The following is a 54,454-nucleotide window of genomic DNA, read 5'->3' on the forward strand; positions in this document are numbered from 1 at the left end:
ATATCCGCAGTATTCCCACCCTGGCCCTGTTTATGCGCGGCGTGGAAGTGGCGCGCCAGCCCGGTGCCATCGATGCGAATGCCATCATCGCCTGGGCGCGGGAGAAATCCCGCCTTTGAGCCGGCAGGAAAACCATCGCAGGTTTTCGATTTGACATTTTATATGCCGCCATATTATATTGCGCCATATGATAAAACTCGAACAGAAATATACGGCCCTGCTGGGCGACGTGCAGCGCCGTGCCAGCGGTCTCGACATGACGCGCTCCATCGGTCAGTTGCGCCTGTGCTTTGAAGTGCTGGGCCTGGCATCCGCCATCGATGGCGATTGCGCCGCGCGCCTGGGCCGGCATGGTTTGTCGGAAGGCAAGTTTGTCTTGCTGGCCCTGCTGCGCGACGTGCCCGGCGGACTGTCGCCGCACGAACTGGCCGAGCGGGCCGGCGTGACGCGCGGCACCATCACGGGCTTGCTCGACGGCCTGGAACGCGATGGTTTCCTGGCGCGCCACGCGGACCAGGTCGACCGGCGCAAGCTGCTGGTGCGCCTGAGCGCCAAGGGAAAAATGGCCGCCGCCACCCTGGTCGATGAACACGCGCAATGGATCGCCAGCCTGTTTGCCGATTTCACGCCGGAAGAAATGCAGTTGTTGAGCGCGCTGCTGGAAAAAGCCTGGAGCAAGACGGACCGAGGTGCCGCATGAGTCGTAGCGTCGCCGACATCGCTCCCGCGCGCCTGGCGCTGCTGAACGGGGGAAGCGTGGCCAGCACCACCCTGACGGAAGGGCTGGCCATCGATTTCGCCCAGCTGCTGGCGGCGGCTGTGCCCGCTATCGGCGCGGCCCGGCTGGAGCAGATGCGCGCGCAGGCCGCAGCCGGCATCACCAAACGCATGGCGCTGGCGGCGCAATTGCTGCTCGACGCACAAGTTGACTTGGCGCCATTGCTAGCGCATGTTTCCGACACGGTACGAGGCTGGGTCTGCTTTGCCATTGCCGCCCAGGCTGGCTGGACCTTGCCGCAACGGCTGGCCGCCATGCGGCCGCTGGCCGACGATGGCCATTTCGGCGTGCGCGAATGGGCCTGGCTGGCCCTGCGGCCCCATCTGTCGGCGCATCTTGACGACGCCATTCGCTTGCTGGCGCCGTGGACGTCGGACCCGTCGGAAAGAGTCCGCCGTTTCGCCTGCGAAGCGCTGCGCCCGCGCGGCGTCTGGTGCGCGCATATCGCCCAGCTAAAAGAGCGGCCGCAGCTGGCCTTGCCCGTGCTGCACGCCTTGCGCGCCGACCCGGCCGTCTACGTGCAGGATTCCGTGGCCAATTGGCTCAACGATGCGGCCAAGAGCCGGCCCGACTGGGTACGCAGCCTGTGTGCGCAATGGCTGCTGGAAAGTGCCAATGCCGCCACGCAACGCATCTGCAAGCGCGCCCAGCGCTCGCTGGCCTGACGATGGATCACTGAAGGAGAAAACATGCATTACCTGTTAGAACTGTACAGTCCGAAACCGGCCTGGCTGGCCCTCGATGGCGCCGCGCGCCAGGCGTATTTCGATACGGTGGGCGGCGGCATGGCGGCCTTGTCCGGCACGGGCGCCGAAGCGCTGGCCATGGGCGCCATCGATGGCGGCAAGCTGCATGCGGCTGCCCAGCAATTCTATGCCGTCTGGCGCTTCCCGGACGAGGCGGCACTGAACGCCTTGCTGGCCGGCATCGCCGCTACGGGCTGGCATGATTATTTCGATACCATCAATGCGGCCGGCCCGGCCGTGGATTTTCCTGGCCACCTGGCGCAGCTGGCGGGCGTCTAAGCGTACGGCGTTTTCCTTGCCGCTGCGGTAAAGTTGGCATTTTCATCCGATCACCGACGTTGATGCCGACCAAACTGCTCCCCATCCTGATGCTTGCCCTGGCGCCCATGCTGGCGTCGGCCATCCCTGCCACCCCGCAAGCCCTCGTCGTCGCCGCCCGCAAGCAGGTGGGCGTGACCGTACAGTACGACCCGCGCTACGAACGGCTCGCCTATCCGGGCGGCGACGTGCCGATAGAGCGGGGCGTGTGCACGGACGTGGTCGTGCGCGCCTACCGCCAGCTGGGGCAGGATTTGCAGGTGCTGGTGCACGAAGACATGCGCAAGGCGTGGCAGGTGTACCAGCAGCAGGGACGCTGGCAAATGAAGGGGCCGGACCGCAATATCGACCACCGCCGCGTGCCGAATCTGGGCACGTACTTTGCCCGCCACGGCACCAGCCTGTCGCCAAGCAAGGAAGCGAACGCTTACCGCGCGGGCGACATCGTCACCTGGCGCCTGCCGCGCAACCTCACGCACATCGGCATCGTCAGCGACAAGCAGTCGTGGAGCGGCGTGCCGCTCATCATCCACAACATCGGCGAGGGTGCACGCGAGGAAAATATTCTATTCAGCTATCCCATCACGGGACATTATCGCTGGCAGCCCCGTTGACGGCCAGCGGTGCTATTTCCTGCAGGATCGCCAGCACCTTGGCCAGCGCCGTGTCGATGTCGAGCTTGTCGATGGCGCCATAGCCGAGGAACAGGCCTTCGTGACGCGCCACGCCATGGTAAAAGCCCGATAGCGCATACAGGCTGATGTCGGCTAGGCGCGCGCGGCGCAGCAATTCGGCGATGTCGAGCGGCGCCTGGGCCAGGGCCGCCACGTGGAAGCCGGCGCTGGCCGGCACCAGGCGAAACCACGGCGCCAACGGGCCGTTGAACCAGTGCTGCAGCCGCTCGCGGCGGCCCGCATAAATGTCGTGGCAGCGGCGTATGTGGCGCAGCAAATGGCCGTCGCCGATGAACTTGGCCAGCGCATGCTGGCCCAGGCTGGCCGTATGGCAATCGCTCAGGTATTTCACCGTTTCCACGGCGGCCACGATGGCTTGCGGCAGCACTGCATAGCCGAGCCGCAATTCCGGCAGCATGATCTTGGAAAAGCTGCCCACATGGGCCACGACGCCATAGCGGTCCATGCTTTGCAGGGAATCCTCGGGCCGGCCTTCGTAGCGGAAGGCGCTGTCGTAGTCGTCCTCGATGATGATGGCACCCAGTTGCTGAGCCCGCTCCAGCAAGGCATGGCGGCGCGCCATGCTCATCGGCATGCCCAGTGGAAATTGATGCGCGGGCGTGACATAGATCAAGCGCGTGCCGTCGGGAATCTGCCCGACGACGAGGCCATCCTCGTCCACTTCGATGCCCACCACGCGGGCGCCCTGGCTGGCGAACACGGCGCGCGCCACAGGGTAGCCGGGTTCTTCCACGGCAACCGTGTCACCGGGCTCCAGCAAGGTCAGCGCCAGCAGGTGCAAGGCTTGCTGCGCGCCGCTGGTGACGAGCACTTGTTCCTCGGTGCAATGGATACCGCGGCTGAAGGCGGCATGGCCGGCAATCGCCGCGCGCAAGGACGGCAAGCCGGCGACAGGCGCATAGCGGCCGCGCGCCTGTCCACCCTGGCGCAGCGCGTGCAGCATGCAGGCGCGCCATTCATCCTGCGGGAAGTGCGCGGGCGTGGCGCGGCCGCCGATGAAGGCGTAGCGCGCGGGCTCTTCCTGGCTGGCACGGCGCAAGGGCGTGGGTGTCGCTTCCCAGCGGGCGATGCGCTGCGCGCTGGCCAGCGGCGTGCTGGCGTGGCGGCGCTGCGGCGAGGCGTGCGGCGTCTGCACGAAGCTGCCCACGCCCACTTTGCCGACCAGCAGCTTTTCATAACCGAGCTTGTCATACACGTCGGAGACCGTCTTGCGCGACAGCCCCAGCTGGCTGGCCAGCAGGCGCGAGGGCGGCAATTGCTGGCCGTCCGTCAGCCGGCCCGAGCGGATAGCTTCGCTGAGCTGGCGGTACAGCTGGCCGCCCAGGTCGCGCGTGCCGTCGATCAGGATATGTAATTCCATGGTGTGTCTGCTGGTGGTCTGCCGTTTTTCGGGGGGATTGGCCTGCCGCGCGTACTGCTTGCGCTTCTACAATAGTGCATCTTTACTCTATCAAGGAATGCATCATGACACAGCAACGACTCGACTTCACACAAGCTTCGCCGGACGCCGTCAAGGCCATGTACGCACTGGAAGCGGCGATCGCCAAGCTGGGCGTGGAACACTCGCTGCTCGAGCTGATCCGCCTGCGCGCCTCGCAAATCAATGGCTGCGCTTTTTGCGTGGACATGCACACGAGCGACGCGCGCAAGGCCGGCGAAACGGAACGCCGCCTGTATGCCGTGTCCGTCTGGCGCGAAACGCCGTTCTTCACGCCGCGCGAGCGGGCCGTTCTGGCCTGGACGGAAGCGTTGACGCTGCTGCCGCAAAACCACGCCTCGGACGACGATTACGCGGCGCTGGCGGCCGAACTGACGCCGGCGGAAATGGTCAACGTGACCCTGGCCATCGGCTCCATCAACACATGGAACCGCCTGGCCGTGGGTTTCCGCAAGATGCCCGAATAAATCCTGTGTTCGTTCGCGAACAGACGCCTGGCTGGTCCCTGGGTAGGCTGGCAAAATAACTTGTCAGCGAGGGAACGGCCATGGAAGTCAATATTAGCGAAGCAATTGAAAAGACTCCGGAACAGCTGGAAGAGACGCGCCGCGAATTCGTCGCCGAACTGTGGCGGCGCTTTGAAGCCTTGCAGGAATGGGCCGTCAGCCATTGGCCTGACCAGCACAACCCCTTGAGTTCCGCCGACTTCGTCGAGGCGCGCAAGGAAATCTTGAGTCTGCGTTCGCCGGCCGGTTCCCTGAATCAGCCGGCGCAGCAAAATGAAGCGGAACCGGAGCAGGGCGGGGCGCAGTATGTGGACGTGACGCCCGCGCCCTGGCCTTGAGGAGCGCCTGAGAAAACGTCCATGACTGCGTTGCCGTGCCTTGCCGTACTAGCGTACTGCCTGCGGCACGGCGCCTTGTCCTGAACGTTTTTCAGGTGCTCCCGACCTGAAAAATCCGCTGTAAAAGCTACTGCTTGACCGCTTCCGTTTTCCCGCCCTGCGCAAACACCCAGCAAACCAAACTCACCAGCAATCCCGCCATCACGCCATACGCCAGATTCAAGGCGCTGTCGAACAGCAGCGGCGCCACCAGGCCCGAGACCAGCGCGAACAGCAGCATCTGGATGAACGATTGCATCGACGACGCCAGGCCGCTGTTGTTGGGGAAGTGGTTCAGGGCCATCAGGGTCATCGGCGGCATGGCGATCGACAGGGCGAACGAGTAGAAGAACAAAGGCAGCACGGCCCACGGCACTTCGGCGGCGAAGACATAGTTGTAGCCGATGTTGGCGGCAGCCGCCACCAGCATCAGGATAAAGCCGGTCCAGATCATCTGGCGCTGGCTGTAGCGGTGGGCGATCTTCGCCGACAGGGCCGAACCGAACACCATGCCGCTGATCAGGGGAATGAACAGCCAGGCAAACGCCGTTTCCGGCAGGTGCAGGATGTTGATGATGAAGTAGGCGGCCGAACCGATGTACAAGGCGAAGCCGCCAAAGGCGGCGCCGATGGCCGTCGACAGCAGCAGGAACTGGCGGTGGCACAGCACTTTCCAGTAATTGACGGCGATATCGCCCAGGTGGAAGGCGTGGCGCTGCTCCTTCGGCAAGCTTTCCGGCAGCGCGCGCCAGACGACGACGAACATCAGCACGCCAAACGCCGTCAGGAACCAGAAGATCCAGCGCCAGCCCAGGCCCACTTGCAGCCAGCCGCCCAGCACGGGGGCGATGGCCGGCGCCAGCGCGAACACCATCATGATGTGCGAGAGGATTTTTTGCGCGGCGGCGCCCGAATAGCGGTCTTGCACGATGGCGCGCCCGATCACGGAACCGGCGCCCGCCGAAAGTCCCTGCAGCACGCGCCAGGCCAGCAGCCAGCCCAGCGACGGCGCCAGCGCGGCGCCCACGGAGGCGATCACATACAGCACCAGCGAGACGAGAATCACGGGACGGCGGCCGAACGAGTCGGACAGGGTGCCGTAAAACAGCATCATGAAGGCGAACGTGAACAGGAAAAAGCTCAGGGTTTGCTGTACCAGCAGGGGGCTGGCATTGAAATCTTGCACGATGGCGGGGAACGACGGCAGATAGGTGTCAATTGCAAGCGGTCCGACCATCGCCAGGCCCGCCAAAATCCATGTTAATAATTTAGTCATGTTGAAGAGTGTTTTTGTTAGCCCGTCATTTTACGCTAGTGGACGCAATCGGGTTTGGCGCCGGCCTTGTTTGTCATTCATATGCGTTTTTCGCATATGGAATCTTGAAATTCTTCGTTTGCGTCGCTTGTCGCCACCGCTATGCTGGGGCGACCCGGCTTGTTTGCCATTTTCTGGAAGTGATACGCCATGCACAGTATTTATCCCGCGGCGCCCGCCGACGACACGGCCCAGTGGAACCTGGGGCCCGTGATCCAGGCCTTGCGCAGCTCGCGCGAAGACAAGCACAAGATCCGCCATAACGGCAGGGTGCGCGAACTGCCGTCGCGCGAAGCCCTCACCACCATCGTCAACGGCCTGTCGGCGGCCCTGTTCCCCACGCATTACGGGCGGCCCAACCTGACGGACGAAAGCATCGATTATTTTGTCGGCGACACCCTTAACACCACCCTGAACCGCCTCAGCGAACAGGTGCGGCGCGGCTTGCTGTTCTCAGTGCCGGCCGGCGATGAGGGGGATGCCGCCAGCGACGACGCGGCCCTGGCGCAGCAGGCGCGCGACATCACCCGCGCATTCGCCGCCAGCCTGCCCGATATCCGCGCCCTGCTGGTGTCGGACGTGCAGGCCGCGTATGCGGGCGACCCGGCCGCCACCTCGGTGGCCGAGATCATGCTGTGCTACCCGGGCACCATCGCCATCCTGTACCACCGCCTGGCGCACCGCCTGCATGCGCTGGGCGCGCCGTTCCTGGCGCGCCTGATCGCCGACATCGCGCACACCCTGACGGGCATCGACATCCACCCGGGCGCGCACATCGGCGCCTCCTTCTTCATCGACCACGGCACGGGCGTCGTGATCGGCGAGACGGCCATCATCGGCCAGCGCGTGCGCCTGTACCAGGCCGTCACCCTGGGCGCCAAGCGTTTTCCCGCGGATGCTTCCGGCGCGCTGATCAAGGGCACGCCGCGCCACCCCATCGTCGAGGACGACGTGGTGATATACGCGGGCGCGACCGTGCTGGGGCGCATCACCATCGGCGCGGGATCGACTATCGGGGGGAATGTGTGGCTGACGCAGAGCGTGCCGGCGAACAGTAATGTATCGCAGGCGCAGATGCGCAATGATTAGGTGCGGTGGAGGTGGAGCAAGCCCCAGACAGATGCCGGGGTCGTACCCTGAGGGTACGACCCCAGTCTTTGCCTTTGGGGGAAGGCAGCAGTTTTACTTCACCGTCAGCGCTTCATAGCGCGCCACGGGTACGCCATCCTTCAGCAACAGCAATTCCTGGTCGGCGTAGCGGTAGCCATTGACTTCGCCCAGGGTGGTCAGGAGCAGGCGTTCCAGGTCCATGTCCTGCGGCTGGCACATCATCATGGTGCCGGCCAACTGTCCAAAGTTCAGGGTGCTGACGCCATCGCTGGTGTAGCCGCCCATCATCTGGTTGCAGCCGCTGTTGCCGCTGGCGCGGCCTTCAGCCAGCAGCAGGGTCACTTCGCGCTGCTCGGGCGCCTTGCGGACCACTTGCTTGCCCTTCAATTCCTTCAGCTTCCACTGCGTGCCCGTCAGCTTCGGTGCCGGCTTGGCGGGCGAGGTGGCGCCTGGCGCAGCGGCGGCAGCGTCGCTGCGCACCGGCGTTTGCGCGCAGCCGGCAGTGATGGCGACGATGGCGGCGAAGGGAATCAGTCTGGCGAGTTTGAACATGGTATTTCCTGGTTAACGTAATAGGGGATAGCCGCCAGCGTAGCAGATCGGCGCCACGCCAGCGTGCACGGTTGACAAGCCTACCGTTCCTGCTCCAGGCGCGCATCGAGCACGGTGCGCGCCGCTGCCACGTAGGCGCGGCAAGCCTGCGGGTCGATGAACGCCTCGCTGCCGGCCGTGGCGCTCGCCTCCAGCCGTTCCCACAGCTGCGACGCCTCCGGGTGGGCGGAGATCAGTACGTCGCAAGGCAGTTTTTCCAGGGTCTCGAAGCTGCGGCGCAAGTCCGCCACCGGGTTCGGATATTCGCTGCTGGCGCTGAACTTGAAGCCGGGACGCGAGACGGCGTTGAGGCTGTCCGCGTAGACCATGTTCAGGCAGCGGGGACCGTCGCACGATTGCCACGTCCAGCTCAAGCCTCCGGGCGTGTGGCCCGGCGTGGCGTGCGCCGTCAGGTTGACGGGGCCGACATTGAACCGGCCGCCGTCGCGCGCCAGGCGCATGTCCTTGACGGGCGGGTACTTGGGCAGCGCGTGGTATTGCGGGTCGTCCGGTCCCACTTCGCCCGACGCCAGGTCCAGCGCGGCCGACGGGCTGGCGGCCACCAGCGCATTGCTGCGCCGCTGCAGTTCGGCCAGGCCGCCCGCATGGTCGATATGGCCGTGCGAATTGAGGATCAGCTTGACGTCCTCGATGCGAAAACCCAGCGTGCCGATATTGGCGATGATCTTGGGCGCCGATTCCGGCAAGCCGCCATCGATCAGCACGTGGCCCTGCGGCGACGTCACCAGCACGGAACTGAGGCCTTTGACGCCCACATAATAGGTATTGCCGAAGATGCGAAAGGGCGCCTGGTCCGCATTCCAGGTGGCGCAGACATCGCAGCCAGGCGTCGGCGGCGTGACTGGCGCCTGCGCCAATGCCAGGGAGCCATGGCCTGTCAGCAGCGCCAGTGCCAGCGCGCGCGTAAGAGTGGGGGGCATTGCGATCCTTATCCGTGGTGCCAGGGTGGCATATGCTGACATGGAACGGGGCTGGACGCAAACGCTAAGGGACGGCGGACGGCGCGCTGGCGGCATCCTGCTGGTAGACCAGTTCGATCAGGGTATCGTCCGCATAGCGGGTGTCGCCCAAGGGGGCCAGGAAGGACGTGCCGCCATTTTTCACCTGCAGCGCGACGCGGCGCCCGCCATCGAGCAGGGTGGCGCTGGCGATGGCCGGATCGCTGTACGTGCTCATCTTGAGTTCAATGGCGGAGCACCAGTCGGTGGCGCGCAGCTTGGTGGCGACCAGGGTGCGTAGCAAGAAGGGCATCTCTTTCTTGGCAATGGCGATGCCGACCTGGCACTGCAGGCGCAGGTCGCCCAGGCGGCGCATGCCGGGCGGTACGTCGTCGCTGCGTACGCTGGCCTGCCAGCGGAACCGGTCTTTTTTTTGGTTGGTGACCAGGTCCGCGTCGTCGCTGTCGGCTTGCGCGCTGCGGGGCAGCACAAAGCTGCCATCTGCAGACAGGGGCACGCTGATCGCCGTCTCGTTGCCGACGATGCGCAAGGTTGCGTCCCACAGGGCATCGGCCGCGACGCCGGGGCCGGGAATCAGCTGGAAGCGCACTTCGCGTGCCCTGGGCGCCAGTGCATGGTGATCGTCAAAGGCATCGAGGCCCGCGGCCATCACGCGGTAGGACTTGAGTTCCGGGTTGCGGATGCTGCTGACGTGGACGGACTGGCTGGTGTCGGCCGCTGCGTCGGCAGGTGTGTCAGCCTGCGTATCCGCGTGAGCTGCGATGTGGCTGAGGGCAAGGATGGCGAGAACGGGAAGGAAAGGAAGATGCACGTAGCCGCCTGTTTGTTTTCAAGATGGCAAACTAACATGAATGCCCAGGCTTGTCACTGGCGCCGCCGCGCCAGCGTCAGATCGCGTGCGCGGCGTGCAGTTCGCCGAGGATGGCCTCTTTTAATTGCGCCTGCGCCGCCGGCGTGCGCAGGCGGGGCCGGGGCGCGGCCACGTCGTACTGGGCGCGTGGCGGTCCGGCGCGCGTGTCGAGCATGACGATGCGGTCGCTCAGGTACAGCGCTTCATCGATATCGTGCGTCACCAGCAGGACGCTCAAGCCATGGCGCGCGGCGATGGCGGCCAGCAAGTCTTGCAGCTTCATGCGCGTAAACGCGTCGACGGCGGAAAACGGTTCGTCCAGCAGCAAGATGCGGGGCTGGCCAAACAGGCCGCGGGCAATCGCCGCGCGCTGCGCCTGGCCGCCCGACAACTGCTTGGGCAGGCTGTCCGCATGGCCCTGCAAGCCTACTTCCTCCAGCAATTGCGCGACCCTGGGATCGTCTTCGCCTTTGGGACCGAGGCCGAAGGCGATGTTTTGCGCCACTGTCAGCCAGGGAAACAGGCGCGGTTCCTGGAAGATCAGGCCAATGTCCGCATGCACTCCCGCCAGCAGCTTGCCGTCGAGGCGCACGGTGCCGCGAAAGTCCGTATCGAGACCTGCCACGATGGATAGCAGGCTGCTCTTGCCGCAGCCGCTGGCGCCGATCAGGCTGACGATCTCGCCCTGGCGCAGCTGCAATTGCAGGTTGTGCAGCACGCGCCGCGGGCCATAGGCTTTGTCATGGATGGCAATGTCGAGCAGGGCAGTCATGCGTGGGGGCTTTCGTCAGGCAGTGGCATAGCTGTCGCGCCAGGCGAGCAAGCGGGTTTCCAGGTGCTGCATCAGGCTGTCGCTGGCCTTGCCCAGCACGGCCAGCAGCACGATGGCCGCCAGCACGATGTCGGCGCGGCTCGTTTCGCGCCCGTCGCTGAGCAGGTAGCCGAGGCCTTGGCTGGCGGCGATCAGTTCGGCCGCCACCATGAACATCCAGGCCAGGCTCAAACCGTTGCGCAAACCCGTGAAGATGGCCGGCAGCGCGGCCGGCAGCAGTACGCGCCGCGCCAGCGCGGGGCGGCTCAAACGGTATAAACGGGCCGCGTCGATCAGCTTGCGGTCCACGTCGCGGATGCCCGACGCCACGCCCATGTAGACGGGGAAGAAGGCGCCGATACCGATCAGGACCAGCTTTGGCGCTTCATCGATGCCTAGCCACAGCAGCAGCAAGGGCACCCAGGCCAGTGAGGGAATGGCGCGCAGGGCCTGGAACGTGGGGTCGAGCAGCGCCTCTGCCGTGCGGTTCAAGCCCACCGCCGCACCGAGCACGATGGCCAGCAGCGCGCCGCCCGCGAAGCCGGTGGCCACGCGCGCCGTGCTGGCCAGCACATGGCCGGCCAGGCCCTGGTGTGCCAGCGCGGCGATGGTGGCGCCGATGTCGCTGGGCGCCGGCAGCAGGTTGGCGGGGATGGCGCCCGTGCGCACGCCCAGCTCCGCCGCCAGCAGCGCCAGGGCGGGCAGCAGCAGGCCTAGCACCGCGCGTGGCAAGGGCGGGCGAAAGAGTTTGTGCCGGACGCCCGTGTCGTGGGCCGGTGCCGGCGCGGCGAGCGTGTCTCTGGCCATGAGCGCCTACGCCTTGCTGATGAAGGGCGCGGCAAAGCGCGTGTCGACCAGGTCCGCGATGGCGCGGTTCAGGTCGGCGCCGGGTTTGACCAGCGCTTCCTCGGCGAGGATGGGCGCGGCCACCAGCAGTGCCTTCACATGTTCGCTCGACGGCTGTGGATTGCTGAAGTCACTGCGCAGTTTCACCTGCAGCAGCGCCACCGGCAGGCTGACCTTGGCTTCTTCCGACAGGATCTTCGCCGCCTCTGCCGGATTGGCGCGTATCCAGGCGCGCGCCCGCTCGTAGGCATGTATCACCTTGCCCACTTCGACGGGGCGGCTGGCGAGGAAGTCCTCGCGCACGTTCAGGAAGCCGTAGGTGTTGAAGGCCACGTTGCGGTAGATCAGGCGCGAACCGGCTTCCAGTTCGCTGGCGGCCATGTGCGGATCAAGTCCGGCCCAGGCATCGACCTTGCCCTGCTCCAGCGCCGCGCGGCCATCGGCATGCTGCAGGCTGACGTGTTCGATGTCGCCGCGTTTCAGGCCCGCTGTCTTCAATGAGCGCAGCAGGAACAGATATGGGTCGGTACCCTTGGTGGCGGCTACCTTCTTGCCCTTCAAGTCGGCCAGGCTGCGGATGGGACTATCCTTGCGCACCACCAGCGCCGTCCACTCGGGTCGCGAAAAAATATACGGCGCGCGGATAGGGTTGCCGTTGGCGCGCGCCAGCAGGGCGGCCAGGCCGGCGCTCGAACCGATGTCGATGCTGTTGGCGTTCAGGTATTCGAGCGCGCGGTTGCTGCCCGCGCTGAGCACCCACTTGATGCTGGTGCCGTCCGGCTTGAATGCTTCTTCCAGCCAGCCGAAGCGGCGCAGCACCAGGCTGGTGGGCGAATAATAGGCGTAGTCGAGGCGCAGCTCCTTCAGCGGCGCAGGCGTGGCGGCGCGTGTGAGGTCGGGCAAAGCGGCGAGGGTGGCGCCGCTGGCGGCCAGTTGCAAGATGGTTCTGCGTTTCATGGTGTCCTTGAATGGGGAATCTGATGCGTCAGGCTGCTGCCAGGGCGGCGTTGGCGGGAGCGATGCTGACCTGCCGGCCCGCGTGATCGGCGGGCAGGCGCGGGCCCAGGCCGAAGACCTTGTGGCGCAAGCTGCCTTCCTCGTATTGCGTGCGGTAGCGGCCGCGCCGCTGCAGTTCCGGCACGATGTGTTCCACTACGTCGGCCATGCTGTCGTGGGCCACGGCGAAGGCGAGGTTGAAGCCGTCGATGCCCGTCGCGTCGAGCCAGTTTTCCAGCTGGTCGGCCACCTGGCGCGCATCGCCCACCAGCACCGGGCCGCGCCCACCGAGGCCGATGTATTCGGCCGCCTCGCGCACCGTCCACGTGCGGTCCGGGTCGGCCTGGCTGAACGAGGCCAGTGCCGAGCGGCCGGCCGGGGAATCGATGTACTCGATGGTGGCGTCGAGCGGGTAGCGGCTGAAATCGACGCCCGTCCAGCCGGACAGCAGCACGAGGGCCGCCTCGATATTCACGTGGCGCAGGTAGTCGGCATGCTTGGCGCGCGCTTCTTCTTCTGTGGCGCCCGTGATGACCATCGCCTGCGCGTAGATCAGCAGCGCGTCGCCATCGCGTCCGGCCTGCCGCACGGCGGCGCGCAGGTCGTCGGCGTAGCGTTTCACCACCGTCTTGCTGGGCCCACTGACAAAGGTGGCTTCCGCATGGCGCGCCGCGAAGCGCGTGCCGCGCGGCGAGGTGCCCGCCTGGTACAGCAGGGGCGTGCGCTGCGGCGACGGCTCGCACAAATGGATGCCGGGCACCTGGTAGTGGCGCCCGGCATGGTTGATCGGATGGACTCTGGCCGGATCGGCATAGATGCCGCGTGCCTTGTCGTTGACGACGGCGTCGTCGTCCCAGCTTTTTTCCCACAGCTTGTAGACGACGTCGAGGTATTCGTCGGCCAGGTCGTAGCGTTCGTCGTGGCCCAGTTGCTGGTTCAGGCCCAGGTTGCGCGCCGCGCTATCTAGATAGCCGGTGACGATATTCCAGCCGATGCGCCCGCCAGTCAGGTGGTCGAGGGTGGACATGCGCCGAGCGAACGTGTACGGATGTTCATAGGTGAGGGCGCAGGTGACGCCGAAACCCAGGTGCGTGGTCGCCTGCGCCATGATGGGCACGAGGGCCAGCGGGTCGTTCAGCGGCACCTGCACGCCGTGTTCCAGGGCCGCATCGAGGCTGCCCCGGTACACGTCATACACGCCCAGCACGTCGGCCAGGAACACCGCGTCGAACAGGCCCGCTTCCAGCAGCCGCGCCAGTTCCGTCCAGTGTTCCGGGTTGGTATAGCGGTGGCTGCGGTCGCGCGCATGCGTCCACAGGCCCGGCGACTGGTGGCCGACGGTATTCATCTGGAAGGCGTTGAAGCGTATCGTCTTTGCCATGGCTTACTTGGCCGCCGTCTGCAAGGCTTGCTGGTAGTCGGGTTTCGAATAGCCGGCAAAGTGTTTATTCGTGATGTCGAGGAATTCGCGCGAGCGGTAGGCGGCCGCCAGGTCCTTCGCGAACTGCTTGTCCTTGTCCGCCGTGCGGATGGCCACCAGGTTGATGTAGTTGGGCGAGATTTTCTCGGCCACCAGCGCGTCCGTCAGTTTCAGCCCCGACGCCAGCGCGTAATTGCCGTTGATGAAGGAGTAGTCGGTGTCGCCCAGCGAGCGTGGCAGCTGCGCCGCTTCCAGCGGCAGCAGCTTGATTTTCCTGGTGTTGACGGCGATATCCTTTTCCGACGCGCGCACTGGGTCGAAGCTGGCGCGCAGCTTGATCCAGCCCAGCTGGTCGAGCAGCACCAGCGCGCGTGCCTGGTTGGTCGGATCGTTCGGCAAGCCCACCGTCGTGCCTTCCTTCACGTCGTCCAGGGTCTTGTGCTTCTTGCTGTAGATGGCGATCGGCGCCGTGGGGATCGTGATCAGGTCCGTCAGGGCCAGCTTGTGCTCCAGCGCGAATTTCTTCAGGTAGACGATGTGCTGGAAGACGTTGGCGTCCAGCGAACCCTCGGCCAGCGCGAAGTTCGGCTGGATGTAGTCGTTGAATTCCACCAGCTTGACCTTGTAGCCCTGCTTTTCCAGGATGGGCTTGATGCCCAGCTTGATCTGGTCCGCGTACGGCCCGGCGCTGGTGCCGATGGTGATGTCCTTCGGGTCCTTGGCGTGGGTGAAGGTGGCCGTCAAGGCCAGGGTCAGGGCGCTGAGGAGGATGCTGCGGCGGGCGATGGTCATGGTGGCTCCTTGGTGGGTGAATTATGAATACGCGGTTGGTTCGGGCACCGTGCCGGTCAAGGCAAAGCGTCCCAGGTCGCGCAGCTTGTAGTCGATGGGGTCGTGCAGGGTATGCACGCGCACGTTGCGCCAGAAACGGTCGTAGCCATACTGGGCCGAGGTGGAACGGGCACCCGTCAGTTCGAACATCTGGCTGCTGATCTCCAGTCCCGCCTTGTGCGCCAGGCACTTGGCTTCGGCCACGGCCACGGCCAGCAAGCCCCGTTCGCGCGCCGTCACCAGCGCGCCCTTGCGGAACACTTTTTCCAGTTCTTGCGCCGCCGCGTCGGCGAGCACTTGCGCGGGACGCAGCAAGAGCCACAGCTGGCCGTAGCGGTGCTGCACCAATGGGTCGTCCGTTGCCTTGGCCACGCCCGAGGCAAACCAGGCTTTCGCCTGCTCGTCCGTGTAGCGGCGCGCCGCCTCGAACGCGCCTTCGGCGATACCCAGATAGAGGTTGGCCATGATCAGTTGCGCGATCTGCGAGCGCACGGTGGCTTGCGGCGTGGCGGCCTGCGCGGGCGCCTGCAGCACCAGTTCGCGCGGCAGGGCGACGCCGTGGAAATGCACATTGCCGCTGTCCGTCTGGCGCTGGCCGAAGGCATCCCAGTCCGCCTGCACGGTGACGCCATCCTGGCGCGTGGGCAGGGCGGCGATCAGCGCCGTTTGCGTGGGCGCATGCCAGGCGGAGACGGTCAGCCAGTCCGATCCCACGGAACCGGAAGAAAAGCTCTTGATGCCGTCGAGGAGGTAGCCGTCGTCGCTGTCGCTGGCCGTGACCCGTTTGTCGAGGGGATTCAATGCATTGCCCCAGAACAGGCGCTCGTCGACGGTCAAGGCGAGCAGGCGGCGCTGCTGCTGCGCGCTGCCATACAGCTGCAGGCCGGCCAGCTGCAGATGGTGGAAGCCGAAGACATGCGCCAGTGCGCTGTCGGCCCGCGCCAGGATGCGGATCACCTGGTACACGAGGGGCCACGACGCGCCCTGGCCGCCGAATTCCACGGGGATCGACAAGGTGAGCAAACCCGACTCGCGCAGCCATTCGCGCTCCTGCGCAGCGTGCCCGCCGGCCTGGTCGCGGGCATTGGCCGTTTCAGCCAGGCGCGCGGCCAGCGACGTGGCGATGCTGATGGCGTCCTGCAGGGGTTCCGGCACAGGTGGCTGGGGACGGGCGGTATGGAGAAAAACGCTAGACATGGGTGACATTCCAGAAAGACGATGACGCCGATATTGCACCGCCAGGCACGCGCCGTACACGAAGAAAACCGCGCATGGATATGCGAAAAAAGCCGTGCAAGGAGCGGCGATTTCGCTTGCGGGGCGTCAGGCCCGGATAGTCAAAAAACGCATATCGAAGCGCGAAAGCATTCGTTTTACACGGCTGCTGATGGCGATAGGCTGCAAGCATCCGAGCAACTTCAATCCGACAACGTACAGGGACGGGCATCACATGAGCATCTTGTTATTGGGCGGTAGCCCGCAACTCCCATCGAGTTCCAGCCGTCTGCTGCTGCATATCGGCGAACAGCTGGCGCTGCAGGGCCACAGCTACGCCAAGCTGCATGTGCGCGACTTGCCGGCGCAAGCCTTGCTGCTGGCCGACTACGACGACGCGGCGATTGCCCGCGCCGTGCGCGCCGTGGCTGACGCGGACGCCATCGTGATCGCCACACCCATCTACAAGGCTTCGTATACCGGCTTGCTGAAAGCCTTCCTCGACCTGTTGCCGCAAGATGGCCTGGCCGGCAAGCTGGTGCTGCCGCTGGCCACGGGCGGCGGCCATGCCCACACCCTGGCGCTCGACTATGCGCTGCGTCCCGTGCTGCATGCGCTGGGCGCCAAGCAAGTCTTCACCAGCATCTACGCCAATGCGCAGCAGCTGGCGTGGCATGAAGAGCGGGGCCTGAGCCTGGATGCGCCGATTGCCGAACGCGTGCAGGCCGGCATCGAGGAACTCTCCACCGGTCTGTTCGTGCTGCAGGGGCAGCGTCCGCCCGCGCCGGCCGATATCCCGTTGCCTGTGCGTTCGCTGCAAGACCAGCCTTACGCGCCCCAGTATCAAGCCGCCTGATTATTCACCGACCAAGGAACTGCCATGACACACCGCCACGCACAACGACTCTCGCGCCGTACCACCCTGGGCCTGCTGTTTGCCGCCGCCGCGGGCGTGATGGCGGCCGGCATGCCGGCCGCGGCGCAGGCGCAGGCCAAGGGGGAGGTCCGCATCGGTTACCAGAAATACGGCACCCTGACCTTGTTGAAGGGCCGCGGCACGCTGGAAAAACGCCTGGCAGAGCAGGGCGTGGGCGTGAAATGGACGGAGTTCCCGGCCGGCCCCGTGCTGCTGGAGGGCCTCAACGTGGGCAGCATCGATTTCGGCACCGTGGGCGAGGCGCCGCCGATCTTTGCCCAGGCGGCCGGCGCGAACCTGGTGTATGTCGGCAATGAGCCGGCGTCGCCGGCCAGCGAAGCCATCGTCGTGCCCAAGGGTTCTGGCCTGCGCACCCTGGCCGACTTGAAGGGCAAGAAAATTGCCCTGAACAAGGGTTCGAACGTGCATTACCTGTTATTGAAGGCGCTGGAAAAGGCCGGTGTCGCGTACGCCGACATCCAGCCCGTGTTCCTGCCGCCGGCCGATGCGCGCGCCGCCTTCGAGCGGGGCAGCGTGGACGCGTGGGCCATCTGGGATCCGTTCCTGGCGGCCGCCGAAAAGCAGCTGGGCGCCCGCGTCCTGGCCGATGGCAAGGGCCTGGTGGCGAACTACCAGTTCTACCTGGCCTCGCGCACGTATGCGGAAAAAAATCCCGAGATCCTGCGCATCGTGCTCGATGAAGTGGCCAAGGTCGATGACTGGGGCCGCAACAATCCGGAAGAAGTGGCGACGATCCTCGCCGCGCAGACGGGCTTGAGCAAGGATGTCGTGGCGCTGGCCGCTTCGCGCTATGCGTATGGCGTCAAACCCGTGTCGGTCGATGTCATCGCTTCGCAGCAAAGGGTGGCGGACGCGTTTTCCAGCCTGAAGCTGATTCCGAAACCGATCGTCGTCAAGGACGCGCTGCTGCCGGCGCGCCAGCTGGCCACCAGCACAAAATAAACAAGCAAAGAAACAAGCAAAGGAAAGCACGCCATGTCATTGAATGTCTTCTGGTTCATCCCTACCCACGGCGACAGCCGCTACCTGGGCACGTCGCAGGGCGCGCGCCCCGTCGATGCCGATTATCTGCGCCAGGTGGCGGTGGCCGCCGACACGCTCGGCTACGACGGCGTGCTGCTGCCCACGGGCCGCTCCTGCGAGGACGCGTGGGTGGTGGCGTCGTCGCTGATCAGCGTGACGCAAAAGCTCAAATTCCTCGTGGCTATCCGCCCCGGCCTGTCCACACCCGGCCTGGCCGTGCGCATGGCGTCCACGTTTGACCGCCTGTCGAACGGGCGCCTCTTGATCAATGTCGTCACGGGCGGCGACCAGGGCGAGCTGGAAGCGGACGGCCTGTTTGCCGACCACGCCAAGCGCTATGAAATTTCCGATGAATTCATCAAGGTGTGGCGCGCCACTCTGGCGGGCGAGGGCGGCGCGGCCGGCTACGATTTTGAGGGCAAGCATATCCAGGTGAAGGGCGCGAAAACCCTGTATCCGCCCGTGCAGAAGCCATACCCGCCCCTGTATTTCGGCGGTTCGTCGGAACCGGCGCATGAACTGGCGGCCGAGCAGATGGACGTGTACCTGACGTGGGGCGAGCCGCCGGCCGCCGTGGCCGAGAAAATCGCCGACATCCGCGCGCGCGCCGCGAAAAAAGGCCGCACAGTCCGGTTTGGCATCCGATTGCACGTGATCGTGCGCGAAACCAACGAGGCGGCCTGGCGCGCGGCCGATGAACTGATCAGCCACCTGGACGATGACATCATCGCCAAGGCGCAGGCGGCCTTCGGCAAGATGGATTCCGTGGGCCAGCAGCGCATGGCGGCCTTGCATGGCGGGCGGCGCGACAAGCTCGAAGTGTCGCCGAATCTGTGGGCCGGCGTGGGCCTGGTGCGCGGCGGCGCGGGCACGGCCCTGGTCGGCGACGGCCCGACCGTGGTGGCACGCATGCAGGAATACGCGGACCTGGGCATCGATACCTTCATTTTCTCCGGCTACCCGCACCTGGAAGAATCGTACCGCTTCGCCGAACTGGTATTTCCGCTGCTGGGCAAGGGCAAGGCCGTGGGCGAGCAGTCACTGACGGGGCCCTTCGGCGAAGTCATGGCCAGCAATATCGTGCCGGCCGCGCCGCAGAAAAAGGCGGCCTGAGATGGCGGGCGGCTCCATACAACGGGCAGGCGCCGCGCCGTGGCGCAATGCCTTGGCGCCATGGGCCTTGCCAGTGGCGCTGCTGCTGGCCTGGCAACTGGCGGCGCAGTGGGGCTGGCTGTCGAGCCGCATCCTGCCCGAGCCGTGGGCCGTGGCGAAAGCCTTCTGGCACCTGGCCGTGTCGGGCGAACTGTGGCTGCACCTGAAAACGAGCTTGTGGCGCGCGACGGTCGGTTTCGCCGTCGGCGCGGGACTGGGCTTGCTGCTGGGGCTATTGACGGGCAGTTTCCGCCATGCGGAAACACTGCTCGACACGACCCTGCAAATGGTGCGCAACATCCCCGCGCTGGCCCTGATCCCGCTGGTGATCCTGTGGTTCGGCATCGACGAGACGGCCAAGCTGTTTCTGCTTGCCGTCGGCGTGTTCTTTCCCGTCTACCTGAATACCTTCCACGGCATCCGCTCGGCCGACCAGGGCTTGATCGAAATGGCGAAAAGCTATGGCTTGTCCGGCTGGCCCTTGTACCGCGACGTGATCCTGCCGGCCGCCATGCCTTCCATTCTGGTGGGCGTGCGCTTTTCGCTGGGCCTCGTGTGGGTGCTGCTGATCGTCGCCGAAACCATCTCGGCGCAGGCCGGCATCGGCTACATGACCATGAATGCGCGCGAATTTTTGCAAACGGACGTGGTGCTGGTGGGGATACTGCTGTATGCCTTGCTGGGCAAGCTGGCCGATTTGTTCTCGCGCCGGCTGGAGCGCCACTGCCTGCGCTGGAATCCCGCTTACCGCTAATGACGAAAGAAGACACCATGCTGCTTGCCCCCATCCAGATCGAAACGGATTTCCTGTCGCACTTCGTGCAGTACGACCCGGCCAGTGCGCCGCCGCAGGCGAAGATAGCCCCACAGGCTCCCTTGCAACGGCGCGGCGTACCCTTGGCGCTGACGAACCTGAGCAAATCCTACACCAGCCGCCCCGTGCTGAAAAACGTCGACCTGCAGCTGGAAGCGGGCGAATTTGTCGCCATCGTGGGGCGCAGCGGCTGCGGCAAGAGTACCTTGCTGCGCTCGATCGCGGGCCTGGAAAGCGTCGATGACGGCAGAATCGCCATCGGCAGCGGCATCGGCGCGCCCGACATCCGCATCATGTTTCAGGAATCGCGTTTGCTGCCGTGGAAGACAGTGCTCGACAACGTGGCCCTGGGCCTGCCCCGTTCCGTCGGTGCGGCGGCCGCTTCGCTGTGGACGGTGGGCCTGGCCGAGCGGGCGGACGACTGGCCGTCGGCCCTGTCGGGCGGGCAGAAGCAGCGGGTGGCGCTGGCCCGCGCCCTCGTGCACGAGCCGCAACTGCTGCTGCTCGACGAGCCCTTGGGCGCGCTCGACGCCCTGACGCGCATCGAGATGCAGCAGCTGATCGAGTCGCTGTGGCTGGCGCGCGGCTTCACGGCCGTGCTGGTGACGCATGACGTGGCCGAGGCCGTGGCCCTGGCCGACCGCGTGCTGCTGATCGAGGATGGGCAGATCACCATGGACGTGCAGGTGGATTTGCCGCGCCCGCGACAGCGCGGCCATGCGGCTTTCGCCGCGCTGGAGCAAGCTATCTTGTCTCGGGTGTTGCAGCCATCTCCGCCAGGACAATAAAGCCGTCACCATCGACGGTTGCCACGATGCGCTCGTAGCTGTCGATGGCCGGGTGGCGCGTGGCCAGCGGATGCGCATGCGTGGCAGTGACGACGATGACCTTCGCACCGGCCGCTTCGCCCGCCTCGATGCCGACGGAAGCATCCTCGAACACCAGGCAATCGGAGGGCGCCACGCCCAGTTTTTCCGCCGCCAGCAAATAGCAATCGGGCCGGGGTTTGCCCGCCTTGACGTCTTCCGCCGTCACCATGATGGCGGGTATCGGCATGCCGGCCGCCTTCAGGCGCGCCGTGGCCAGCGCCCTCGGCGCCGAGGTGACGATGGCCCATTGCGCGGGCGGCAGCGACTGCAAGAAGCGCAGCGCGCCCGCGATTTCAATAATTCCTTCCACATCGATGATTTCCGCATCCGTGATGCCCTGCGATTCGCGCTGCGCGTCGACGCCGGGCAAGCGCAGCTTGGCGATGGTGTCGACCGAGCGCGCGCCGTGGATGGTGGGCAGGAAGGCCGCCACGTCGAGACCCTGGCGCTGCGCCCACGTGCCCCAGATGCGTTCGGCGGCGGCGATGGAATTGATGACGGTGCCGTCCATATCAAAAAGAAAAGCCCGGTAGCGGCCGGCGGCCGATGGTGTCGGGGATGAAGACGGCGAGGGCAGTGCGGACATGGCTTCCTTCCGGATGATGGGCTGGAAGCCATTGTAACGGCAGTCGATTTTTATTTCACAGGTAGACCGATTCAAACCTGGCCACAGGCGCGCCATCCTTGAGCAGGATCAGGTACTCGCCTTCGAAGCGGTAGCCCGTCACGCTGTTCAAATTGGCCAATACCGCGCTTTCCAGCTGCATCAGGAGCGGCGGGCAGGCCATACGCGTGCCGGCCAGTTGGGTGAAGCGCAGGACGTTGCCGGTCAAGGTATAGCCGCCCATCATGCGGTTGCAGCCCGTGAAACCATGGACCTTGCCATCGTCGGTGAGGGTGATGCGCACTTCGCGCTCCTGCTCCGGCGCCATCGTCACGTCGGCGCCATCGAGCTGCGTCAGCTTCCAGTAGGTATTCGTCAGGCTGTACATCGGTGTCAGACCGGTGTCCGGCTTGGCGCTGTCGGGCGTGGTGGCGCAGCCGCCGGCCATGGCGATGGCGGCGGCAAGGGGCAGGTAGGTGAGACGATGCGTCAGGCGATGCAGCATGGGGCGCTCCTGTGAGGGGGAAATGCCTGCACACTAGCAGATTTTTCGCGCCGGCCGGCGTACGGCAGCGGCGAATGTTTCCATTTTGCCAGTACTGGCATTACACTCATGCTTTCTATTGTTTTAACCTTGATCGGGGAGCCGGGCCGATGCTGCAAGCGCAAGCGCTGGATAATCGACTGGTCGCCACCAGTGCCGACGATGTGCTGGTCGACCGCATCGTGCCCGGCGCGCCGCTGGTGATCGCCTTCGGTTTCGTGTCGTGGACGACGCGTCCCGCCTTCGATTTTTACGGGCGTCTGCGCAAGCTGGAGCAGGCTAGCGGCCAGCATCTGAACAAGATCCTCGTGCGCGATTCGGGCAATGCCTGGTACCACCGCCGCATCGCGGGCCTGGGCAGCCATGTGGATGAAACGGAGCAGGCCCTGCGCGAACTCGTGCGCCGCATCGCGCCCAGTCAAGTCACCACCGTCGGCCAATCCATGGGCGCGTACGCGGCCGTCATGTATGGCTTGCTGCTGGACGCGCAGCAGATCGTCGCCTTCGGGCCGCTGTCCTTCCTCGACGTGCAGCAGGCGCGCTTGTACCATGAGCTGCGCTGGCTGCCCGTGATGGAATCGCTGGCGCAAGATCCGCCGCCGTCTGGCTACTACGACCTGGCGGCCCTGTGCCGCGCCAGGGCGACGGACGATACGCAGCTGCACCTGGTGTTCGGCACGCGGCCCGACGCGGCACATGCCGGCGCCGGCGCCAGCGAATCGGTCAACCTCGACGCCATGCACGCGCAGCGCCTGGCTGCCTTCGGCCGCTGCACCCTGCACCCGTATCCTCAGTCGGGCCATGCGGTGGTGCAGCACCTGATCGACACGAAGCGCATCAACGGCTTGCTGGCCGCATGCATACTCGGTCTCACGCTGGAAGATGAACCGATGCCGGAGATCGGCGCCGCCTGGCAAGACTGGGTGGCGGAAAACCTGCGTTTGGGCTGCGCCGGCGAGCAGCTGGTGGCGGTGCTGCAGCAGCACGGTTTTTCCCTGGCCAGCAGCATGGCTGCCGTGGATGTGGCCCGCGCCAAGGCCATATGACGCCGCAGTTCGAACTCGACACCCTGAAAATCCGCATCGCCGCGCCCGAACTGGCGGCGCTCGACTTGCGCGTGCGGGTGCAGCGCGCGCTGCGCCAGCTGATACTCGATGGCGTGCTGGCGCCCGGCCTGCGCCTGCCGGCTACGCGCGCGCTGGCGCAATCGCTGGGCGTGTCGCGCGATACGGTGGAAATGGCGTATGCGCAGCTGCGTCTCGATGGCTATCTGCGGCGGCAGGCGGGATCGGGCAGTTTTGTCTCGCCGACGATAGGCGCGAGCTTGCTGGGCAAGCCTGCGATGACGCTGCCGCCCTTGTCCGCGCAGCCGGTGGCCCTCAGCGCGCGCGGTGCGCAGATTCTCGCCAGCGGCGGCGTGGCCGACCAGCAGAGCGTGAAGGCATTCGCCACGGGCTTGCCGGAAACGCGGGCCTTTCCGCTCGACGTGTGGGAGCGCTTGCGGCGCCAGGCGGCAGGCGAACACCAGGCCGGCATGCTGCTGCACGGCGACCCGCAAGGGGCAGAACCCCTGCGCCAGGCCATCGCCGACTATGTGAACCTGGAGCGGGGCGCGCGCGCCACGGCCAGCCAGGTGCTGGTGCTGAGCAGCACGCGCCAGGCCCTGTACCTGTGCGCGCAGGTGCTGGCCGACGCGCACGGTCCCATCCTGATGGAGGACCCCGGTTATTTCGGCGCGCGCAAGGCGTTCGAGATGGCGCAATTGCAGGTGATTCCAGTACCCGTCGATGCGCATGGCTTGTCCATCGACCACCTGCGCGCGGACCGCAGCGGCGCCAACACGACTTACGTCACGCCGTCGCATCAATACCCGACGGGCGCCACCCTGGCGCTCGAGCGCCGGCTGGCCCTGACTGCCTGGGCTGCGGAACGCCAGGGCTGGATCATCGAGGATGATTACGACAGCCAGTTTCACTACGCGGGCTTGCCGACGGCGTGCGTGCAGGGGCTGGACACGCAGCAGCGCACGATTTACCTGGGTACCTTCGCCAAGTCGCTGTATCCGGGCCTGCGCATCGGCTACATGGTGCTGCCGCCCGCGCTGGTCAAGCCGATGACCCATGCGCGCAGCATTCTCGATGGCCACACGCCGCAGCTGGACCAGCTGACACTGGCTCGTTTCATCGCCGATGGCCATTTCGCGGCCCATGTGCGCGCCATGCGCAAGGTCTACGCCGTGCGCCGCGATGCGATGGCGCAGGCCGTGCAGCGGCACTTGCCGCACGTGGTCACGGCGCAGCTGCCGCCGGGCGGTTTGCAGATGCCATGTCTGCTGCACGGGGGCAGGGACGAGCTGGAGACGATACGCCTGGCGGCGCAGGCGGGCATCGTGCTGCCGGGCCTGAGCCGGCTGTATGCAACGCCACCCGCGCGGGGCGGCTGGCTGCTGGGCTTTGCCGCGCTCACGCCGCACGAGATCGACAGCGGCATCGTCCGCCTGGCCCGCGCGCTGGGGTGAATGCTCAAGTGGTCTGTTATGCATGCGTAAAGTGGCCTGTCTGAGCAGTCCATACAAACGCTAAGATGCCCCTTTTGAACATCAGGCAAGGGCACACGCATGCACACAAGCTCCACATCATCGGCCGCAACCGGCAACAGGTGCCAGGCGCGCTGGCGCGACCTGGCGTCCCCCGCCATGGCCGCCTTCATCTCTGTCCTCGTCAACTATGGCGGCACCTTCGTGCTGGTGTTCCAGGCAGCCCAGCTGGCCCAGCTGAGCGCGGCGCAGACGGCATCCTGGGTCTGGTCGCTGAGCATCGGCGTGGGCGTGACGGGCATCTGGCTCAGCTACCGCTATCGCGCGCCCATCATCACGGCCTGGTCCACGCCCGGCGTGGCCTTCCTTGCCACCGTCATGCCGCACACGCCGTATGCCGAGGTGATCGGCGCCTACATGATCTCCGCCATCGCCTTCATTGTGCTGGGCATGTCCGGCGCCTTCGAGCGCCTGGTGCGCTTGATTCCTGGCGGCATCGCTGCCGGCTTGCTGGCCGGTATCCTGCTGCAGTTTGGCGTGAATGCGTTTGGCGGCGCTAGCGCCGACCCGCTGCTGGTGGTGGTATTGCTGCTGTCGTATGCCGTGCTGCGCCGTTTCACGGCACGCTTTGCCGTCGTCGGCATCATGCTGATCGGCCTGGTCCTGCTGCTGGCGCAGGGACGCATCGATGCGCAAGGCATAGCACTGGCCCTGGCCGCGCCCGTGTTCGAGATGCCGCGCTTTTCCGTGGCGTCCCTGCTGGGCGTGGCGCTTCCCCTGTTTCTGATCACCCTGACTGGGCAGTATATGCCTGGCATGCTGGTGCTGCGCAATGACGGCTACCAGGTCAGCGCCAATCCCATCCTGACGGCGACGGGCCTCGGTTCGCTGCTCATGGCGCCATTCGGCGCGCACGCCTTCAACGTGGCCGCCATCACGGCCGCCATCTGCACGGGCAAGGATGCGCATGCGGATCCGTCGAAGCGCTATGTCGCGGGGCTCGCTTGCGGCGTGCTGTACATTCTGGTGGGCATCTTCGGCGTCACCCTGGCCAGCCTGTTCATGGTCTTGCCGCGCCCCTTCATCACGGCGCTGGCGGGCCTGGCCCTGCTGGGCGCCATCGGCAACAGCCTGGCGCAGGCGATGGCGGACGTGCGCATGCGCGAAACGGCCTTGATTACTTTCCTGGCGACGGCCGCGAATGTGACCCTGCTGGGCGTGGGCGGCGCCCTGTGGGGGCTGGCGGCCGGACTGGCGGCGCATGGCCTGATGCATGGATGGCGCAAGGCCGCATAGCAAGATAGGTTGCCCGTTTTGCCAGCCGGCGCATACAATTGCTGCGCCCGTGCCCGTTGGCACCGTAATCCGACTTGACCCGAACGATGCCCGAGATCATTTCCCTGGCGCAGTATCTGCTGGCGATCACGCCCGCCTTCCTCGTTTGCGGCGCCTTGCTGCTGGCCATTCCCCGGACGGTGCCACTGCTGCGCGTGCTTGTGCACATGCTGTTCTTCGTGCTGGCGCGCGACGCGATGACGGCGCACGGCTACTGGCAGGTGGCGGCGGGCGGCTTGCGCTTCACGGCGCCGCCGCTGGTCTTGCTGGCGCTGGGCGCCATGTCGCTGGGCCTGGTGGCGAGTACGTGCTGGCTGGAAAGCGAGGCGCGCCGCCAGATCCGCTGGTGCGGCATGCGGCCAGCCCTGTCCGTGCTGCTGGGCGTGGCGGGCGCCGCCCTGATCATCGCGCTGGCGACGGGCTTGAAAGCCGTGTTTAACTTGCCCTCGCTGGCGCCCGTCGCGCCATCCGCGCTGCCCTTGCTGCTGGGCTTTGCGCTGGCGGCTAACTGTTATGAGGAATTGCTGTTTCGCGGCTTGCTGCAGCAGCAATTGCGCGCCTGGCTGCCGGCCTGGCGCGCTGCGCTCGTGTCGGGCCTGCTGTTTGGCCTGTGCCACGCCTTTCTCGCCACGACCGTCACGCAGGTGGGCGCGCCCATCCTCGTGTTTACCGTGATCGAAGGCGTGGTGGTGGGGCTGGTATATTGTCGTGCCGGCTTGCTGGGCGCATCCCTGGCCCATGGCCTGGCCATTTTTGCGCTGGCGGCCGGCTGGGTGTGAAACCTGTTGTTTAATATCAAAGAAACGAGAAGACAATGCCTGTAAGTTCTTACCTGAATACCCGCCCCGTGCTGGGCGAGCGCGTCTACCTGCATGGCACGGCGCAAGTGATCGGCGATGTGCAGATCGGCGACGACTGCTCCATCTGGTGCAACAGCGTGCTGCGCGGCGACGTCAACCGCATCGTCATCGGCGAAGGCAGCAATATCCAGGACTTTTCCATGGGCCACGTGTCGCACAGGAATGCGGCCAAGCCCGATGGTTCACCGCTGACCATCGGCAACTACGTGACCATCGGCCACTCCGTGATCTTGCACGGCTGCACCATCGGCGACGAGTGCCTGATCGGCATGGGCAGCATCGTCATGGATGACGTGGTGGTGGAAAAGCACGTGATGCTGGGTGCGGGCAGCCTGGTATCGCCGGGCAAGGTGCTGGAAAGCGGCCATCTGTACGTGGGCCGGCCCGCCGCCAAGGTGCGCGCGCTCACCGAAGCCGAGATCGCCTACCTGCGCTATTCGGCCGAGCATTACGTGCGCGTCAAAAACAATTACCTGGCCGGTGGCGACGGCGCCTGAGCGCTAGCGGTATCAATGCGGCGCAGTTCCGGCCGCGGCGCCAGGTCTTGCGGCAGGCGCAAGGCTGACACGAGTCCCAGGCGCCGCAAGAGCAGCAGTACCCACCAGCCCGGGTCCCATTCACCCGGCAGCAGGCCAAGCCTGGCCGAGCCCGGGTACGCGTGATGGTTGTTGTGCCAGCATTCGCCCATGGTCAGCAGCGATGTCAGGCGGATATTCCGGCCCTGCACGGCCGCGCCATCGACATGAAAGTGCATCTGGCCATGGTTGTGGGCGAAGTAGCCGATCAGCCAGTGACCGAGCACGCCGGCGCTGACCCGCGCGCAGACGCCCCAGCAGACCAGGCCCCAGCCGCCCCAGGCGTAGAACAGCACGGCCCACGGCAGTTGCTGCAGCATCCAGGTTCTTTCCAGAAAACGATAGAAGCGGTCGTGCGCGATGCGCGGCTCGATGGCGATATGCGGCGGATGGTCGAGGTCAAGGCGGCAGAATAATTGCCACCAGGCATCGTTCCAGAAGCCGGCGCCGTGGCGCAGATACGGGTGGCAATCGGGCAGGCGCTGCGCATAGTCGCGCAGTTCGTGCTGGCGCAGCAGGCCCAGCGGGCCGCTGAGGCCCACCAGCACGCCCAGGTACACGAGTACATATGCCAGCCATTGCGGGCATTCAAAGCTGTCGTGGATCAGCTTGCGGTGGCTGCCCAGCGAATGGCCGAACAGCAGGACGATGGCCGTGCCGCTCACAAACAGCAGCAAGCCGGTCCAGCTGAAGCAGAGCAGGGCGCCCGTCACGGCGCCGGCCAGCATGGTTATCAGCCACAGCGATTGCAAAGGCGCAAAGCGTACTGAACCTTTCAGCACGCTGTCGGCGTAGGTGGCGCGGGCGCGGTGGCTGGCCAGGCTGGCTGCGGACATCAACCCTTGGGGGCTGACGACGGTTGCGTGTACTTGTCGAAGTTGGTGATGTAGTCGTTGAAGTTGTCGGTCAGCATGCGCTTGTACTGTTCCGTGAAGAACGCCACGGCGCCTTCCTTCTCTTCCTGCATCTTGGCCACGTCGTTGCTCTTGCTGGCGACGAGGAAGGCGTTGAAGCGGGCGGCCGCGTACAGCAGCGAGGTGGCGACTTCATTGCCGCCGCTGTGCATGCATTGCTCATTGGCCAGGGCGATGACCTGGTCGGCGCGTTCCCAGAATTCCGGGCCCGGTGCTGGTTTGGTGGTTGGTGTGCTCATAGAAATCCCTCATGAAAGTGCGCGCCAGTCTACACAGGGGGCCGCGGGCTGTCCAGCCGCGCGGCCGCCAGTCAGGGCGTTTGCAGGATCTGTCCGAGCAGCACGGCCAGCGGCTGGCGGATATCGAGCACGATGCCGGCCTCGTCCGCCTGCAGCGGTTGCAGCGTGGCCAGCTGGCTGTCGAGCAGGCTGGCCGGCATAAAATGGCCGGGGCGCTGCAAACGGCTTTCCAGCACGGCGCGCGGGCCGTCCAGGTGGACAAAGCGCAGGGCCGGGTCGCCCTCGCGCAGCACGTCGCGGTAGGCGCGCTTCAGGGCCGAGCACGAAACGACGAGGCCGTCGCCTTGCGCGCTGGCCGTGGCGATGCGCTCGCGCAGGGCGGCCAGCCAGCCGGCACGGTCGGCGTCGTCGAGCGGGAAGCCGGCCGCCATCTTGGCCACGTTTTCCGGGGAATGCACGTCGTCGCCTTCCACATACGGCACGCCCAGTGCGCTGGCCAGCAGGCTGCCGACGGCGCTCTTGCCGCAGCCGGACACGCCCATCACGACCCAGCGGGCGGGCGCGCCTGTCCTCATGGGGCGGAGACGATGACGGTGACGCGGCGGTTTTCCGCCTTGCCGGCCTTGCTGGCGTTCGAGGCGACCGGCTTGCTCATGCCCAGGCCCTTGACGGTGATATTGCCGCGTGGAATGCCGGCCACGCCCATCGCATCGGCCACCACGTTGGCGCGCGCCAGCGACAGCTTGTTGTTCAGCACTTCGGCACCTTCGTTGTCCGTATGGCCTTCCACGCGCATGTGCGTGATGCCCACTTTCAGCAGGGCCGCGCTGATTTTCTGGATGGCGGCCCGGCTCGGCGCCGTCAGGCTGGAAGCGCCGAAATCGAACAGCAGCTTGTCGGTAAAGCTTAGCTCCCAGCCTTCTTCGGTCTGGTTGAAGCCTTGCTCCTTCAAGGTGGCCACTTGCTCGGCATTGAACAGCGGTTTTTTCTCTGGCGTGCTCTGGCAGGCGGCCAGCAGGCCCAGCATGAACAAGCCGAGGAAGACGCGGCGTAATTGCTTGTAGATGGATTGCATGGTATTGCTCCTTGATTCAGGGGTGGGTATGGGGTTGCGGCAGGCGCGCCACCTGGCGCGTGCCGCGCTGCGCCTGCTTGGCGCGGTACATGGCTTCGTCCGCCGCGCCGACCAGCGAAACGGCGTCGATGGCGTGATCGGGGAAGACGGCCACGCCGATGGTCAGCGAGCTGACGATGCTATTGCCGGTGGGCAGCTCAATGGCTTGCGCCATGGCGGCGATGATGTTGTCGGCGATGTGCATGGCGTCGCTGCTGTTGCGCAGCGGCTTGAGCAGGATGGCGAATTCGTCGCCGCCCAGGCGCGCCACCAGGTCGCCCTCGCGCAATTGCTGCTTGATGCGCGCGGCGATCGTCACCAGCACGCGGTCGCCCGAGGCATGGCCGAAGGTGTCGTTGATATATTTGAAACGGTCGCTGTCGAGGAACAGCACGGCCACCTTGCCATTGCCGACCCGCGCTTCGAGGATGGCGCGTTCCAGCTCCGCCTCCATGAAGGCGCGGTTGGACAGGCCCGTCAGGCTGTCGTGGTTGGCGCGGTGCGACAGCGAGGCGTTTTCCTTTTGCAGATGGCTTTGCCATGCTTCCAGTTCGTCGAGCAGGGCGTTGAAGTCGTCATTGATCTGGTTCAGCTCGGCAATATTGGCCGGCGGCACGCGCAGTTCGAACGAGCGGTCGCGCCGCACGCGGTGGGCCGTTTCCGCCAGGTGGCGCAGGGGCGACGTGATCTCCGTTTCCATGCTGCGCGACAGGCGCACGGCGACGACGAGGCTGAGCACCAGGCAGGCGAGCAGGCAGGTCAGGCCGCTGAGCAGGAAGGGCAGCAGGCTGCGGCTGTGCGGCACCAGCTTGATGCTGCCGATGGCCTGTTCGTTGCGCGTGATGGGGAAGGTCAGCGAATCGGGCAGCATCCAGCCCGTCAGCGCGCGTTCGATGTAGTAGCGCGTGCCGTGTTCGCCCCGTTCCCAGCGGGCCAGTACGTTGCCGGCCGTGTCGCTCACCTGCGCCTGGTCGATGTCTTCATTGACGCCGATCAAGGCCAGCGCTTCCTTGGCGGCCATGGAATCGCCAAAGACGACGGCCCCTTCCACCGTGTAGCTCATCGAGCGGGCCACCAGGCGCAGGTTCTGGTCCGAATACACGCGCAGGGCCAGCAGCGCCACGGCCGTCAGGGTCAGGCCGGCCGCCAGCACGGCGATCAGCGACACGCTCAGGTGGGCGCGCCGCAGCACGCTGTCGAGCGTGGGGCGGGGCCGGCGGGCAGGCTTGTTGCTCATCCGGGCGCTCATGGCGGCGGTCCCTTGCGACGTGCAATTTGCAAGGCGTTCGGATGCACGCGCAGGCCGCTGCGGGCGATGGCGTCGAGGTTGACGTCAAAACCGATCTGCGCCTCGGCGAGGCGCAGGCAGAACATGGTGCCCACGGCGCAGGACGTGCCGGGTTCGGCCACCGATAAAATCGGCTTGCCGATGATCTGCGCCAGCAGATGTTCGCGTTCGCCCTCGGGCAGGCTGCCCAGGTAGACGACGTCGCATTCGCTGACAGCGGCGGCTGCCGCCGGGATTTTCACGCGGATGCGCTGGCCCAGGCTGGAAGCGGGCGTGTCGACGATGGCCGCGCCGTAACGGGGCGCACCGAGCATGCAGACGCGCACTTCCTGGCGCGCCACTGGCCAGCGCACATAACTGATGATGCCAAACAGGACCTGGGCCACCTCGGCGGGACGCCTGGCGTCCGTCGCCGCGCCCGTTTGCGCCCACGCGCACGGGGCCAGCGCCGTGCAGGCCAGCAATGATGCCAGCAGCGAGGCCAGCAGCACGACGAGCAGGGCGGGCGGCGCGGAGCGCTGCCGGTGGCGAGGGAAGGAGGGCACGGCGTCGGTGTCTTTATGCAGGTCGGGTTGCTATTCAACTAGTTACTCAGCAACACAGACTCTACGGAAGTCCCTGTTGAAAGTAAATCACGGCGCTACGCCATAAACCTTGCATTATAAACACGAATGTGAAAACTTGCATTCTTTACCATGAGAATTACTTGTCAACACTGCCGTGGCGTGCCAAAGTGTTGCTATTCTTCCAGTGTCGCTTCCAGCAAGTCGATTTCGCGCAGCAGGCGCAAATGGATGGTGTCGTCCAGTTCGCCCGAGATGCGTCGGCGGAACAGTTCATCCCGCTCCGCATTCAGCGCTTCCAGGCGCAGCGCCCGTTCGGCCTTGGCCAGTTCCTGCAACCGCATCGCTTCGTCGTTGCTGCTTTCGCCATACGCGAGGCGGCGGCGGTAGGCTTCGATCAGGCGGTTGGCCGCCTCCGTGACGACTTGCTGCTTGTCATTTTTGTCGATGCCTTCGCACACTTTTTCCAGCCGCGCGATGGCCGCTTCGGCGGCAGCGGCACGGGCATTGCGCTCTTCCGTCGAACGGCGCGCGGGCGGCGCGAACACGAGGCCCTTGGTCAGCAGGGGCAAGGTGACACTGGCCAGCAGCAGCGACAATAAGATCACGCCCATGGCCAGGAAGATGACGAGATCGCGCGCGGGAAAGCGCGTGCCGTCGGGCAAGAACAAGGGCAGGGTCAGAATGCCGGCCAGGGTCAGCGCACCGCGCACGCCCGCGAACGACGCCACCAGCAGCAGGCGCAGGCTGGGGCGCGCCAGCAGCGCCGCGTCCTTCGGTTCGCCCGCCATTTTCTTGTGGTGCTTGAACAGGGTCAGTTTCATGGAAATGAAGACCCAGAGGAAGCGCATGAAGGTCAGTCCCACCGTGATGGCGATGACGAACAGCGGCAGTTTCCAGGCGCTGCCGGCGCCGATTTCGGCGGAGGCGGCCGGCAAGCCGGCAACGGTGGTGGGCAGCTGCGCGCCCAGCATGACGAAGATCACGCCATTCAAGACCAGTTGCACGGTATCCCACACGGCCTTGCGCTGGGTGCGCGTGGCGGCCAGCGGACGGCCGATCAGGTCGGCGTAATGCATGGACACGCCCGCCGTGGCGGCGGCCAGGATGCCGGAACCGTGGATTTGTTCGGCGCCCAGGTAGGCGGCGAACGGGATCAGGATGCTGATGAGGATTTGCAGGCCCGGCTCTTCGCCGACCTTGCTCACCAGCCATTTATTCGCCAGTCCCACGCCCCACGAGATGGCCAGGCCGATGATGATGCCGCCGCCCGCTTCCTGCAGGAAACTCAGCGAGGCGGCGCCGATGGAAAAGCCGCCCGTCATCATGGCGCCCACGGCAAACGTGAAGCAGACGAGGCCCGACGCGTCGTTGAGCAGGGATTCGCCTTCCAGGATGTGCATCAGGCGCGGCGGGATCGGGTTGCCGGCGGCGATCGCCGACACGGCCACGGGGTCCGTCGGCGAAAGGATGGCGCCCAGCGCGAAGGCGACGGCCAGCGGCACGCTGGGGATCAGCCAGTCGATGAAAAAGCCCATGCCCAGCACGGTAAACAGCACCAGGCCGATGGCCAGCATCAGGATCGAACGGGCGTCGGAAAAGAAGGCGCCCTTGGGGATGCGCCAGCCATCGAGAAACAGCAGTGGCGGGATGAAGAGCAGGAAGAAAATGTCGGGATCGAGCGGCACTTGCACGCCAAACACGGCCAATCCCGTGCCGCCGGCGATCTGGATCAGGGGCAGCGGCAGCTTGACCCAGCGCGAGCGGGCGAGAAAGCCGCACAGGACGACGGTCAGAACGAGGATGAGGATGATGGTAACGGTATGCATGAAGGAGCGGCGGGGTGCTGAAACGCTGATTATAAGGCGCGGCCCGCCTGTAGGCACCGCCTGCGTGTCATTGCGTACATACAACAAGTCACAATCGCGGTAAGATTGTCACTGTGGTCCTGCTGCCGCCGCCGTTGGCCGGCGGCTGGCCGCCTTGCTGTATATCTTTGCTGTTACCCTGGCCTTTACTTTTCACTGGTTCCTGTTTTGCTCAAGAAAATCTTCACCGGACTGCTGCTGTCGCTGGCATTGCTCATCGTGGCGGCCCTGGCCGCGTATCTGTATTACTGGCGCCCCGCGCTGGCGCCCATCGATCCGCCTGCCGCCACGGCATTTTCCCCGCAAGTGGTGGAACGGGGCCGCATCCTGGCCGGCATGGGCAATTGCGCCGCCTGCCATACGGCCAAGGGCGGCGCCGATTACGCGGGCGGCCACGGCCTGGCCACGCCGTTCGGCACGATCTACGCGACGAATATCACGCCCGACAGGCAAACGGGCATCGGCCGCTGGTCGCTGGCCGCCTTCCAGCGGGCCATGCGCGAAGGCGTGGGCCGCAATGGCGCCCATTTGTATCCCGTCTTTCCATACACCCATTTCAACCTGGTCTCGGATACGGACCTGACGGCCTTGTACGCGTATGTCATGACGCGCCCGCCCGTGTATGCGGTGGCGCCCGCCAACAGCGTGCCGTTTCCCCTGAACCTGCGCCCCTTGCAGGCGGGCTGGAAGCTGCTGTTTTTCAAGCCAGCGACTTTCCAGCTTGATCCTGCGCAAGGACTGGACTGGAACCGGGGCCGCTATCTGGCCGAAGGCCTGGCCCATTGCGCCGCCTGCCACACGCCGCGAAATGCGCTGGGCGCCGAGCTTGCCGGTTCGTCCTATCTGGGCGCGCCCATCGACCACTGGTATGCGCCGGCCTTGACCAGCGCCAACACGGCAACCTTGCCATGGACGCAAGACGAGCTGTACGCCTTCCTGCGCACGGGGGCGACGGCCCTGCACGGCGTGGCGGCAGGGCCCATGTCGGCCGTCGTGCATGAAGGCATGGGCGCCTCGCCCGACAGCGATATCCGCGCGCTGGCAACGTATTTTGCCGGCGTGGCCGGGGCAGAGCAACGCCAGGTGAATACCGATACCGTGGTAAAGGCCGGCATCGCCCGCTCGCAGAGGGTCAGCCTGGTCGACAATGACCGTGGCGCCAGCCTGTACGTAGCCGCCTGCGCGTCGTGCCACTCGAACAGCGATGGCCAGCCCGCAGCCCTGCGCCCGGAACTGAGCCTGAACAGCGCCGTCAGCGCGCCCGATCCCGCCAACCTGATCCAGGTGATATTGCACGGCATCAGCAAGGATGCAGCCATGCCCGGCGTGCTGATGCCCGGCTTTGCCGCCTCGCTGACGGACAACGACGTGGCCCAGCTGGCCGCCTATCTGCGCCGCAGCCGCAGCCATCAGCCGGCCTGGACGAACCTGGAAGCGGCCCTGGGGCGCGCGCGCGCCGGCAAGTAATTCTTGAAAGTTTCTTAAATATCTATGTATAACATTACCGTGAATGGCCAACCCTTCGGCACCGAGGCCGACGCCGAGACGCCCCTGCTGTGGGTGCTGCGCGACGAAGCCCGGTTAAAAGGCACGAAGTTTGGCTGCGGCATCGGCATGTGCGGCGCCTGCACCGTGCACGTGGATGGCCGCGCCATGCGCTCCTGCATCACGCCGATTGCCGCCGTGGCCGGCTGCGCCATCACCACCATCGAAGGCCTCTCGCCCGATGGCACGCACCCGCTCCAGCGGGCGTGGCTCGCCACGCAGGCGCCCCAGTGCGGCTATTGCCAGTCGGGCCAGATCATGCAGGCAGCCACCCTGTTGAAAGACTATCCGCAGCCGACGGATGCGAATATCGATGCCGTCATGAGCGGTAACCTGTGCCGCTGCATGGCATATGTGCGCATCCGCAAGGCCATCAAGCTGGCGGCCGGCATGCAGGAGGCGCCTGGTGTTTAAGTTGCCAAAAGAAACTACCAGTGCCCGTCCCAGCCCGCTGAGCCGGCGCGGTTTCCTGATCGCCGCCGCCGGCACGGGTTTTACCCTGGCTTTCCTGCGGGCCGACAGCTCCTTGGCCGCTGGCAAGATTGCACCCGTGCCGCCAAAACAAACCGCCGCGCCCGCCTTCGATCCTGGCATCTGGTTCCAGATCGGCCGCGACGGCATCGTCACCGTCAACATCGCCAAGGCGGAAATGGGCCAGCACATCGGCACGGCCCTGGCGCGCATCGTCGCCGAGGAGCTGGAAGCGGACTGGAGCAAGGTGCGCCTGCATTACGTGGACACGGACCCGAAGTGGGGTTTGATGGTGACGGGCGGCAGCTGGTCCGTCTGGCAGAATTTCGACCCGCTCAGCCGTGCCGGCGCGGCCGGGCGCCTCGCGCTCGTCGAGGAGGGCGCACGCCTGCTGCGCGTGCCCGCGTCCGCCTGCCACGCCAGACTGGGCGTCGTGCATGGTCGGGGGCGCTCGATCAGCTATGGCGACATCGTGCGCCGTGGCAAGCTGGGGCGCCAGTACACGCCCGAGCAATTGAAGGCCATCGTGCTGAAAACGCCGCCGCAGCGCAGCCTGATCGGCCAGCAGGTGCAGGCGCTGGACATCCCCGCGAAGATCAATGGCACGGCCGTGTACGGCATAGATGCGGAAGTCGAGGGCATGCTGTTTGCGCGCCCGAAGATCCCGCCCACGCGCTATGGCTCGAAAGTGGTGTCCATCGATGATACGGCCGCGAAAAAGGTCAAGGGCTACCTGCGTTCGTTCGCCTTGCAGGACCCCAGCGGCACGGTGCCCGGCTGGGTCATGGTGGTGGCTGAAACGTATGCGGCCGCCATGCGCGCGGCCGAGCTCGTGCAAGTGAAATGGCGGGTCGGCGCGGCGGCCCACGTGGCGGAGCAGGATATCCTCAACTATGGGACCAAGCAGCTGGCCGATGCGAGCCTGGGTGCCCGCGTGGTCGATGATGATGGCGTGGAGCAAGCGTTCCACGATGCCAGCCTGCAGCTGGAACGCCATTACACGACCAGCACCGTGCTGCATTTTCAGCTGGAACCCGTGAATGCCGTGGCGCAGGAAATCGACGGTGTCTGGCACATTCATGCGGGCAACCAGTGGCAATCCCTGATCCTGCCCGTGCTGGCGCAAGCGCTGAAGGTGCCCGAGAGCAATGTCATGCTGCTCACCTATCTGCTTGGTGGCGGCTTCGGGCGGCGCCTGAATGGCGATTATTGCGTGCCGGCCGCGCTGGCCGCGCAAGCCGTGGGGCGCCCTGTCAAGATGATTTGCACGCGGGCCGACGATGCCCGTTTCGATTCGCCCCGTTCACCATCCGTGCAGCATGTACGCATGGCCTTTGACGACGCCGGCAAGGTGTCGGCGATGGTGCACGAAGCCAGCGCGGGCTGGCCCACGCAAGCCATGATTCCCGCCTTCCTGGCCAAGGATAAGCAGGGCCATCCGTATGACCCGTTCGCCATCGCCGGCGCCGACCACTGGTACACGGTAGGCGCGCAGCGCGTGCGGGCCGTGTCGAACGATCTGGCCAACAGCAGTTTCCGCCCCGGCTGGCTGCGCTCCGTGGGGCCCGGCTGGACGAATTGGGCCGTGGAATGTTTCATGGATGAGGCGGCGCAGGCGGCCAAGGTCGATCCGCTGGCGTTCCGTTTGTCCTTGCTACAGGGCACGGGGCGCAACGCGGGCAGCGCGCCGAACGCCGTCGGCGGCGCCGCGCGCCTGGCCCACGTGCTGCAGCGGGTGGCGGACAAGGCAGGCTGGGGCAAGGCCATGCCGCCCGACACGGGCCTGGGCATCGCCGCCACGTTCGGCCAGGAACGCGACATGCCCACCTGGACGGCCTGCGTCGCGCGGGTCAAGGTGGACCGCAGCACTTGCATGGTGAAAGTCGAAAAATTGTTCATGGTGATCGACGCGGGCAGCATCGTCGACCCTGATGGCGCGCTGGCGCAGGCGGAAGGGGGCGCCTTGTGGGGCGTGAGCATGGCCTTGCATGAAGGCACGGCCTTCCTGAATGGCGAAGTGAAGGACACCAACCTGAATACCTACACGCCCCTGCGCATGGCCGACGTGCCTGAGCTCGACATTGAATTCGTTGCCAGCACGGCAACTTCGACGGGCATGGGCGAACCGCCTACGACGGCCGTGGCGCCCGCCATTGGCAACGCCATCTTTGCCGCCGTGGCCTCGCGCGTGCGGCATTTGCCGATCCGCCCGGAAGCCGTGCTGAAGGGGCTGGACCGGCACGGCGCCGTGTAGTCCTGTCATCCTGCTTTCCTGGCGGCGGTGCGCGAACGGCTGCGCAGGAATGGCTGCGGGCTGCTACACTGAGGTTAGCCGCCCCGGGTATGCAGGCTGTGCCCGTCCCGGCAAGATCAGCGTAAAATCAGCGCACAGCCCGACTTCAGCGTTAGCTTGATCCCAGCTCGATTGCGGAGGCAACCATGCAAGAACAATTTGTCAGCATTACGGCCGATGAACTTCAACTGGATGGCGTGCTTGAAATGCCCGAGCGGCCGGTCGGCATCGTCCTGTTTGCCCACGGCGCAGGCGCCGACAGCGACTACTTGGGCGCCTCCAGCCACGCCACTTCCCAGGATTTCTTGCGAGCGGGCATCGCCACCCTGCGCTTCGACCAAGGCGGCGTCGGGCCTGGCGGCGGCAGCAATGGCCATGCGTATTTCGTGCGCAGCGACATCGTGCTGCTGGCGCGCCAACTGGAAAAAGCCCTGGGCTGGCTGCAGATGGACGCGTCCACGCGGCGCTTGCCCTGCGGCTTGTATGGCTATGGCACCAGCGCTGCCGTCGTGATGCAACTGGCGGCCTGGCGCAGCGGGGAAATCGCTGCGCTGGCCGTGTGCGATGGCCAGGTGGAAATGGCGGGCAAGGCGGCGCTGGAAAATGTGCGCGTGCCATCGTTGCTGATCGTGGGCGGGCGCGATCCCGACGTGGCTGGCTTGAACCGCATGGCGTTCGCCACCTTGCGCTGCGACAAACAACTGGAACAGATTGCCGCACCCGGCGGCCCCGACACGCGCCACCAGGCGGCCTTGCTGGCCACGGACTGGTACACGCGCCATTTCAACGGGCATACCAGCACGTCGCAGTAGCGCGGCAGATCAGGCTGCGCGCAAGTTCTTCGCATGGAAGCGCACATGCTCTTCCATGAAGCTGGCGATGAAGTAATAGCCGTGGTCATAGCCGGCATGGCGGCGCAGCTGCAATGGCTGGCCGGCGTCGCGGCACGCCGCTTCGAAGACGTCGGGGTACAGTTGCTCGGGCAGGAACTTGTCGGCCAGGCCCTGGTCGATCAAGATACCTTCAGGAAACAGGGCTGGCTGGCCCTGCAGGCCGCGCATCAGCGCGCTGGCGTCGTACTGCTGCCAGCTGGCTGCATCGCTGCCCAGGTAGCCCGTAAACGCCTTCTTGCCCCACGGACATTGACTCGGTGCGGCGATGGGGGCAAAGGCCGAGACGGAGCGGAACAGCGCAGGATTGCGCAAGGCCAGCACCAGTGCGCCATGGCCGCCCATCGAATGGCCGAAGATGCCCGTGCGTTGCGCATCGATCGCCAGTTCCTGCTCCAGCAGGGCGCGCAATTCCAGGATGTAGCTGTACATGCGGTAGTGGCTGCTCCAAGGCGCCTCGGTGGCGTCCACGTAAAAGCCCGCGCCCACGCCGAAATCCCAGGATTCGCTCTCGCCCGCGATGTTCGCGCCACGGGGGCTGGTGTCGGGAGCGATCAGGATCAGTCCTTCTTCTGCCGCCACGCGCTGCGCGCCGCCCTTGATCATGAAGGTTTCTTCCGTGCAGGTAAGGCCCGCCAGGTAAAACAGGGCGGGGCGCTTGGTGCTGACCGTGGCGCCTGGCGCCGTGTCGGGAATGAAGGCCGAGAAACGCATGGGCAAGCCGATGGCTTGCGCGTCGTGGCGATAAAAGCGTTGTACGCCGCCAAAACAGGCGTGTTCACTCAACAGTTCCAGCATGAATTCTCCTCGTTAATCTCACAGTATAGCCAGAGTGGCAGGCGGCTGGAATAGCAGAGCGGCAAGCACGCGTCACCACTTGCAGCCGCTGTCGCCCGTCGCGCCTTTCAGCAGGAAGGGCAGCTTGGCCAGGCCGGTGAATTCCACATTGCCCAGCCGCGGCTTGTAATCGTTGTCGCACTTGGGCCGCGCGGCGCTGGCGGTGGCTTGCGCCGTCCTGTCGCTGGACGTCAGTGCTGGCCCGGTGATGGATGGGCCAGTCTGGCGTGCCGCTTCCCTGGCCTGGCGTTTCAAGGCGTCAAGGTCGAGCGCAGCGGGAGGCGGCAATGCGGCTGCCACGTCGGCAGCGGCAGCAGGTGCAGGCATTGCTGCGGACACCGGCGCGGGCGTGATGGCTACCGTATGCCGGGGCCGTGCCTGGCTTTTTGAGATTGCTGGCGGCAGGGGTTGCGCGGGCGGCGTCACGGGGGCCAGCAACAGCAGTTGGGTGCTGCGCTGTGGCAGCAACGGTGGTGCCGGAAGCTTGTTTGAACGCAGCACTTGCCATAGCAGCACATGCAGCAGCACGGCGATGCCGGCACCGGCCAGCATGCGTGCCGATTCCCCAGGTAGCGGCGGGGGCGCCATCAATCGAGCATGGCCGCGACCAGCGGCAGGATGTCCTGTGCCGGCGCTTCGGTCTTGAATGCCAGCAAATGGTCGGCGCGCGTCTTGCCCAGGTTGATGGCGGCCACGGGCTTGCCCGTTTCGGCCGCCATGCGGCACAGGCGAAAGCTCGAATACACCATGACGGATGAACCCACCACCAGCAGGGCGCCAGCTTCCATCATCTTGCGCTCGGCTTCGGCCGCGCAGGCGGCGGGCACGCCATCGCCGAAAAACACCACGTCCGGCTGCAGGGTGCCGCCGCAGCGGGGGCAGGCGGGCACGTGGAAGGTTGCCAGCTGCATTGGTTCCAGCAAGGCATCGCCATCGGGCGCCGGCGTGGCCGTGGCGCCCAGCAGCTGCGGATTGTCGCGTTCGAGCTGATCCTGGATCAGGCGGCGCGTATGGCGGGTATGGCAATCGAGGCACACGACGCCATGTATGCTGCCGTGCAACTCCGTGACGGCCGGACTGCCCGCTTGCTGATGCAGGCCATCCACGTTTTGCGTGACCAGGCCGCCTATTCTCTGGCGCCGGGCCAGTTGCGCGATGGCCAGGTGACCGGGATTCGGCACGGCCCGCGCCAGGGTTGGCCAGCCCACCATGCTGCGCGCCCAGTAGCGGCGGCGCACGGCTTCCTGGCGGCGAAAATCGGGACCTTGCACGGGCGCGTTGCCGCGCCGTACGCCTTCCGTGTCGCGGTAGTCGGGAATGCCGGACGCCGTGCTGATGCCGGCGCCCGTCAGCAGCAGCACGTCGGGATGGCGCTGCAGGAACTGCGCCAGCTGATCGAGGGCGTGGTGGCTGCTGGCTGGCTGCTGGCTGGCGAAGGAAAAATTTTGCATGATGCGCCATGCTAACCGAAAAGCAGGGCGCCGTTGCAAGGGCGATATTTACTCCAGTTTCATGCCGAAGCGCTGCAGCCGCGGCTGCCAATGTTCCTCGATATTGGCCGAGACGAGGATGCGCTCGGCCTTGCCGATCAGCAATGCACGGGGCACGAAGCCGAAATAGCGCGAGTCGGCGCTGTTGTCGCGGTTATCGCCCAGCATGAGGAAGTGGTCGGCCGGCACCGTCACGGGGGCAAAGCTGCGCCGCGCGCCAGCGATTTGCGGCAAGACCTGGATGCGGTGCTGCTCGGTCTGGTTGCGTTCGCTGATGCGCTGGGCCGTCAGCTGGCCCACGTGGGCGATGGTTTCCGGCGCCGTGTCGAGCGCCGTGTACTGGGCAGGCTGGCCATTGATGACCAGCTGCTCATTGCGCATTTCCACCGTGTCGCCGGGCAGGGCGATGATGCGCTTGATCAGGCGCGTGCCGTCTTTCGGCGAAGAAAAGGTGACGATGTCGCCCCGCTGCGGTTCGCCCAGGCGCTGCAGCACGATATCGGTGAGCGGCACTTTCAGGTTGAAGGCCAGGCGGTTGACGAAAACCACGTCGCCTTCGAGCAGGTTGGGGCGCATCGATGCCGACGGTATCGGATTCCAGTCCGCCACGGCCGTGCGGAACACGCCGAACAGCAGGAGGAACATCAAAAAACCTTTGTTGGCGCGCATCCATGTGCTCATGTCGGCTCTTTCGCTGGGCTGTGCCCGTGATGGTGAAGGGAGGCGCCATTGCTGCTGGCGACCTATTCACGATGCATGGCGAGGCTGAAGCCAGTCTTAAATGGCGCCAATGCGGCCACCAATGCGCAGGTGAATGGCGGGGATGGCGTACCGCTGTTGCGTGCACGCATCACTACGCCGGCTTCAGCGATGCAGGCGCTTGTCGTGCATGCCATCCCACAGCTCACCGAGCGCCACCAGCCATGGCTTGCGTGTTGCGCCGTTCAAAGTACAGCAGGTCCGACCAGGCATCCTGGAAGCGCATGGCTTTTTCCGAGCGGCCATACTGGTGAAAGCCGTTGCGCTGCATGACGGCGACCGAGCCCAGGTTTTGCGGCCGCGCCGTCGCTTCCAGGCGCCACAGTTCCAGTGTGCCGAACGCTTCTTCCAGCAGCAGGGCGACCACGCGCGTGGCGTAGCCGCGTCCGCCGAACCGTTCGCCGATGCGGTAGCCGAGCGTTGCCTTGTTGAAATAGGGGCGCGTGACGGCCGTCAGGTTGACCCGGCCGATGATTTGCCCGTCCAGTTTTGCCAGGTACTGGTAAGCGAGGTCTTGCTGGCGCTCGCGCTGCGCCTGCTCGATGGCGGCGGCGATGGCTTCCGGGTGGTAGTAGGATGGCGCGCGCGCCGTGACCCAGTTTTCAAAATACGCGCGGTTTTCCAGTTCGAAGGCCAGCAAAGCGGGAAGGTCGCTGCTGGCCGGCGGGTGTAGCTGAAGGCGGTCGTGGTCTGGCATGGGAGCGTGTCGAAAAGCGATGCGCCATTATAATCAGCTGGCGCATTTCGCCGCACATCTGAATTCATGGAGGAGCAGCATGCTGTCCCATATCTGCCTGGGAACCAACGACTTTCCCCGCGCCTACGCCTTCTACACGGCGCTGCTGCGAGAACTCGGTTTGATCGAGAAATTTCATGACACCGTCAAGCCATGGGCAGGCTGGATGGCGCACGATGCGCCGCGTCCCTTGTTCGTGTTGACGGCGCCGCATGACGGCTTGCCGGCCGCGCCCGGCAATGGACAGATGACGGCCCTGCTGGCGGCCAGCCGCGCCCAGGTGGACCGCTGCCACCAGGCCGTGCTGGCGCTGGGCGCCGCGTGCGAAGGGCCGCCCGGCTTGCGCCCCCATTACCACGCCCATTACTATGGCGCCTACTTCCGCGACCTCGACGGCAACAAGCTGTGCGTCTGCTGCCACGCCGAGGAATAGTTCAGCGCTGGCCCCAGATATCTTCCTCTGTCCAGCCCAGCTCCGCAAAATCCTGTGCCCGCTCGTCCGCTTCGCCGGCGCAATAGAATTCGTCGAGCTGCGGCGGCGCGATGCGCGTGCCGGCCAGCATGGCGTGCACTTGCCCCCGGTGGTGGATCTGGTGCTGGAACAGATGCGCCAGCATGCGCTGGCGCGTGTCGACTTGCGGCGTGTCGCGCAGGATCGTCACGGGCCGCGCCAGGTCCGCGTCGCACAGCCTGCGGCAATGGGCGATCAGGCGCGCGTCGGATGCATGCTGTGCCGCCTGCAGCGTGGCGCAGTCGGTAAATGGCTCGTCCTTTCCAAAGAAGACATAGCAGTCGGGATGGGGCGCTTCGCCGCGCAACTCGCGCTCCAGCGCATCGAGGTAAAACCAGTCGCATGTGAGGATGTGGTTCAGGGTGGACTGGATGGTGGGGAAAAAGCTGACGCGCGTGGCCTGGAATTCGGCCTGGCTCAGTTCGCCGCAGGCTTTCAGCAGGCGGTGGTTGGCCCAGGCATTGTTGTACGCCTGGCTGGTGGCGTACTGGGCCAGCAGATTGTTCATGATGTACCTTGCAAAGAGGGGGACCTGCGCGAGCGCCACTGTAGCACTTTGCGGCAGGTGGACCAAGCCGGCCACGCCCGCCGCACCGGCATGGCTGTCATCAAGTAAAATCGCGCAGCGGATGTCGCGATAGTGATGCATATAAGGCTGGAATAGCAATGGGTTGGATAGGAAAATTACTGAACGGCGGCGACGAAAAAAACAAGCTCGCGCCAGCCACGGCGGGGGCGGCACCCGAGATGGCACGGCAGCCAGCCACCGTCACCGAAATCGATGCCATCTACTACCGCTGGCTGGCGGCCGCGGGTGCGACGCAGGCGACAAAGCAGGCCGAACAGCAGATGCTGGATGAATTGACGCGCCTGGCCAGTGAACCGGTCGCCGGCGCCGCGCTGGTGCCGCGCATCCCGGCCATCATTCCGCAGTTGATGCGTACCTTGCAAAATGAAAACATGAGCGCGGCCGAGCTGTCGCGCCAACTGGCCCAGGACGTGCTGCTGGTCGCCGAGGTCTACCGCGAAGCGAACCGGCCACGCTACCATTCGCGCTACAACGCCAGCCCGTCGATCAACAACATGGAAGGCGCCATCATGCTGCTGGGGCAAAACGGCATGCGCATGCTGCTCGCCCGCGTCGCCTTCCGTCCCATCGTCAGCATGCAGAGCGGCGGCCTGACCATACGCACGGCGCCGCTGATCTGGCGCCAGTCCGAGAAATGCGCGCTGGCGGCCAACCTGGTCGCACCGGCCATGCAGGCCAACGCCTTCGATGCCTATCTGGCGGGACTGATGGCCAATGTCGGCCTGGTGGTGGCATTCCGGCTGATCGACCAGATGCATGCGCCCGATGCCTTTCCGCAATCGGACGCCTTTATTGCCCAGGTGTTTGCGCAAGCGCGCATCCTGTCGGTACGGATCGCCGAGTTATGGGAGTTTCCCGAGTCCGTGACCCGCGCGATCGGGCATGCCGGCGTCGATGCCGATGCCGATCCGCAGGCGCGAGCGCTGGCGCTGGGAGATCGCTTGAGCAAGCTGCGCATGCTGGTCGATACTGGCCGCTTTCCTGCCGACGATCCCTTCGTGATGACGGGGTTGAGCAAGGCCGAGCTGCAGGTGTTCGACAAGCTGGCCGACGAGGACGACGAGGAGTGACGGCCGCAGGCCGTCACGATGGGCATGCGGCGGATATCGCTCAGCGCGCAAAATAGAGTTCGTGCAGGTGATCGAGGTCGACCTCGGAAGCCGCCTGCGACAGCGCTACTTTGCCGCTTTGCATCAGGTAGACGTGATCGGCCACGCCCACTGCGCGCGCCGTGTTCTGCTCGACGAGGATGATGGTGCGCCGGCCGTCGTTCAGGCGCGCGAGGATCTCGAACAGCTCGTTGACCACCAGCGGCGCCAGGCCCAGCGACGGTTCGTCGATGATCAATAGCGACGGATCCGACATCAAGCCCCGCGCCATCGCCAGCATCTGCGCCTCGCCGCCGGACAGTGATCCGGCCAGCTGCTTGCGCCGCTCGTGCAGGCGCGGGAACATGGCGTAGGCTTCGGCCAGGCGCGCCGGCATGTGGCTGCGGTGCTCTTTCGGAAACGCGCCCATGATCAGGTTTTCTTCCACGCTCATGTCGCGAAATGTCATGCGTCCCTCGGGGATCATGGTGACCCTCGCGTCGCTCATCTTCCACGTGGGCGTGCCGTTGATGGCCACGCCATCGAGCGCGATGCTGCCCGCGCCCACGGGCAGCAAACCCATGATGGCGCGCAGCAGGGTGGTCTTGCCGGCCCCATTCGGGCCGATGATGGTGGTCAGCTTGCCCTTCTGGATCGACAGCGACACATCCCACAGCACATTGATGGCGCCATAGCCGGCGCGCAGATTCTCTATGTTAAGCATGCGCGGCTCCCGTGTAGCTTTCGATGACGGCCGGGTCGCGGAAGACGCAATCGGGCGTGCCGTCGGCGATCAGCTGGCCAAAATTGAGCACGGCCACGCGCTGGCACAGATTGCTGATGGTTTCGATATCGTGCTCGATCATGACGATGCCCACGCCAAAGGCCGCGTGCAAGTCCTTCAGCATGCCCATGAAGCGGCGCTTGCCGTTCGTTTCCAGGCCGGCCAGCACTTCGTCGAGCAGCAGCAGCTTCGGATTGGTGGCCAGCGCCTTGGCCACTTCCAGCGCCTTGAGTTCCGTCAGCGCCAGTTCGCTGGCCGCGTCGCGCCCGGCCTTGTCCGCCAGGCTGGTGAAGTCGAGGATTTCATCGATCTTGCGCATGTCCACCTTGCCGGTGCCGAAGCGCTGCGCCACGATGAGGTTTTCGCGCACCGTCAATTCATGCATCGGTTGCGGAATCTGGAAGGTGCGGCCCAGTCCCAGGCGGGCGCGCTGGTACATGGGAGTGGCCATGATGTCGCGCCCCTCGAAGCGGATGCTGCCGCTGGTGGGGCGCACCAGGCCGGAGATCGCGTTGAACAGGGTGGTCTTGCCGGCGCCATTCGCGCCCACCAGGCCGATCACGTCGTGGCTGCCCACGTTCAGGGTGACGGAATCGACGGCCGTCAGGCCGCCGAAGCGCACGCAGACATTATCGAGTTCAAGCATGTTGTTTCTCCTTCGCTTTGAACGCCTTGCGTAGCAGCGGCAGCAGGCCGTTCGGACTGAAGACGATCATCGCCACCAGCAGCACGCCCAGCACCAGCTGGTGGCCCGTGGGAATCAGCGATTTGAAAATCAGCTGGTCGACCAGGTAGACCACCACGGCGCCCAGCACGGGGCCGAGGATGGTGCGGTAGCCGCCGAAGATGGCCGCCACGATCGGCAACGTCACCCACAGGCTGTTGAAGGCGTAGTCCGGCTCCAGGAAGTTGATGTAGTGGGCGTTGAAGGCGCCGAACAGGCCTGCCATGAAGGCCGACACGAGCAGCATGGCACCTTTCAGCAAGGTGCTGTTGACGCCGACGACGCGCGTGGCGTCTTCGCTGTCGTGCATGGCGCGCAGGGCGATGCCGTAGTGGCTGGCGCGGATGCGGCTGTAGGCGAACGCGCATGCCACCACCAGGGTCAGCACCACCAGGTAGGCGCCCGTCTTGCTGGCCAAATCGAAGCCGAGGACGGTGGGCAAGGTCGGGATGTTGTTGATGCCGCCGGCGCCGCCCGTCACGGAACTCCATTCCGTGGCCAGGATGCGGAAGATGTGGGCGTAGGCGAGGATGGCCAGCGCAAAATACGGCCCGCGCAGGCGCAGCACGGGCAGCATGATGACGGCGGCGATGGCTGCCCCCGCGCCGCCCAGCAGCATGGCGGCAAACACGGGCAAGCCCAGTTTCACGGTAGCGAGGGCGGAGACATACGCGCCCACGCCGAAGAAGGCGGCATGGCCGAAGCTGACCATGCCGCCCAGGTTACCCAGCAGAGCCCAGGACATGGCCACGCCGCCGATGATCAGGGCCGCCACCACCATGCTCATCACATACTGGTTGCCGCCCAGGGCCAGCGGCACGGCGATATAGGCGGCCAGCAGCAGGCCCGCCGTGGACATCAGTGAAGTACGGCTCATCCGCGCCTCCGTTGTGCGCCGAACAAACCGTTCGGCATGATGAACAGCACCAGCAGGAACAGCACCATGCCGGACAATTCCTGCAACGCGGAGCTGGCCAGGGTGACGGTCAGCGCTTCGGCCACGCCCAGCAGCACGGCGGCGATCAGCACGCCGGGGATGGAGCCGATGCCGGCGAGGACCGTGATGATGAAGGCTTTCACCGTCAGCGCGCCGCCGTAGGCGGGCTGGATCACGCCATAGCTGAACAGGGCGACGCCAGCGAAGGCGGCCAGGATGCCGGCGACTAAAAAGGAAACCAGTTCCGTGCGGCCCGGGTCGATGCCCATCAGCTTGGCCGCGTCGCGGTTGCTGGAGACGGCGCGCACGGCGCGGCCATACCAGCTGGTGGACAGCCAGCGCCACAGGGCCGCCATCAGCACCAGGCTGACGCCAAAGAAGATCACTTCGCTGCGCATGCTGAAAAACGGACCGATCTCGATGCCTTCCTGCAGCCAGCTCGACGATGTCGACCGGATGTCCGCCTTCCATACGAGCAGGATGAAATTGGTGAGGATGACGCCGATGCCATAGGTGAGGATCAGCGAATTGATTTCGCGGTCTTTCTTGATGCGGCTGACGATCAGGTACACGCCCACGGATGTGAGGCTGACGATCACCAGCGCGATGGGAATGGCGAACATGGGCCCCAGGCCCAGGCCGGATTCCACGCTGTAGGCGATGTAGGCGGCCAGCAGCACCAGTTCGCCGTGCGCCAGGTTGATCACTTTCATGGTGCCGAAGACCAGCGCCAGTCCCAGTGCGATCAGGGCGTAGGAGCCGCCCTGCAGCAAGCCAGAATACAAGGCTTGCAAGATTAATTCTGTCATGACGTCATCCCGTCAGGCTTTCCTGGCGCATCGCGAAGATGCACCAGGACCGCCGTTTATCGGTGCACGCCCGGCAGGCGTGCGCGTGTGCAGCGGGAGGCTGCCTACCAGGGCAGGGCTGGATAGGCCAGCTTGCCCGTGGCGTGTTCCTTCGGCCAGACGATCACCACTTTCTTGTCCTGGTGCTGCGCCATGCGGTGCACGAAATTCTGGTTGTCGCCATTGGCGGCGAACTGCACCCGGCCGATCAGGGTTTCGCGGTCCGTCTTGCGCATTTCCTCGGCCACGCCGCCTTTCTTGAGCGTGCCCTTGTCGGCCGCGCGCGCGATGGCTTCGAACAGCAGCATCGATTGCACATAGCCGAACTGGCCCAGGTAGTCCGGCTCCTTCTTGTACAGCTGCTTGTAGGCGTCGCTGAAGGCCTTGCCGTCGGCCGTCTTGAATTCCGTGGGGAAGGGCAGCAGGGCCGTGCCGAACACGTTCGGCATCAGGTCGGGGAAGTCGGCCGCCATTTTCGGCGTGGCCAGCGACCACACGCCCACCATGGCCTTGATCTTCGGCTTCAGGACGCGGGCGGCGCGGATGATGCCCACGTAATCGTTTTCGTAGCCGACCATGGCCACCACTTCCGATTTATCCTGCAGCTTGATCTTGTTGATGATGGGCTTGAAGTCGGTAATGGCCGGGTCGAACGAGTGCGTCGTCACTTTCACGCCCTTGGCGGCCAGGGCCTTTTCCACGTCTTTCGCCAGGCCCGTGGTGGCGTCCTTGGTCGAATACACGATGGAGACGGACTTGGCGCCCACATCCTGCAGCAGTCCCAGCATGGCTTTTTCGTAGCCGGCCGTGTTATTGATGCGGAAAAAATTCTTGCGCCCGCTGGACACCAGGCTGTCGTCCACGCCGCCCGAGGTGATGTAGACGAGGCCCAGTTTATTCGCCGTGTCCGAGGCGGGCGAGATATTGTTCGAGCCATAGCCGCCCGTGATGGCCACCACGCCCTGGCTGGCCAGCTTTTCCACGGCGGCGATGGCCTTGGCGGGCGCCGATTCGTCGTCGACGGTGATGATCTTGATGGTGTGCTTGCCGTTGGTCTTGTTGAATACCTCGGCCGCGACCATGATCCCTTCCTGCATGCCGGCGCCGACCCGCGCCAGGTTGCCCGTCAGCGGGATTTCCGCGCCGACCAGAAATTCGTCGGCGCTGGCCTGTGCCATCCAGGCGCTGGCAACCAGCGCTGCCATGGCGATGCGTGTATAGGTGCGTTTCATCGTGTCTCCTCCGGTGATGTGGCTTGGTTTTATTGTCTTGTCTGGTACAGCATGGTCAACTTATCGTGCATTCTGCGCCATTTGCCGCAGCTGCCCCTTTAAAATCTTGCCCGTGGCGGCCGCTGGCAGCGCTTCCATGACGATGATGGCGGATGGGCACTTGTACGGCGACAGGGTCTGTGCCAGCCAGGCCTGCAATTCTGCCACGCTGGCGGGCTGGCGCGGATCCAGTTCCACGTAGGCGATGACGTCCTCGTTGCCATCGGCGAGGGTGCGCCCCACTACGGCCGACTGCACCACGGAAGGGTGGGCGTTCAGCGCCGTTTCCACTTCCAGCGGATACACATTGAAGCCGGAGCGGATGATCAATTCCTTGGTGCGTCCGACAATGAACAGCGCGCCGTCCGCTTCCTGGTGCGCCATGTCGCCCGTATTGAGCCAGCCGCCGTCGCGCATGGTGGCCGCCGTCATGGCCGGTTCGCGGTAATAGCCGGCCATGATGTTCGGTCCGCGTATCCACAATTCTCCCGGCTCGCCCGGCGTCACGTCCGTACCGGCCACGTCCACCACGCGCACTTCCACGCCCGGGATCGGCATGCCGACGGAATCGTCGCGGCGCGGCGCTTCCAGGCGGGTCTGGCTGATGGTGGGCGCGCTTTCCGTCATGCCGTAGCCATTGTGCAGCGCGGTACCCAGCAGCTTTTCCACGTCGCGCTTGAGCGATGGCGCCAGCGGCGAGCCGCCCGCATACGCAAAGCGCAGCCGCGTGGGCAGCGGCGTATCGGCTCCGCCCAGGGTTTGCAGCAGCTTGGCGTACATGGCGGGCACGCCCTGCACAATGGTCAAGCCGTCGTCTTTCAAGGCCGAGAGCAGGCCATCGACGGAAAAGCGCGGCACCAGATACAGCGCGGCGCCCGCATACAGGGTGCCCAGTGCCACCGAGGCCAGGCCGTACACGTGCGAAATCGGCAGCACGCCATACGCGCGGTCGCTGCGCGTCAGGCCCCGCAACGTGCTGGAGACGGCGGCGATGAACAGCAGGTTGCGGTGCGTGAGCATCACGCCTTTCGACTGGCCTGTCGTCCCCGTCGTGTAGATCAGCGCGGCCACCTGTTCATTGCCGGGGACCGTGTCTTCCGCGATGGCGGCGTCGTTCAATTCGCCGGCCAGCAGCTCGCCCATGCCATCGATGGTGACAGGGCGGGCGCCGCGCCGCGCCGCATGCGCGGCCGCTTCCGGCGAGGCGCCTGCCAGGAACAGCACGCGCCGCGCGGAACTGTGCGCGGCGATGGTATCGATCTCGCGCGCCGACAGGCGGGCATTGACGTTGACGATCCACGCATCGATGCCGGCGGCCGCGAAGATCAGCGCCACCTGCAGCGCGCCATTCTCTCCCACCACCATCAGGCGGTCGCCGGCGCGCACATCGAGTTGGCGCAGCAGCTGCGCTGCACTTTCCACGCTCTGCTGCAGCTGGGCGTAGGTCCAGCTGCGGCCACCTTCATGCAGCGCCGGCGCGTCCGGCGCGCGCGCGGCCCAGTAGGCAGGGATGGCCGACAGGCGCGCCGGCAAGCCGGCCAGCAGGGTGGGGATGTCCATCGCGGCCTCCTTCACTTTTGCGCTGCCTTGATCATGTTGCGGGCGATGACGATCTGCTGGATCTGCGTCGTGCCTTCATAGATGCGGAACAGGCGCACGTCGCGGTAGAAACGCTCGGCCGCGTATTCACTGATGTAGCCGGCGCCGCCGTGGATCTGCACGGAGCGGTCAGCGACCCTGCCGCACATTTCGGAGGCGAACAGCTTGCAGCACGATGCTTCCGTCGAAATGTCTTCCTTGTTGTCGCGCCGGCGCGCCGCGTCGAGCACCATGCTGCGCGCCGCGTAAATCTCCGCCTTGCTGTCGGCCAGCATGGCCTGGATCAGCTGGAATTCCGCGATGGCCTGGCCGAACTGCTGGCGCTCCATCGCATACGCGAGGGCGTCGGCCAGCATGCGCTCGGCCGCGCCCACGCAGACGGCGGCGATGTGCAGGCGGCCCTTGTCGAGCACTTTCATGGCCGTCTTGAAGCCCACGCCTTCCTTGCCGCCGATGATGTTCGCGGCCGGCACACGGCAGTTTTCAAAGATGACGTCGCAGGTATGTGCGCCTTGCTGGCCCATTTTTTTATCAATCTTGCCCAGCGAGAGGCCCGGCGTGTCCTTTTCCACGATGAAGGCGGAAATGGCCGAGGCGCCCCGCTTGACGGGATCCGTGCGGGCCATCACGGTAAAAATGCTCGCTTCGGGCGCGTTGGTGATATAGCGTTTGCTGCCGTTGAGGATATAAAAGTCGCCGTCGCGCACGGCAGTCGTGCGCAGGGACGCCGCGTCGGAGCCCGATCCCGCTTCCGTCAGGGCGAACGAGCCGATGATCTCGCCCGCGGCCAGCTTGGGCAGATAGTATTGTTTTTGCGCTTCCGTGCCGTCGATAACGATGCCTTGCGAGCCGATGCCGTTGTTCGTGCCGATCAGCGAGCGGAAGGCGGGCGAAGTGCGGGCGATTTCGAAAGCGACCCTGACTTCCTCTTCCATGCTTAGTTCCAGGCCGCCGTAGGCTTCCGGGATGGACAGGCCGAACAGGCCCAGTTCGCGCATCTGCGCCACGATGGCGGGCGGGATCGTATCCGTTTCGGCCACCAGCGCCTCGTTCGGCACCAGCACTTCGCGCACGAAACGGGCGATGCTGTCGAGCAGGATGTTCAGGGTTTCTTCGTCGCGTATCATCGGTTTCCTCGGCGCTTTGATTTGAACTGTCGTTGAGAGGGGGCGCGCAGTCTAACCGCGGCCCAGGTTTTTTTCCACTGTCTTGACCAGGGCGACCAGGCGCGGTCCCAGGTCCGATTCGAGTTTTTCGCGCGACAGCAGGAAGGCGGGGCCGCCGCAATTGAAGGCCATCACCTGTTCGCCATCGGCACCCAGCATGGGCACGCCCACGGCATGCACATCGTTCTGCCATTCGCCGGCCGAGATGCAAAAGCCCCGGTCCTGGTAATCCTTGAAGCCTTGTTCGATACCGGCCTTGATGCGCGGCCAGCGTTCCGTCTCGTGCACGCGCGCATGGTCCATCAGGTAGTCGCGTTCGGCCTGCGGCAGGATGCACAGCAGGGCCTTGCCCATGGCCGTCGTCATCAGGGGGATGCGCGAACCGACGTCGAGGCGCAGGGTGACGTTGGCGCTGCTGCGGCACGTTTCCACGTACACCATGCTGAGACGGTCGCGCGTGCCCAGCGAAACGGAGGCTTGCGCATGCTCGGCCAGTTCTTCCATCAGCGGGCGCGCCATCTTGCGCACATCGAGGTTCGACAGCATGCGGTAACCGAGGGCCAGCACGCCGGCGCCCAGCTGGTACTTGCCCAGGCTGTCCGAATAATTCAGGTAGCCGAGTTTGGTGAGGGTGTAGGTGAGGCGCGAAATCGTCGGTTTCGGGATGCCCGTGCGCCTGGCCATGTCCGCATTCGACAGGAATACTTCGCCGGGGCGAAAGCAGCGCAGTACTTCCAGCCCGCGCGCCAGCGCGTTGACGAACTGGCGGTCCTTGCCTTCCTCGTCGTCGCTGAAGACGATGATTTCCGGATCTGCTGTGGTCTGAATATTTGTCATATTTGCATTCATTTTCAGGCTCCCTGGAAATCAGTTTGCCTAGCCAAAATCGACGTGTCAACCATTTTGTGAAACATTCGTTCGCACAGCGAAATGCTGTGCTGCATGAATTTTTCTCGGAAAATTGACCTGCGCAGGCGTTTTGGCGCTTGTCGCTTGAGCCTCGTTATATACGTCTGTATATTGCGCTGTTGGGTGACGGCCGCCGCAAGAGTGGCCGCTTTTTTGAGTATCGCTATATGAGACTCTATATAACGACAGTGGAAAGATCGAAACGATGTTGAAACAGGTATTGGCAGGCGCCGTGATGCTGGCGCTGGCGCACATGGCACAGACGGCGCGGGCGCAGCAAATGGCGGGCAACGATGGCGTGGATGCTGCGGCGCCGTTCGTGCTGGGCACGGTGACGGTGATCGGCCAGCGCGAGCAGGCAGGGCAGATGGAACAGCAGGTGGGGTCGCAAGTGAGCCGCGCCGAGATGCGCCGCTTCAACCGCGACAACGTGGGCGATGCTCTGAATTTGCTGTCCGGCGTGTCGCTGTCGACCAATGCGCGCAATGAGAAAACCGTCGCCATCCGCGGCTTCGACTCTCGCCAGGTGCCGCTGTACATCGACGGCATTCCCGTCTACGTGCCGTATGACGGCTATGTCGATTTCAACCGCTTCACCACCAGCGACCTGGCCGCCATCCAGGTGGCCAAGGGTTTCAGCTCCGTGGCCTATGGGGCCAATACCCTGGGCGGCGCCATCAACCTGGTGTCGCGCAAACCGTCCGCGCGGCTGGAAGGCGATACGTCCATCGGTTTCGGCTCGGGCAGCGAGCGCCAGGTGTCGTCCAACGTGGGCACGAACCAGGGCCTGTGGTATCTGCAGGCGGGCGTGTCGTACATCGACAGCGACGGCTTTCCCCTGTCGTCCGATTTCCGCCCGACGGCCACGGAAGATGGCGGCACGCGTAACAACGCCTACCGCAAGGACCATAAATTCTCGTTCAAGGTGGGCCTGACGCCCGATGGCGCGCGGGCGGGCGACGAGTATGCATTGAGCTACTACAAGCAGCATGGCGAGAAGGGCCAGCCGCCATCGACGAATCCCGTCGGCGCGCGCTACTGGCAATGGCCGTACTGGAACAAGGAAAGCGTGTACTTCGTCTCGCAGACGCGCCTGGGCGACACCGAGCGCCTGAAACTGCGCCTGTACCACGACAGCTACGACAATGAAATCACTTCGTACACGAACGGCAGCTACGCGACCCTGAAAACCAGCGGCCAGGGCAGCGTCAGCGGCGGGCGCAGCATCTACAACGACCGCACGAACGGCGGCGCGGTGGAGCTCGAATCGTTCCGCCTGGCCTCACACAGCCTGCGCTTTGTCGCCAGCTACAAGGCCGACGAGCATCAGGAACTCGATGCCAAGGGCGTGCGCACCACCTGGTACAAGGATGCCTTGTGGACCCTGGGCGCGGAAGACAGCATTGCCCTCAATGCGGCGACGGAACTGTCGCTGGGCGTCTCGCGCAATGCACTGCGCCCGGATACCGTCTACAGCGCCGGCAACGCGTATACCTTGCCGGAGAATCAATCGGCCACGGACATGCAGGCGGGCCTGTTCCACAAGATCGGTACTGACGCGAGGGTGTACGCCACGGTGGCGCGCAAGTCGCGCCTGCCGACCCTGAAGGACCGCTATTCGCAGCGCCTGGGCACGTATATTGAAAACCCGAACCTGCGCGCCGAGGAGGCGCTTAATTATGAAGTGGGCTACCAGGCAAGCGTGCGCGGGCTGGCGCTCGATGCCGCCCTGTTCTACAGCGACGTGAAGGACAAGATACAGAGCGTGGCGAATGTGGCGGGCGTGCGCGCGCAGATGCAGAACGCGGGCAGGGCGCACATCAGCGGCGCGGAGCTGGGCTTGCGCGGCCGCGCCGGCGCGTGGCTGGACTTCGGCGGCAATTACACGTACACGGAAATGAAGAACGTCAGCGACCGCGCCATCCGCCTGACGGACGTGCCGCGCCACA

59 protein-coding genes (2 of these 59 only partly in view) are annotated in these 54,454 nt (G+C 65.3%); 25 read left to right on the forward strand and 34 right to left on the reverse strand.

The features are described 5' to 3' along the window. The 5 genes from trxC to LSO07_RS11835 all read left to right on the forward strand — a co-directional run. A protein-coding gene (gene trxC, locus LSO07_RS11815; RefSeq protein ID WP_151094333.1) for a thioredoxin TrxC crosses the window boundary here: on the forward strand, positions 1–119 show its 3' portion. 334 nt of this gene lie to the left of the window's left edge; the window shows 119 of its 453 coding nt (coding positions 335–453); the start codon falls outside the window, past its left edge; the stop codon is at positions 117–119. Between the two features lie 71 nt (positions 120–190). Beyond that, positions 191–700 (forward strand): MarR family winged helix-turn-helix transcriptional regulator, encoded by a 510-nt coding sequence (locus tag LSO07_RS11820; RefSeq protein WP_208672495.1) that lies wholly within the window; start codon positions 191–193, stop codon positions 698–700. Beyond that, positions 697–1,443 carry a DNA alkylation repair protein gene (locus tag LSO07_RS11825; protein WP_151094337.1) on the forward strand — a complete coding sequence of 249 codons (747 nt, stop codon included), beginning with the start codon at positions 697–699 and terminating at the stop codon, positions 1,441–1,443. The genes LSO07_RS11820 and LSO07_RS11825 overlap by 4 nt, the downstream gene beginning before the upstream one ends. Before the next feature lie 24 nt (positions 1,444–1,467). Next, positions 1,468–1,803 carry a DUF6616 family protein gene (locus LSO07_RS11830; protein WP_151094339.1) on the forward strand — a complete coding sequence of 112 codons (336 nt, stop codon included), beginning with the start codon at positions 1,468–1,470 and terminating at the stop codon, positions 1,801–1,803. 62 nt (positions 1,804–1,865) lie between these two features. Then, complete coding sequence (locus LSO07_RS11835; protein ID WP_099387317.1) at positions 1,866–2,456, forward strand: DUF1287 domain-containing protein; 591 nt, start codon at positions 1,866–1,868, stop codon at positions 2,454–2,456. Here the strand turns inward: LSO07_RS11835 and pdxR (LSO07_RS11840) are convergent. Continuing rightward, the gene (gene pdxR, locus LSO07_RS11840; protein WP_151094341.1) at positions 2,425–3,897 is read right to left on the reverse strand and encodes a MocR-like pyridoxine biosynthesis transcription factor PdxR; all 1,473 of its coding nucleotides are present in this window, start codon (positions 3,895–3,897) and stop codon (positions 2,425–2,427) included. The genes LSO07_RS11835 and pdxR (LSO07_RS11840) overlap by 32 nt on opposite strands. A gap of 104 nt (positions 3,898–4,001) precedes the next feature. Between pdxR (LSO07_RS11840) and LSO07_RS11845 the strand changes: the two genes are divergently transcribed. Both LSO07_RS11845 and LSO07_RS11850 read left to right on the forward strand, forming a co-directional pair. Then, on the forward strand, positions 4,002–4,442 hold the full coding sequence (locus tag LSO07_RS11845) for a carboxymuconolactone decarboxylase family protein (RefSeq protein ID WP_034785695.1): 441 nt from the start codon (positions 4,002–4,004) through the stop codon (positions 4,440–4,442). 80 nt (positions 4,443–4,522) lie between these two features. Then, complete coding sequence (locus tag LSO07_RS11850; RefSeq protein ID WP_099393180.1) at positions 4,523–4,819, forward strand: hypothetical protein; 297 nt, start codon at positions 4,523–4,525, stop codon at positions 4,817–4,819. Positions 4,820–4,946: 127 nt separating this feature from the next. Here the strand turns inward: LSO07_RS11850 and LSO07_RS11855 are convergent, their stop codons facing one another. Continuing rightward, complete coding sequence (locus tag LSO07_RS11855) at positions 4,947–6,134, reverse strand: multidrug effflux MFS transporter (RefSeq protein ID WP_151094343.1); 1,188 nt, start codon at positions 6,132–6,134, stop codon at positions 4,947–4,949. 189 nt (positions 6,135–6,323) lie between these two features. Here LSO07_RS11855 and epsC point away from each other — a divergent pair, with 189 nt between their 5' ends. After that, the gene (gene epsC / locus LSO07_RS11860) at positions 6,324–7,262 is read left to right on the forward strand and encodes a serine O-acetyltransferase EpsC (protein ID WP_052140419.1); all 939 of its coding nucleotides are present in this window, start codon (positions 6,324–6,326) and stop codon (positions 7,260–7,262) included. Between the two features lie 93 nt (positions 7,263–7,355). On the opposite strand, the gene LSO07_RS11865 is transcribed toward epsC, so the two are convergent. From LSO07_RS11865 to LSO07_RS11905, 9 genes are all read right to left on the reverse strand, one after another. Then, positions 7,356–7,835 carry an META domain-containing protein gene (locus LSO07_RS11865; RefSeq protein WP_151094345.1) on the reverse strand — a complete coding sequence of 160 codons (480 nt, stop codon included), beginning with the start codon at positions 7,833–7,835 and terminating at the stop codon, positions 7,356–7,358. A gap of 80 nt (positions 7,836–7,915) precedes the next feature. Next, on the reverse strand, positions 7,916–8,815 hold the full coding sequence (bla, locus tag LSO07_RS11870) for a subclass B3 metallo-beta-lactamase (RefSeq protein ID WP_151094347.1): 900 nt from the start codon (positions 8,813–8,815) through the stop codon (positions 7,916–7,918). Between the two features lie 64 nt (positions 8,816–8,879). After that, positions 8,880–9,665 (reverse strand): hypothetical protein, encoded by a 786-nt coding sequence (locus tag LSO07_RS11875; RefSeq protein ID WP_151094349.1) that lies wholly within the window; start codon positions 9,663–9,665, stop codon positions 8,880–8,882. Positions 9,666–9,741: 76 nt separating this feature from the next. Then, positions 9,742–10,476: an ABC transporter ATP-binding protein gene (locus LSO07_RS11880; protein WP_070279083.1), complete on the reverse strand. Its 735-nt coding sequence runs from the start codon at positions 10,474–10,476 to the stop codon at positions 9,742–9,744. 15 nt (positions 10,477–10,491) lie between these two features. Continuing rightward, positions 10,492–11,322 (reverse strand): ABC transporter permease, encoded by an 831-nt coding sequence (locus LSO07_RS11885; RefSeq protein WP_151094351.1) that lies wholly within the window; start codon positions 11,320–11,322, stop codon positions 10,492–10,494. A 6-nt stretch (positions 11,323–11,328) separates the two neighbouring features. Continuing rightward, positions 11,329–12,318 carry an aliphatic sulfonate ABC transporter substrate-binding protein gene (locus LSO07_RS11890; RefSeq protein ID WP_151094353.1) on the reverse strand — a complete coding sequence of 330 codons (990 nt, stop codon included), beginning with the start codon at positions 12,316–12,318 and terminating at the stop codon, positions 11,329–11,331. 28 nt (positions 12,319–12,346) lie between these two features. Next, a complete protein-coding gene (locus LSO07_RS11895; protein ID WP_151094355.1) occupies positions 12,347–13,738 on the reverse strand; it encodes an LLM class flavin-dependent oxidoreductase in 1,392 nt (463 codons plus the stop codon). A gap of 3 nt (positions 13,739–13,741) precedes the next feature. Next, positions 13,742–14,569: a MetQ/NlpA family ABC transporter substrate-binding protein gene (locus tag LSO07_RS11900; RefSeq protein ID WP_151094357.1), complete on the reverse strand. Its 828-nt coding sequence runs from the start codon at positions 14,567–14,569 to the stop codon at positions 13,742–13,744. 21 nt (positions 14,570–14,590) lie between these two features. Then, the gene (locus tag LSO07_RS11905) at positions 14,591–15,805 is read right to left on the reverse strand and encodes an acyl-CoA dehydrogenase family protein (protein WP_151094359.1); all 1,215 of its coding nucleotides are present in this window, start codon (positions 15,803–15,805) and stop codon (positions 14,591–14,593) included. A 253-nt stretch (positions 15,806–16,058) separates the two neighbouring features. On the opposite strand from LSO07_RS11905, the gene ssuE reads away from it, so the two are divergent. From ssuE to LSO07_RS11930, 5 genes are read left to right on the forward strand one after another with little or no spacing between them, the layout of a single operon-like run. Next, positions 16,059–16,679 carry an NADPH-dependent FMN reductase gene (gene ssuE, locus LSO07_RS11910; RefSeq protein WP_151094361.1) on the forward strand — a complete coding sequence of 207 codons (621 nt, stop codon included), beginning with the start codon at positions 16,059–16,061 and terminating at the stop codon, positions 16,677–16,679. Positions 16,680–16,703: 24 nt separating this feature from the next. Then, on the forward strand, positions 16,704–17,702 hold the full coding sequence (locus tag LSO07_RS11915) for a sulfonate ABC transporter substrate-binding protein (RefSeq protein WP_070259111.1): 999 nt from the start codon (positions 16,704–16,706) through the stop codon (positions 17,700–17,702). Positions 17,703–17,735: 33 nt separating this feature from the next. Beyond that, positions 17,736–18,896, forward strand: coding sequence for an FMNH2-dependent alkanesulfonate monooxygenase (gene ssuD, locus LSO07_RS11920; RefSeq protein ID WP_070279091.1), 1,161 nt, complete (start codon positions 17,736–17,738; stop codon positions 18,894–18,896). Between the two features lies 1 nt (position 18,897). Continuing rightward, positions 18,898–19,689 (forward strand): aliphatic sulfonate ABC transporter permease SsuC, encoded by a 792-nt coding sequence (gene ssuC / locus LSO07_RS11925; protein WP_151094363.1) that lies wholly within the window; start codon positions 18,898–18,900, stop codon positions 19,687–19,689. 17 nt (positions 19,690–19,706) lie between these two features. After that, entirely contained in the window at positions 19,707–20,537 is an 831-nt protein-coding gene (locus LSO07_RS11930; RefSeq protein ID WP_151094365.1) for an ATP-binding cassette domain-containing protein, read from the forward strand. On the opposite strand, the gene LSO07_RS11935 is transcribed toward LSO07_RS11930, so the two are convergent. Together LSO07_RS11935 and LSO07_RS11940 are read right to left on the reverse strand one after the other, a co-directional pair. Then, entirely contained in the window at positions 20,494–21,204 is a 711-nt protein-coding gene (locus tag LSO07_RS11935) for an HAD-IA family hydrolase (RefSeq protein ID WP_151094367.1), read from the reverse strand. The two genes, LSO07_RS11930 and LSO07_RS11935, sit on opposite strands and share 44 nt — an antisense overlap. A 55-nt stretch (positions 21,205–21,259) precedes the next feature. Then, complete coding sequence (locus LSO07_RS11940; protein WP_151094369.1) at positions 21,260–21,727, reverse strand: META domain-containing protein; 468 nt, start codon at positions 21,725–21,727, stop codon at positions 21,260–21,262. A 149-nt stretch (positions 21,728–21,876) separates the two neighbouring features. Between LSO07_RS11940 and LSO07_RS11945 the strand changes: the two genes are divergently transcribed. The 5 genes from LSO07_RS11945 (at position 21,877) to LSO07_RS11965 (ending at position 26,994) form a co-directional block, all read left to right on the forward strand. Then, positions 21,877–22,812, forward strand: coding sequence for a hypothetical protein (locus LSO07_RS11945; RefSeq protein ID WP_151094371.1), 936 nt, complete (start codon positions 21,877–21,879; stop codon positions 22,810–22,812). After that, positions 22,809–24,284, forward strand: a complete 1,476-nt coding sequence (gene pdxR / locus LSO07_RS11950; RefSeq protein WP_151094373.1) for a MocR-like pyridoxine biosynthesis transcription factor PdxR — start codon at positions 22,809–22,811, stop codon at positions 24,282–24,284. The genes LSO07_RS11945 and pdxR (LSO07_RS11950) overlap by 4 nt, the downstream gene beginning before the upstream one ends. A gap of 177 nt (positions 24,285–24,461) precedes the next feature. Beyond that, positions 24,462–25,598, forward strand: coding sequence for a benzoate/H(+) symporter BenE family transporter (locus tag LSO07_RS11955; RefSeq protein ID WP_225317451.1), 1,137 nt, complete (start codon positions 24,462–24,464; stop codon positions 25,596–25,598). Between the two features lie 74 nt (positions 25,599–25,672). Next, entirely contained in the window at positions 25,673–26,416 is a 744-nt protein-coding gene (locus LSO07_RS11960; protein ID WP_151094377.1) for a CPBP family intramembrane glutamic endopeptidase, read from the forward strand. Between the two features lie 35 nt (positions 26,417–26,451). Continuing rightward, positions 26,452–26,994 carry a gamma carbonic anhydrase family protein gene (locus LSO07_RS11965; protein ID WP_151094379.1) on the forward strand — a complete coding sequence of 181 codons (543 nt, stop codon included), beginning with the start codon at positions 26,452–26,454 and terminating at the stop codon, positions 26,992–26,994. On the opposite strand, the gene LSO07_RS11970 is transcribed toward LSO07_RS11965, so the two are convergent. The 7 genes from LSO07_RS11970 to LSO07_RS12000 form a co-directional block, all read right to left on the reverse strand. Continuing rightward, positions 26,967–27,908 (reverse strand): acyl-CoA desaturase, encoded by a 942-nt coding sequence (locus LSO07_RS11970; protein ID WP_151094381.1) that lies wholly within the window; start codon positions 27,906–27,908, stop codon positions 26,967–26,969. The genes LSO07_RS11965 and LSO07_RS11970 overlap by 28 nt on opposite strands. Continuing rightward, entirely contained in the window at positions 27,908–28,225 is a 318-nt protein-coding gene (locus tag LSO07_RS11975) for a DUF3144 domain-containing protein (RefSeq protein ID WP_034782889.1), read from the reverse strand. Before LSO07_RS11975 ends, LSO07_RS11970 begins: the two co-directional genes overlap by 1 nt. 71 nt (positions 28,226–28,296) lie before the next feature. Beyond that, on the reverse strand, positions 28,297–28,800 hold the full coding sequence (locus tag LSO07_RS11980; protein ID WP_225317280.1) for a gluconokinase: 504 nt from the start codon (positions 28,798–28,800) through the stop codon (positions 28,297–28,299). Continuing rightward, entirely contained in the window at positions 28,797–29,300 is a 504-nt protein-coding gene (locus tag LSO07_RS11985; protein WP_034782886.1) for an OmpA family protein, read from the reverse strand. The genes LSO07_RS11980 and LSO07_RS11985 overlap by 4 nt, the downstream gene beginning before the upstream one ends. Before the next feature lie 16 nt (positions 29,301–29,316). Continuing rightward, complete coding sequence (locus tag LSO07_RS11990; RefSeq protein ID WP_034782885.1) at positions 29,317–30,588, reverse strand: diguanylate cyclase domain-containing protein; 1,272 nt, start codon at positions 30,586–30,588, stop codon at positions 29,317–29,319. After that, complete coding sequence (locus LSO07_RS11995; RefSeq protein ID WP_225317281.1) at positions 30,585–31,172, reverse strand: YfiR family protein; 588 nt, start codon at positions 31,170–31,172, stop codon at positions 30,585–30,587. The genes LSO07_RS11990 and LSO07_RS11995 overlap by 4 nt, the downstream gene beginning before the upstream one ends. A 194-nt stretch (positions 31,173–31,366) precedes the next feature. After that, positions 31,367–33,019, reverse strand: a complete 1,653-nt coding sequence (locus LSO07_RS12000; RefSeq protein ID WP_034782883.1) for a Na+/H+ antiporter — start codon at positions 33,017–33,019, stop codon at positions 31,367–31,369. Positions 33,020–33,226: 207 nt separating this feature from the next. Here LSO07_RS12000 and LSO07_RS12005 point away from each other — a divergent pair, with 207 nt between their 5' ends. The 4 genes from LSO07_RS12005 (at position 33,227) to LSO07_RS12020 (ending at position 38,179) form a co-directional block, all read left to right on the forward strand. Further along, complete coding sequence (locus LSO07_RS12005) at positions 33,227–34,525, forward strand: cytochrome c (RefSeq protein ID WP_151094383.1); 1,299 nt, start codon at positions 33,227–33,229, stop codon at positions 34,523–34,525. Positions 34,526–34,549: 24 nt separating this feature from the next. Continuing rightward, on the forward strand, positions 34,550–35,017 hold the full coding sequence (locus tag LSO07_RS12010; protein WP_070259091.1) for a (2Fe-2S)-binding protein: 468 nt from the start codon (positions 34,550–34,552) through the stop codon (positions 35,015–35,017). Next, positions 35,010–37,328: a xanthine dehydrogenase family protein molybdopterin-binding subunit gene (locus LSO07_RS12015; RefSeq protein ID WP_151094385.1), complete on the forward strand. Its 2,319-nt coding sequence runs from the start codon at positions 35,010–35,012 to the stop codon at positions 37,326–37,328. The genes LSO07_RS12010 and LSO07_RS12015 overlap by 8 nt, the downstream gene beginning before the upstream one ends. 185 nt (positions 37,329–37,513) lie before the next feature. Next, positions 37,514–38,179: a dienelactone hydrolase family protein gene (locus tag LSO07_RS12020; RefSeq protein WP_151094387.1), complete on the forward strand. Its 666-nt coding sequence runs from the start codon at positions 37,514–37,516 to the stop codon at positions 38,177–38,179. A gap of 9 nt (positions 38,180–38,188) precedes the next feature. Here LSO07_RS12020 and fghA read toward each other — a convergent pair whose 3' ends face one another. The 5 genes from fghA to LSO07_RS12045 all read right to left on the reverse strand — a co-directional run bounded on the left by fghA (position 38,189) and on the right by LSO07_RS12045 (position 42,040). Next, positions 38,189–39,055 (reverse strand): S-formylglutathione hydrolase, encoded by an 867-nt coding sequence (gene fghA, locus LSO07_RS12025; RefSeq protein WP_151094389.1) that lies wholly within the window; start codon positions 39,053–39,055, stop codon positions 38,189–38,191. A gap of 72 nt (positions 39,056–39,127) precedes the next feature. Beyond that, positions 39,128–39,646, reverse strand: a complete 519-nt coding sequence (locus LSO07_RS12030) for a hypothetical protein (RefSeq protein ID WP_151094391.1) — start codon at positions 39,644–39,646, stop codon at positions 39,128–39,130. Between the two features lie 35 nt (positions 39,647–39,681). Further along, complete coding sequence (locus LSO07_RS12035; protein ID WP_151094393.1) at positions 39,682–40,545, reverse strand: NAD-dependent protein deacetylase; 864 nt, start codon at positions 40,543–40,545, stop codon at positions 39,682–39,684. A 48-nt stretch (positions 40,546–40,593) separates the two neighbouring features. Further along, positions 40,594–41,265, reverse strand: a complete 672-nt coding sequence (gene lepB, locus LSO07_RS12040) for a signal peptidase I (RefSeq protein ID WP_034782876.1) — start codon at positions 41,263–41,265, stop codon at positions 40,594–40,596. Between the two features lie 223 nt (positions 41,266–41,488). Beyond that, positions 41,489–42,040, reverse strand: a complete 552-nt coding sequence (locus tag LSO07_RS12045) for a GNAT family N-acetyltransferase (RefSeq protein ID WP_151094395.1) — start codon at positions 42,038–42,040, stop codon at positions 41,489–41,491. Positions 42,041–42,119: 79 nt separating this feature from the next. Between LSO07_RS12045 and LSO07_RS12050 the strand changes: the two genes are divergently transcribed. Further along, positions 42,120–42,512 (forward strand): VOC family protein, encoded by a 393-nt coding sequence (locus tag LSO07_RS12050; RefSeq protein ID WP_151094397.1) that lies wholly within the window; start codon positions 42,120–42,122, stop codon positions 42,510–42,512. Between the two features lies 1 nt (position 42,513). Here the strand turns inward: LSO07_RS12050 and LSO07_RS12055 are convergent, their stop codons facing one another. Then, entirely contained in the window at positions 42,514–43,098 is a 585-nt protein-coding gene (locus LSO07_RS12055; RefSeq protein WP_151094399.1) for a DinB family protein, read from the reverse strand. 158 nt (positions 43,099–43,256) lie between these two features. Between LSO07_RS12055 and LSO07_RS12060 the strand changes: the two genes are divergently transcribed. After that, complete coding sequence (locus LSO07_RS12060) at positions 43,257–44,249, forward strand: HDOD domain-containing protein (protein WP_151094401.1); 993 nt, start codon at positions 43,257–43,259, stop codon at positions 44,247–44,249. A 40-nt stretch (positions 44,250–44,289) separates the two neighbouring features. Here the strand turns inward: LSO07_RS12060 and LSO07_RS12065 are convergent, their stop codons facing one another. From LSO07_RS12065 to LSO07_RS12100, 8 genes are all read right to left on the reverse strand, one after another. Further along, positions 44,290–44,991, reverse strand: coding sequence for an ABC transporter ATP-binding protein (locus tag LSO07_RS12065; RefSeq protein ID WP_070259070.1), 702 nt, complete (start codon positions 44,989–44,991; stop codon positions 44,290–44,292). Continuing rightward, positions 44,984–45,697 (reverse strand): ABC transporter ATP-binding protein, encoded by a 714-nt coding sequence (locus tag LSO07_RS12070; protein ID WP_151094404.1) that lies wholly within the window; start codon positions 45,695–45,697, stop codon positions 44,984–44,986. Before LSO07_RS12070 ends, LSO07_RS12065 begins: the two co-directional genes overlap by 8 nt. Beyond that, a complete protein-coding gene (locus LSO07_RS12075; protein ID WP_070279113.1) occupies positions 45,690–46,652 on the reverse strand; it encodes a branched-chain amino acid ABC transporter permease in 963 nt (320 codons plus the stop codon). Before LSO07_RS12075 ends, LSO07_RS12070 begins: the two co-directional genes overlap by 8 nt. Then, positions 46,649–47,521: a branched-chain amino acid ABC transporter permease gene (locus LSO07_RS12080; RefSeq protein WP_034782865.1), complete on the reverse strand. Its 873-nt coding sequence runs from the start codon at positions 47,519–47,521 to the stop codon at positions 46,649–46,651. The genes LSO07_RS12075 and LSO07_RS12080 overlap by 4 nt, the downstream gene beginning before the upstream one ends. Positions 47,522–47,625: 104 nt before the next feature. Beyond that, on the reverse strand, positions 47,626–48,792 hold the full coding sequence (locus LSO07_RS12085; RefSeq protein ID WP_034782864.1) for an ABC transporter substrate-binding protein: 1,167 nt from the start codon (positions 48,790–48,792) through the stop codon (positions 47,626–47,628). Positions 48,793–48,852: 60 nt separating this feature from the next. Continuing rightward, entirely contained in the window at positions 48,853–50,391 is a 1,539-nt protein-coding gene (locus tag LSO07_RS12090; RefSeq protein WP_151094407.1) for a class I adenylate-forming enzyme family protein, read from the reverse strand. Positions 50,392–50,402: 11 nt separating this feature from the next. Next, complete coding sequence (locus LSO07_RS12095) at positions 50,403–51,557, reverse strand: acyl-CoA dehydrogenase family protein (protein ID WP_151094410.1); 1,155 nt, start codon at positions 51,555–51,557, stop codon at positions 50,403–50,405. A 51-nt stretch (positions 51,558–51,608) separates the two neighbouring features. Beyond that, positions 51,609–52,433 (reverse strand): IclR family transcriptional regulator, encoded by an 825-nt coding sequence (locus LSO07_RS12100; protein ID WP_070259059.1) that lies wholly within the window; start codon positions 52,431–52,433, stop codon positions 51,609–51,611. Between the two features lie 277 nt (positions 52,434–52,710). Here LSO07_RS12100 and LSO07_RS12105 point away from each other — a divergent pair, with 277 nt between their 5' ends. Further along, a protein-coding gene (locus LSO07_RS12105; RefSeq protein ID WP_151094413.1) for a TonB-dependent receptor plug domain-containing protein crosses the window boundary here: on the forward strand, positions 52,711–54,454 show its 5' portion. It continues 263 nt past the right edge of the window; only the first 1,744 of its 2,007 coding nucleotides appear in the window; it begins with the start codon at positions 52,711–52,713; the stop codon falls past the right edge of the window.

The organism is Janthinobacterium sp. PLB04, from assembly GCF_021165895.1.
In the GTDB taxonomy this organism is placed as follows: Bacteria; Pseudomonadota; Gammaproteobacteria; order Burkholderiales; family Burkholderiaceae_D; genus Janthinobacterium; species Janthinobacterium lividum.

Bases quoted from the DNA above. Each gene is read 5' to 3' on its own strand.
- LSO07_RS11825 (WP_151094337.1), top strand. From the start codon at position 697: ATGAGTCGTAGCGTCGCCGACATCGCTCCCGCGCGCCTGGCGCTGCTG.
- LSO07_RS11830 (WP_151094339.1), top strand. From the start codon at position 1,468: ATGCATTACCTGTTAGAACTGTACAGTCCGAAACCGGCCTGGCTGGCC.
- LSO07_RS11835 (WP_099387317.1), top strand. From the start codon at position 1,866: ATGCCGACCAAACTGCTCCCCATCCTGATGCTTGCCCTGGCGCCCATG.
- pdxR (WP_151094341.1), bottom strand. From the start codon at position 3,897: ATGGAATTACATATCCTGATCGACGGCACGCGCGACCTGGGCGGCCAG.
- LSO07_RS11845 (WP_034785695.1), top strand. From the start codon at position 4,002: ATGACACAGCAACGACTCGACTTCACACAAGCTTCGCCGGACGCCGTC.
- LSO07_RS11850 (WP_099393180.1), top strand. From the start codon at position 4,523: ATGGAAGTCAATATTAGCGAAGCAATTGAAAAGACTCCGGAACAGCTG.
- LSO07_RS11855 (WP_151094343.1), bottom strand. From the start codon at position 6,134: ATGACTAAATTATTAACATGGATTTTGGCGGGCCTGGCGATGGTCGGA.
- epsC (WP_052140419.1), top strand. From the start codon at position 6,324: ATGCACAGTATTTATCCCGCGGCGCCCGCCGACGACACGGCCCAGTGG.
- LSO07_RS11865 (WP_151094345.1), bottom strand. From the start codon at position 7,835: ATGTTCAAACTCGCCAGACTGATTCCCTTCGCCGCCATCGTCGCCATC.
- bla (WP_151094347.1), bottom strand. From the start codon at position 8,815: ATGCCCCCCACTCTTACGCGCGCGCTGGCACTGGCGCTGCTGACAGGC.
- LSO07_RS11880 (WP_070279083.1), bottom strand. From the start codon at position 10,476: ATGACTGCCCTGCTCGACATTGCCATCCATGACAAAGCCTATGGCCCG.
- LSO07_RS11885 (WP_151094351.1), bottom strand. From the start codon at position 11,322: ATGGCCAGAGACACGCTCGCCGCGCCGGCACCGGCCCACGACACGGGC.
- LSO07_RS11890 (WP_151094353.1), bottom strand. From the start codon at position 12,318: ATGAAACGCAGAACCATCTTGCAACTGGCCGCCAGCGGCGCCACCCTC.
- LSO07_RS11895 (WP_151094355.1), bottom strand. From the start codon at position 13,738: ATGGCAAAGACGATACGCTTCAACGCCTTCCAGATGAATACCGTCGGC.
- LSO07_RS11900 (WP_151094357.1), bottom strand. From the start codon at position 14,569: ATGACCATCGCCCGCCGCAGCATCCTCCTCAGCGCCCTGACCCTGGCC.
- LSO07_RS11905 (WP_151094359.1), bottom strand. From the start codon at position 15,805: ATGTCTAGCGTTTTTCTCCATACCGCCCGTCCCCAGCCACCTGTGCCG.
- ssuE (WP_151094361.1), top strand. From the start codon at position 16,059: ATGAGCATCTTGTTATTGGGCGGTAGCCCGCAACTCCCATCGAGTTCC.
- LSO07_RS11915 (WP_070259111.1), top strand. From the start codon at position 16,704: ATGACACACCGCCACGCACAACGACTCTCGCGCCGTACCACCCTGGGC.
- ssuD (WP_070279091.1), top strand. From the start codon at position 17,736: ATGTCATTGAATGTCTTCTGGTTCATCCCTACCCACGGCGACAGCCGC.
- ssuC (WP_151094363.1), top strand. From the start codon at position 18,898: ATGGCGGGCGGCTCCATACAACGGGCAGGCGCCGCGCCGTGGCGCAAT.
- LSO07_RS11930 (WP_151094365.1), top strand. From the start codon at position 19,707: ATGCTGCTTGCCCCCATCCAGATCGAAACGGATTTCCTGTCGCACTTC.
- LSO07_RS11935 (WP_151094367.1), bottom strand. From the start codon at position 21,204: ATGTCCGCACTGCCCTCGCCGTCTTCATCCCCGACACCATCGGCCGCC.
- LSO07_RS11940 (WP_151094369.1), bottom strand. From the start codon at position 21,727: ATGCTGCATCGCCTGACGCATCGTCTCACCTACCTGCCCCTTGCCGCC.
- LSO07_RS11945 (WP_151094371.1), top strand. From the start codon at position 21,877: ATGCTGCAAGCGCAAGCGCTGGATAATCGACTGGTCGCCACCAGTGCC.
- pdxR (WP_151094373.1), top strand. From the start codon at position 22,809: ATGACGCCGCAGTTCGAACTCGACACCCTGAAAATCCGCATCGCCGCG.
- LSO07_RS11955 (WP_225317451.1), top strand. From the start codon at position 24,462: ATGGCCGCCTTCATCTCTGTCCTCGTCAACTATGGCGGCACCTTCGTG.
- LSO07_RS11965 (WP_151094379.1), top strand. From the start codon at position 26,452: ATGCCTGTAAGTTCTTACCTGAATACCCGCCCCGTGCTGGGCGAGCGC.
- LSO07_RS11970 (WP_151094381.1), bottom strand. From the start codon at position 27,908: ATGTCCGCAGCCAGCCTGGCCAGCCACCGCGCCCGCGCCACCTACGCC.
- LSO07_RS11975 (WP_034782889.1), bottom strand. From the start codon at position 28,225: ATGAGCACACCAACCACCAAACCAGCACCGGGCCCGGAATTCTGGGAA.
- LSO07_RS11980 (WP_225317280.1), bottom strand. From the start codon at position 28,800: ATGAGGACAGGCGCGCCCGCCCGCTGGGTCGTGATGGGCGTGTCCGGC.
- LSO07_RS11985 (WP_034782886.1), bottom strand. From the start codon at position 29,300: ATGCAATCCATCTACAAGCAATTACGCCGCGTCTTCCTCGGCTTGTTC.
- LSO07_RS11990 (WP_034782885.1), bottom strand. From the start codon at position 30,588: ATGAGCGCCCGGATGAGCAACAAGCCTGCCCGCCGGCCCCGCCCCACG.
- LSO07_RS12000 (WP_034782883.1), bottom strand. From the start codon at position 33,019: ATGCATACCGTTACCATCATCCTCATCCTCGTTCTGACCGTCGTCCTG.
- LSO07_RS12010 (WP_070259091.1), top strand. From the start codon at position 34,550: ATGTATAACATTACCGTGAATGGCCAACCCTTCGGCACCGAGGCCGAC.
- LSO07_RS12020 (WP_151094387.1), top strand. From the start codon at position 37,514: ATGCAAGAACAATTTGTCAGCATTACGGCCGATGAACTTCAACTGGAT.
- fghA (WP_151094389.1), bottom strand. From the start codon at position 39,055: ATGCTGGAACTGTTGAGTGAACACGCCTGTTTTGGCGGCGTACAACGC.
- LSO07_RS12030 (WP_151094391.1), bottom strand. From the start codon at position 39,646: ATGCTGGCCGGTGCCGGCATCGCCGTGCTGCTGCATGTGCTGCTATGG.
- LSO07_RS12035 (WP_151094393.1), bottom strand. From the start codon at position 40,545: ATGCAAAATTTTTCCTTCGCCAGCCAGCAGCCAGCCAGCAGCCACCAC.
- lepB (WP_034782876.1), bottom strand. From the start codon at position 41,265: ATGAGCACATGGATGCGCGCCAACAAAGGTTTTTTGATGTTCCTCCTG.
- LSO07_RS12045 (WP_151094395.1), bottom strand. From the start codon at position 42,040: ATGCCAGACCACGACCGCCTTCAGCTACACCCGCCGGCCAGCAGCGAC.
- LSO07_RS12050 (WP_151094397.1), top strand. From the start codon at position 42,120: ATGCTGTCCCATATCTGCCTGGGAACCAACGACTTTCCCCGCGCCTAC.
- LSO07_RS12055 (WP_151094399.1), bottom strand. From the start codon at position 43,098: ATGAACAATCTGCTGGCCCAGTACGCCACCAGCCAGGCGTACAACAAT.
- LSO07_RS12060 (WP_151094401.1), top strand. From the start codon at position 43,257: ATGGGTTGGATAGGAAAATTACTGAACGGCGGCGACGAAAAAAACAAG.
- LSO07_RS12065 (WP_070259070.1), bottom strand. From the start codon at position 44,991: ATGCTTAACATAGAGAATCTGCGCGCCGGCTATGGCGCCATCAATGTG.
- LSO07_RS12070 (WP_151094404.1), bottom strand. From the start codon at position 45,697: ATGCTTGAACTCGATAATGTCTGCGTGCGCTTCGGCGGCCTGACGGCC.
- LSO07_RS12075 (WP_070279113.1), bottom strand. From the start codon at position 46,652: ATGAGCCGTACTTCACTGATGTCCACGGCGGGCCTGCTGCTGGCCGCC.
- LSO07_RS12080 (WP_034782865.1), bottom strand. From the start codon at position 47,521: ATGACAGAATTAATCTTGCAAGCCTTGTATTCTGGCTTGCTGCAGGGC.
- LSO07_RS12085 (WP_034782864.1), bottom strand. From the start codon at position 48,792: ATGAAACGCACCTATACACGCATCGCCATGGCAGCGCTGGTTGCCAGC.
- LSO07_RS12090 (WP_151094407.1), bottom strand. From the start codon at position 50,391: ATGGACATCCCCACCCTGCTGGCCGGCTTGCCGGCGCGCCTGTCGGCC.
- LSO07_RS12095 (WP_151094410.1), bottom strand. From the start codon at position 51,557: ATGATACGCGACGAAGAAACCCTGAACATCCTGCTCGACAGCATCGCC.
- LSO07_RS12100 (WP_070259059.1), bottom strand. From the start codon at position 52,433: ATGACAAATATTCAGACCACAGCAGATCCGGAAATCATCGTCTTCAGC.